We start from the raw sequence: 55,764 nt of genomic DNA, 5'->3' as shown, positions 1-55,764 counted from the left end.
AACGCCGCTTCCGGGGAACCGGCAACATCGGTGGCGCTCACGGCGGCAACCACCCCATGTTTGGCCAACTCCTGCGGTGTCACGGTGATCCGCCCGGCAACCACCACAACCGGAATCCCCTTGGCATGGGCGGCGTCGGCAACTCCAAGAGGCCCTTTACCGGACAGTGATTGGGCATCCAATGAGCCCTCTCCGGTAATGACAAGATCGGTTTGCGCCAAGGCGTTGTCCAGATTGATCAGTGAGGCAACCAGGTCAAAGCCGCGTTCTACGGAGGCGTTAGCGTAGGCCACGAACATGGACGGGAACCCACCAGCGGCACCGGAACCGGGCACGTCCATGTCAATCCCCGTGGCCTCACGGACCACAGAAGCCACATTGCGCAGCCCTGCATCCAGAAGTTCCACGGCGTCTGTGTCGGCACCCTTTTGCGGGGCGAATATGTAAGCGGCACCATCGGCACCGTAAAGGGGGTTGTCCACGTCCACGGCCATTCGCACTTTGACAGCAGCCAACCGCGGATCAAGGCCTGTGGCATCCACGGCAACCACGTCTATCAGGGATCCACCGCCCAGGGGTACCAGGTTCCCGTGGACATCCAGCAACTTCAGACCCAGGGCTCGCAAGGCTCCCGTTCCAGCGTCGGTCATGGCTGAGCCACCCAAACCAATGATAATTTCCGTGGCGCCGGCATCCAGGGCTGCGGCAATCAACTGACCAGAGCCATAAGAATGGGCGCGTAGCGCGTTTTCAACTGTGGGTTCACTGAGCAGGTACCCGCTGGCCTGAGCAGTTTCAATGACAGCCACCTTGCTGCCCTCGTCAAAGCCCCAAACGGCGCCTACGGGCTTGAGGATAGGTCCTACTACGGCGTTCAATCGCTCTGAAAACCCGGCGGCGACGGCCACCTCCACAGTGCCCTCCCCGCCGTCGGCTATGGGAAGGGCAGTCACTACAGCGTCTGGGTAGACCCGCAGAGCACCCTCGGCCATGGCTGCTGCCGCTTCAGGTCCCGTGAGGGTCCCCTTGAACTTGTCCGGGGCAATGAGAATTCGCATGTGTCCATCCTGCCATCCGCCACCCACATGGCCCGCAGCATTACTCCCAGTAGCCGCGCTGGCGCATGACGTGTGCCAACAAGTCGGCCCTGTCAGTCATAATCCCGTCCACGCCGAGGTCAAAAAGCCTGTTCATCTCGGCAGGATCGTCAATGGTCCAGATATGGACATCCAGCCCCAGAGAGTGCGCCCGGCGGACCGAAGCCGCCGTAACAATCTCCTGGCCCTTGTAGTGTGTGGGGATTTGTAGAACATCAACGTCTCGCATCAAGCGACGAAGCAGGGACGCCGGGGTCCAAGGCGACAGGAGGAAATATGCCACCAACAGCATTTTTCCCGGGGAACTGGCCACGCCTCGGCTCAGTCCGGCCAACACCGCACGACGCCGCTTGTCAGAGAATGAGGCCACGCAGATCCGATCGTGCAGCCCATGCTTCTCAATGGCAGCAATCAAGGGAGCTATGGAACCGGCATCCTTAACATCAACATTGAAGCGAACCTCGGGCAGTGCCACCACGAATTCCTCCAGCGTTGCAATGGGCTCCCGGCCGGCAATCCGGGCCTTGCGCACCTCGGAATATGGCAGTTCGGAAATGACTCCTTGCATGTCGGTGGTGCGGTCCAGAGTTGCATCGTGGAACACCATGGCCACGCCATCAGCCGTGGTATTGATATCCGTTTCCACGTACTGGTAGCCCAACTCCGTGGCCGCCCGGAAGGCTGTCACGGAGTTTTCCAGGCCCTGCGTGGAGTAGCCTCTGTGGGCAATGGCTAACGGCAGGGTGGGTGCCAGGAACGCTTTCGGAGTCTTAATGTTTCTCATGCTCTCTAAGATCTTTGGTGGTCATTTGTTTCAGGCGTTACTTAAATCAGGCGCAGCGCAGCCAGCCGGGACTCAATGACCTGGGCTACGCCGTCGTACTCGAAGCGCGGCGCCTGCAGTGCCGCGGCTGCGAGCGCATCCGGGTGACCGCTGGCCATGGCGTAGCCGGCACCAGCCCAGCCCAGCATTTCAATGTCATTGGGCATATCGCCAAAGGCCACCACATCCGCCGCATCGATCCCCTGAGAGGCGGCGTACTTGGCCAATGTCACGGCCTTGTTGACACCGAGCGGACCCATCTCCAGCATCGCCAGATCCGGCGCGGAGTGGGTGACGGCGATCAGGGAGCTCAGTGACGGCGAGACCAGGTTCAGGAATTCATCCGCCGTGCCGCTATGGACCACGGAGAGCATCTTTACGATCCCACCGTTGGCCATCTCCGGCGTCAAAGGGCTCGGATAGTACGTCCCACTGGCAGCGGTGCGGGCGCTGAGAAATCCCTCCTCCACGTGGAAGCCCAGAAGGGATTCCAGCGCAAAGTAGGGCTCGGGAGTCAGCGCTGTGATGATGCCGCGCACTGCCGTCACTGTTTCCCAGTCCAAGACGTGCGATTCGGTGACCTTCTCGGCGGCGAGATCATAGCTGACGGCCCCATTGGAGCAGATCACCATGCCAGTGTGGCCAATCTGCTCCCGGATGGGTTCAAGCCACCGGGGTGGGCGTCCGGTGACGAACACAATCTCCACGCCCGCCTCGGCCGCCGCAGCGAACGCTTCTACCGTGCGGTCGCTGATCTTTCCGTCGTGGCCCAGAATGGTTCCGTCAATGTCGCTGGCAATTAAACGCATACCCAAGGTTAAGCCACCTTGGACCAAAGCTGGGCTTCCGTGCTGCCTCCGGCGCTACTCATGTCCGCACAGGCTTCAACAGTTGTCCATGTTGCCCAGCTATTTCTGCAGTTCTGCACGGTTCGGCGGGTTGGCCCCGGCGCGGGAGACGGTGATTGCGGCAGCTCGGGCAGCATACTCGATGACTTCCGCCAAGGCTTGGGCGTTGATGTCCCGCAACTCCGTGCGGCGGTGGGCACCATCCAATTCCCGGTCCACGAGACTGGACAGCAGCGCCGCCATAAAGGAATCCCCGGCCCCCACAGTGTCCACGACGTCCACGCCGGGCACCTGACATTCCGCTTCACCGGCTGCACACACAGCCCACGGACCTCCGGCACCCTGCGTCACAACCACGACGGCGGGGCCTTCCGCACCACCCAAGGCCAGCCACTTGCGGGCCGATTCCTTGGGATCAGTGCCCGGATAGAGCCACTCCAGATCCTCATCGGAAGCCTTGATCACGTCAGCCAACCGGACGAACTTCTCCGCCTGCTCACGGGCATGGGCTACATCGCCAATGATGCTGGGCCGACAGTTGGGGTCATAGGAGATGGTGGCGTGCGGATGTGCCGTCACCACGGCATCGAACACATGAGCCTCGCCGGGGGCCAGCATCGTGGCAATTGATCCAGTGTGGAGCAAGGTTGTCCCGTTGAGCATGAACTTACTGGCACTTTCGGCGGCGTCGCCGCTGGTTATCCCGGCAGCACTCCTGCCGTGCCCAGCGGCCAGCGCGGGCAGGGTCCAGTCCAAAGCGAATTCGTAGCTGGCGGCGCCGTCGGAATCCAGTACTGCACGGGCCACGGAGGTGGGCAGTGCATCCGGGGCCAAGGGCACCAGGACATCGTTGGCTTTGAGATGCCCGGTCACCATGTCGCCATAGGCGTCCTGGCCCATGCGTCCCAGGAACTGTACGGGGTGACCCAGCCGAGCCAGGCCCACGGCAACGTTCATGGGGCTTCCGCCCACATGAGGCAACACCGCACCGTCAGCTTGGACAACTTCATCTATCAAGGCTTCGCCAATAACAGTCAACATGGCACAACCCTACGATGCTCCGGCGCTTCGCCGCTCTCCATTAAGGCCTGTGTGAGTGTCGCGCGGCGCAACAAAAGCGTTGCTGCGGTTCGGGATATGCTCTGAAACGGTATTCAACTTTTTGTTTCGACGCACTCGGATGGGCAGATTTCACTGGGCATCGTCGAGTCGCGACCTCCCGGAATCCGCGGCACTGGATCATTCAGTGATTACCTCCTCCATCTCGGCCATGGACGATGCCACCATTGATGCTGCAGTGCAGGGATTGGTGGACCGTGGTGCAGACGGCATCATCTTGGCGGTTCCCATGATCAACTCCAGTCCTGTGGTGGCTAAGATCGGCACCACCACACCCATCGTCATCTTGGACGGTTCACGGGCAGAATCCAGCGAGCTGCTGGTCATTAATCAGGCTCTGGTTGCCGAACTCGCCACAGCGCACCTGTTGGACCTCGGTCATGAGACTGTGTGGCATTTATCCGGCCCGCAGGACTGGATTGAGGCTTTGGATCGCAGCGAAGGATGGCGCCACACGCTTGAACGGGCCGGGCGGTCAGTGCCGCTCGAGTTACACGGCGACTGGACCCCGCAGTCCGGGTACAAGAACGGCCTCTTGGCAGCGCGCATCCCCGAGTTGACGGCCCTGTTCGTCTCCAGCGACGAGATGGCATTCGGTGTCATCAGGGCGCTTCATGAGAGTGGAAAACGCATCCCGGAGGACATTTCCATTGTCAGCGTGGACAACATTGCCCTAGCGGAGTTCAGCTCACCGTCGCTCACCACTGTGGCACAGCCCTTCAAGATGACTGGCAAGCTGGCCGTGCACCGACTGCTGCATACACTTCAGGACTCAAAAGAGCCGGCACCGCCGTTCTCGCTGGTCCCCGAATTGCTGATCCGGTCCAGCACGGGAAAACCGCCCGCTCGGCAGGACAACGGCGTAAAGCCAACTGAAGCGATTCCAAAACTCTGGCCTATGGGATGAATCTTGTGAATTTACGTCACACGCGGCATTGCGTTTCGCCTGCGCCCCACTCTGACGCTTAAGCTCATCTCATGAGCAGTAATTGGGAACGACTTGATGAATCCCTGCGCCCGGCCGTCAGCGCCTCTGTGGCTGACTTCGAACGGACCCGGCCTGAACTGATAAAGATGACAGCTGAGATGGAATCACTCATCCGCGAAGTCCTCTCGGAAGCGGATGACAAGCCGCTGTTTGTCACGAGCCGCACCAAGAGCGTGGAGTCCTTCCGCGAGAAAGCCTCGCGGATGGTGCCGGAACCTGACGCCACCCCGGCTTTGCAGTTCCCCGAGCCGTTGAAGAACCTCACCGACATGGTTGGCGTGCGTGTCATTACCACCCTGCCGGGCGAGAACGCTCAGGCGGCAAACCTGATCAAGCGCCAGCGCAGCATCTTTGACTGCCGTGGCGATACCGAAAAGGACATTGGCTCCATTGAGTCAGGTACCTACGGGTATTCCAGCCGGCACTTAATCCTGCGCACCATCCAGAACGACGCCGTCCGCAGTTACCAGGAGTTGCTGGATCCGGAGACCAAGCCGAACGGCAGCTACTTCTTTGAATGCCAGATCCGCACTATTTTCGCCCACGCCTGGAGCGAGATTGAGCATGATATCCGCTTCAAGTCTCAGGACCCGCGGGCCTGGAGCCCGTACTTTGACCGACAGTTCACCGCCACAGCTGCCATGCTCGAGACGGTGGAGTCAGCATTTTCTGAACTTCATGACAGATATGAGACCGTCACCAGCTATTGGGACACCGACGGCGAGGGAAACGTTTCCCTAACCCCCAACCGGATCAAAGCCGTGTGGCAGACACTGCTGCCGCACGTTGACCGGAAGGCTGACGACGACTGGGGCTGGGCCGCAGAGTTGGTGGCGGCGCATGGGCTCGTGCAGACAGTGGATCTGGCCGCCCTGTTGCAGCCGGAGATCATCTCAAACGTCCGCAAGGCCTTGGAACACAGGTATTCGCCGGGCCCGGACAGGCTGCTGGATGATCTGTTGCTGTGGCAATTTGGCGAAAGCCACATTGATCTCACGGCAGAAGAGCCCGGGACAGAACAAACCCCGCGCCGCGATAGTCTGATCCGCCGTCACCAGCAGATGCAACGCTATCGCAAAGCGCAGGGTTTCTAGTTCAATTCATTTACCAAGGACAATCGTCTGGGCTCTCGACTCATAGCTTCGGGAACTTCTAGCAGTAGTTCTTAGTGGAACTAGCTGCTTAGCAGAGGCGCAGGCCAAGGAAGTTGCAAGGCAGGAAGAACATCCCGTAGGTGCTGGCCACATTACCCGAAATAGCTCCGCCCATTGGCGCGGAAGAGGCCACCGGGGCTGCCGAAATGCTGGTCTCGGGGGCTTCAGAGGTGCTGGCCTGAGCCGGCGAAAGCCCCGGAGCCAAGATGAGTCCGGCGGCAATAACTGCTGCAATGCCCGCGGAAGCAAATGGTTTTTTCATGGAGATGCCTTTTCGGTAGCGGAATTTTGTGCCGCGTTCGGCGACGGTGATCCCAGCTTAGGTCCAAGCGCCCGCCGCCGATACTCCGAAAGGACCATTTGCCCCTATCCTTTTGGATAGTCTTTCGGTACATGTTCCCGATAACACCGCACTTAGGCCTAAGGCAGGAAAGTAAATGGGACGCGGAGCTGACTAAGCGACCAGTCCTGAGCGCAGCGCCGTGACCACCAGCTGCAGGCGGTCACGAGTGGAGAACTTCCTCCCCAACCGCACCAGATGGTACTTCACAGTGGATTCGGAAAGGTAGAGTTCGGCTGCGATCTCGCTGTTGCTGCGCCCATCGCACAACAATTTCAGGACTTCTTCTTCTCGACCTGTCAGCTCAATTGACGTCTCCGCCCGCGTAGCCGGCCGGCTACCGCGAAGATCCTCGATCAGCAGATGCGCTACGGCCGGATCGATGGGGCAATCGCCCGCGTATACGTCTCTGACGGCGGCTACGATTCGTTCAGGCTCGGCATCCTTGACCACATACCCCCCGGCGCCGGCCAAGAGTGCGGCCCTCAGGTGAACGTCAGAGATGTGGCCGGTGACCACCAATATGCCAATCTCCGGATTTTGCGCCACGATGTGTCGGATTGCGGTAACGCCATCCATGACAGGCATCTGGAGGTCAATAAGCAATACGTCTGGCTTGCAGTCCTGGGCGAGGCGGATGGCATCTTCGCCGTTCTCACCCTCGCCGACAACTGCGAGATCCTTGGCTTGAGACAGATAAGTCCGTAGCGCTCCGCGCACGAATTTCTCATCGTCAACAATAACTATGTCAATTGTCTCGTCAGCTTCAGTCATCACACTCATGATGACAGTCTACGTAGCTGTGGCAATGAGGAGAACTGATCCATTCTCCAGGTCAGCGGGAGACGTCCGGGAAGGAGCCTGAGGGCCAGATGCCTGAGGGCTTCGTCTTGCCGTTGACTGTCGCGTTGCGGCTTGTAGTTACATAGTGCGTATTCATAATGATCTCCAAGATCGATTAGGACTAGACGAATCCAACTCCGGCCCTACAACTGCTGCGAAGGCCCGATGCCCCCCAATACAATTGACGCTACGCAGGCAGCCCACGGCATTCAATGCGAAACGGTCGGGACTGTCCTCTTGGAGCATGCTTTTGGTACTCAAAAGGCAAGAATTGGCCACATGGCCAAATCTTGCCTTGAAGTGTTTGAGGGTTTATCCCCGAGGGCTGTCCCACAGAGGTTCGGCAGCCCCTCTGTGCTAGTACTGGTGCAACACTGGTACTAGTGCAACGTTTGGCGATCCTTGAACGGCAAGATGGCGTGGACGCGCCACCAGCCGCCGTCGGGTCCGGAGTCAAGGGTTCCACCCAGGCGCGAGGCCCTTTCCCGCAGTCCAGCCAGTCCAGTGCCGGAGACTGGCAGCCGTGGGTTACCTGGTGTCATTCGATTCCGGATGACTAACTCAAGGTGATCATGAGCCACATTCATGGAAATTTCACACCGCGCACCTTTTCCTGAATGCTTCACAATATTTGTGGCGCTCTCCTGCAGAATCCGCAAGACCGTGGGCCGGATGCCGTTGGGTGTCTGGTCCAGATCTCCTGTGGTTTCTATGCGGGTGGGGCAACCCAAGCCGGTGAGCTGCTTTTGGATATCTGCAAAGCTCATTTCCAAGTCAATGCAAGCTACGCTTGGCCTTAGCCCGGCGTCTTGCGCGGGCGCATCTTCAGATGACCGCTCGTCCGTGCGCATGGCCAGGATCAGCCGGCGTAGATCATCCAAAGAATTTCTGGCCATTGAACCAATCTCGGTGAGGGCATGTTCCTTGGCTAGATCCTCCTTGGAGATCTTGCCAAGGTTTGCCTGCACGGCAATCATGGTCAAACCATGCGTCACAACATCGTGAAGTTCGCGCGCCAACTCTGCACGCTGATCCACGGCAGCGCTAGCGGCAGTCTCGTCGGCTGCTTTTTGATCCAGTGCTACTTGGAGAGCCCGCTCACGGAGTAATTTGATGGCCAAACCCGGCGCGGTGAAGAGTAGTGTGAGGGGAATGTAGCCCCACAACTGCGTCATTCCTATGTGCGCAACGAAGAGCACCCAGATAATCTGCCACACCAAGAAGCCGCCCACCATGATGGTAAGTGAGCGCAGTGAAGCCCGGTATGCTGCCACGGCAATAGCTCCGAAAGCCAGTAACAGTGGTCCACCTATCACAGCTTGCGGCAGCATGGTTGCTAGCTGGAGCACGAAAAGTACGGCGACCCATTGTGGACGGAAGGCTAGCGCCATCCACACGGTCCAATAGGCAAGCGTGCACGAAATCCACAACCACGGGAGTTGTCCCCCAGGGCTGGTCTGGACAGAAAGACGCACGTCGTCAAAGGCTGAGACAGTGACAAAAACAGCAAAGGCGAAGGCCAACCACGGCGATAGTGGCGAACTACCCACCCGCAACAATTCCGCAAGCTTGAAGGTCCGCCACGGTTTGAGGACTCGCGGCAGCTTGGCGATACGGGTGCGGGTAGATTCAGTCACTTGGCAATCGTCCCAGACCCCGGGTGCTACCGCTACCGCAACACAAATCCCACCCCGAGCTCGTCGTCGGCGTCCAGCGTAAATTTCCCCTGGCCTACAGGGAAGGAGCGTCCGCTCACTTCCACCACCAGCCCACCCTCAGGGCCCCCCGCTTGGTCCACCACCCGGGCGGCAAATCGAGAATCAATGATGGAATAGTTCTCCAAAATCTCTCCCTCGGCCAACTCCCCCGCTTCACTGAGCAGCGCCACTCTCGCCGCAGTACCTGAGCCACTGGGCGATCTGGCCACCTGGCCGTCGGCGAAAACACTCACATTGCGCTGCCTCAGCCCTGGCCCGGCGGTTGTCATCGGCTCGTGGAAAATGGTCCCAAATACTCCCTCGAATCCAGTGCTGAAGGGGTGTTGCGTGGCAGGGTTGCCGGCGAGCCCCGCGGCTACCTGATGCCCGGCCGCAATCACCTTGGCCAGGTTTGACGGTGTGACCTCCAGTCCTGCCGCTGCTGCCGGCAATGACGCGTACAGCGCCCCGCTCCAGGCCAGGTCCACGCGCAAGCGCCCAAAGTCGGCAGTTTTGACCTCAATGTCCCTGGCCACCACATAGGAGGGAACATTGTGGAAGGCCACCTCACGGACCTTCCCCTCCGCCATGGTGATCCGTGCCGTAACGCGACCCGAAGGAATATCAATCACAACGTCAGTCTCGCCGTCGTCCGGGGCACGAACCAAGCCGCTGCGCACAGCCCACGTCCCCAAAGCCATGGTTCCGTGGCCACAAACAGTGGAAAAGCCCTCACGGTGCCAGAACAAGGCACCGAAGTGCGCTCCGGGGTCATTGGGTGGCACCACGAACCCGCCATACATATCGGCATGCCCGCGTGGTTCGTTCACCAACAGTTTGCGGATCTTGTTCGCGTCGCCCTTGATAGCGAATTCGCGGCGTTCACGTGCTGTGCCACCCTCGATCACGATGGGCAGCGCCGGCACAATCCGGAAGGGCTCACCTGCCGTGTGATAGTCAAAGGTCTCAATTTCCCACAATGCGGCTTTCACAGCGGTGACTCCCTTGGGGTGACTAACCGTGGCCGGGGCGGGTCCTAGACCACTGCCGCCAATATGGCACGGGGCATCTGGCCTGTCAATGATTCCCCGGGTGATTCATGCGCCATGGCGGCCCGTCCACGCAGCGTCCGGAGTTCCCTGCCAACACAGAAACGCCGGTTATTGCTTTACGGCAGGAACCGGCGTTCTCTCAGGAGTGCTGCCCTGCGGACATGGAGCGGTCGGGGACGGCCAGCCATTCATCCGCACTCATGGATGGGAGCCGATGATTACTTGCTGGAGTCCGGGTGCTGGTCACCAATATGGCCCGGTGCGGTGGCATCGAGGACGCGGGCCACAAACGCACCGTATTCGTCCATGTAGTGCCTCAACAATGCCTCCGTGTCGGCGTTCTTGACCTCACCGTCGTCTCCGTAGTCCGCCGCGTCGAAGCGGATGTAGGCCTCAGGAGAGTTGAGCTGAGGCGCATCGAGGAAGCTCAACACGCTGCGCATCGAGGACTGCATGACTGCGGTGCCAATGCCGCCAGGGGAAGCTCCAATGATGCCTGTGGGCTTGCGGGCAAAGGAGTTTGTCCCCCACGGGCGCGAACCCCAATCGATGGCGTTCTTCAAGGCGCCAGGGATGGACCGGTTGTACTCGGGTGAAATGAAGAGGATCCCGTCGGAGGCTGCGATCGCCTGCTTCAGGGCCTGCCCCGCCGGCGGAAAATCACTATCGAAATCCGAGTTGTACAGTGGCAGGTCCCCAATGGGGATCTCGGTGAATTCAAGCTCAAGGGGTGCCAAACGGATCAGGGCCTTGGAGAGGGTTCTGTTGATGGATCCGCTGGACAGGCTTCCCACGAGATACCCAATTTTGTATGTGGCCATTGCTTTTTCCCTATCTGCCGATGGCACCGGAACGGATTGCTTGGCCGGTCCACGCACCGTATCTAAATGCTGAAGGTTCACGCGATTTCGAGCCTAGTCCAGTGCCGTTGTGGTGACTAGAGTCCTGGAGTGAAACCGTTCGTCGCTGCCAGCAAAGACAACTGGGGCTTGGCACATGGGTAGCGCTACATGGGTAGGGCACCCCATCGACGGAGCTGGCCAATGCGGGATAGATTCTTAGTAATCGCTCAGCCGGACATTCCCGGCCAGAGTGTTACCCCGCGGCAGGACCGCAGAATTTTCTAGCAAAGGATGTACATCGTGGCAATGATTGGTAACGATCCCCAGGACATGGCAGAACTGGTTTCCAAGTTGGCTAACGCCATCGACCAGATCACCTCCGCAATGAGCAACTTGGACGGCAAGGCACAGTCCGTTCGCTGGGAAGGCCCTGACGCCACCCGCTTCAAGGGCACCACCTGGCCCACCTCCAAGAAGCAGCTCAACAACGTCATCCAGGATCTGACTCACGTCAAGTCCGTGGTGAACAAGCAGAAGCAGCAGCAGATCGACGCTTCAAGCTAGTCCCCACCCACCGGCCCGTAAAATCGCTGGCGCGATTTCCCGGGAACCTGGTGGGCGTGGGCCCAAACAACCCGGCATCATAGGGATTGTGGGGCCATCCACTCGCCGGCTCCCACTTGTTGGGGGCCGGTTAGGTGTTTAAGTGCGGCGGTGGCAAGTCTTATGCTCTTCCTTGGTGCGCCGTGGGGTGCTCATGAGGTCCCCTCAAGCCGCCGCAGTGACCGCGTCCAAATGTACTTGTTCCACCATCACCGCGTGCTGCTTGTACTCGGGATGCTTCCGTAGATAGACCTTGATATAGGGGCACACGGGCACTACTTTCAGCCCGGCAGCAATAGTGTCCTCAAGCGCAAAGTGAGCTAGTTTTCCAGCCAAGCCCTGACCTGCATATTCTTCGTCGACAGTGGTGTGGAAAAAAATCCGCTCCTGGCTGGTGTCACGCTCAAATGACAACCAATGCGCCTTGCCAATGATCTTCTCGCCGTCGACAAGCTCGTAGCGATGACGGTCAGCATTTTGACGCACGGTAATGGTTGATTCCTGATCCACGAGTGCTCCTCAATAAGTTTTTTGGCGCGTGTGCCTTAGCCGCGTGGGCGCAGCTGGACGTTGGGCAGGCCCGGCGCCGGCAAGGGATCCGGCATATTGTCGGGGAAGGGTCCAAAGCGCGGGTAAGGGGCCCCGTCAGGGTATCCGCCTTCGACTTCTCCCTGCGGAGCCGGTTCCACGCCAATCTCGCCCTGCCATGCCGCACGATACGCCAGAATTTCCTCATGGGTTCTTCCGATGAAGTTCCACCACATGACGATCTTTTCCCCTAGAGGTTCCCCGCCAATGAGAAGCAGCCGCGCAGGATTCAGGCCAGCTTCCAAGAGCAAGGCTGAACGCCCTGTGGGCAAATATACGAGGTGGTCTACGGGTACTGGCTCACCGTCTAGACGCACATCGCCAGTGTCCAACAGGATGCCGTATTCGAAGCTCGGATTCAGCTCGAGTTCCAGCCGGGATCCGGGACGCAGCACAGCTTCGGCACCGAGTAACGGCGGCGTGTAGGTGGCCACCGGAGACGTTGAACCCGCCAGCGAGCCCAAAAAAACTCGCAACTCTGTGCCCTCACCGCGGACAGGTTCCGGTACGTAGTGTGCAAAGGTTGGTGGCATGTGGCGAGTTGCATCTGGCAGCGCAAACCATAGTTGCGCACCATGCAGGATCGAGGTGTCAGCGGTGGAGAATTCCTGGTGTGAAATGCCTCGGCCGGCAACCATCAGGTTCACCTCGCCAGGCCTTACGACGGCGGCGAATCCCGCCGAGTCAAGATGGTCTATTTTTCCGGAGAACAGCCAGCTGACAGTTGCTAGGCCGGTGTGCGGATGCCGGGGCACATGCATCCCCCCGGAAGTGGGGACCGGATCGGGTCCATAATGATCTACAAAACACCAGGCCCCAATCAAGCTGCGACGCTTCTGTGGCAGGGTCCTGCGAACCTCCATCGCCCGGATCCCACCCAAGGGGACTGCCCGCGGCGGCAGGACCTCCGCGTCACCGATGTTCTGTTCGAACTCGCAAATCACTTCATCAGGTTTGGCCTCGAGGTTGCTCATGGGCCAAGTCTAGAGCCAACACCTCTAGGACTCCCGGTATCCAGCCGAGGAGGCGGGTGGGCCGCCGAGCAGTGCGAGCAGCGGCTGGACCGGGTGGGCCCACGCGCCCGAGGGACCCAAGGTGCAGACGCGCCAGCGGCTGGACTTTGGGAGGGCGTGGGGCCTAGCGGCGGCCGCGCTTGGCAGCCCGAGCCTTGCCGCCCGGGCGACCACCGCCGCGCAGATTAGCCGTGACAGACTTTCCCTTAGCTGCAGGGGTGCGTCCCGACGTCGTACTTTTTCCAGTCTTGGCGCCCTTCTTCGGGGCAGCGTCCTGCTTGGCCTGCACGGAAGGCTGGCGGGAGCTGTTGGCACTGCGCCCGCGGACCACGCCAATGAATTCCTGAATGACTGCCTCATCTTCAGCGGGCAGCGGCTGGAAGGAATCAATCCACGCCAACGCGATGCTGGTCTCGGCAACGCCATGGAGCAACCGTGAACGCAGCGTCTTGCGGCTGAGAAGACGGCCAACAGACATAGGCAGAATCAAGATGCCGAGCCCGGCTTCGACCAGATCCAGGGCTTCTTCGATGGAGGCCATGGGCGGCAAAGGCTTGCGGGTTCCCGCGGCGATTTCGGTGGAAATATCGCGCCATTCCGGGAAATCATCCGGGTTGGCGAGGAGGTATTCGTCGGCCAGATCTTCAACGTTGAGCTCGTCAAAGGCGGCGATGGGGTGGTCCTTGGGCGCGACCACCACGGAGAGTTCATTGTAGAGCGGAATGACGTGCAGACCGGTCTTGTCTACGGGCAGTCGCACGAACGCCATATCGACCTCGCCAGCGCGCACGGCATCCAGCTGCCGGGATTCTGGCACAGGGGTGGACACGAGCGGCACGCCAGGCATGCGCTCCTCCCAGCGGTGGATCCACTTTCCGGGGGTCACACCCGGGACAAAGGTCACTGTAAGTTCGCGGGATTCAGACACCTATTTACCCTAACGCACCGTTTTCCCCTAAACTACCGCCCGCGCACCGGTACCCTTGATGTATGAGCATTAATCCTTCCCCCCAAGCCATGAAATCCGCTACAGCGGCGAAGAAGCTGGGCATCCACCTGCCCGCGGCTCCCGCAGAATTCCAAGAGAACGCGATCAGCCGGGAGGACTTCAAGGTTTTGCAGGACACTCCCCCGGAGTGGCTCGCCGAATTGCGTCGCAGCGGACCGCACCCGCGCCCCGTCATTGCGCAGAAGTTGAACATCTCTATTGGTGGACTTAACCGCTCCAACATCACCGAGGCACTCACGACGGCGGAAATCACCGCGTTGCTGCAGGCTCCCCCGGCATGGTTGGTTGAGGAACGTGCCGTGCACGCCAAGGCTCGCGCCGAAGCAAAGCTGGCCAAGGACCGCGAAGCGGCCCGCCGCCCGAAGAGCTAACCTGCCCTTTCCGGCAGTCAGGCCTCCCGCACAAGGACCTTAAATGCCGCCGTTACTGCTTATTGCCCCCCAGAACAATGTGGGCAATAAGCAGTAACGGCGGCATTTGTGCTTTGAGTTTGTACTTTGAGACCGTCGCTGGAAACGCACCCGCCCCTAGGGGTTGTACGCTTGGCTTCCGCGGCGCAGGACCTTGCCCTTGAAGAACTCCGGGTGACGCCAATTCATGATCAGCATCAAGACTGCGCCCAGCAGAATCACTCCGGCCCCGAGGATGAATACCAGCCCCACTCCGGCAATGTTGGAGCCGGAGCCGTACGCCGGGTCCATGGAGTCGTAGGCGGTCTTGAAGAACATGACCAGCAAGATCACCCCGCCCACCAGTGGGGCCAAGAACTTGAAGAAGAAGCTCCGGATGCCATGGAAGGCCTCTGCCCGGAAATACCATACGCAGGCCAGCGCCGTGATGCCGTAGTAGAAGCAGATCATCATGCCCAAGGCCGTGATGGTGTCCCACAAGGCATTTTCCGAGAGGGTGCGCGTCACAACGTAGAAAGCAGCAGCAGCGATGGCCGCCGCAATGGTGGCGTAGCTGGGCGACTTGTACGTGGGGCTGATCTTGCTGAAGCTTTGGGGCAACGCCTTGTAGTGCCCCATGGACAGCAACGTCCTGGCCGGGGACACAAACGTTGACTGCAACGATGCCGCCGATGAGCTCAAGATGGCCAACGACATCAGAATCGCGAACGGCCCCATAACGGGTCCGGCCAGGACAGCGAAGATGCTGCCCTGATTCTCCGGGTTGCCTGCGCCGAGGCCCTCCGTGCCAATTCCTGCGAACGCCAGCGTGGCCAAGGAGACTGTCATGTAGATGACCATGATGACTACCACCGTGACGGTGGCCGCCCGCCCCGGAGTCTTTTCCGGGTCCTTGGTTTCCTCGTTCATGGTGAGGGTGACATCCCAGCCCCAAAAAATGAAGATGGACAAGGAAACCCCAGCAGCAAACTGGGAGAACGACTCCACAGCGAAAGGGTTGAACCAATCAGCTTGGATGGCCGTGGCGTCAAAGGCCGTGCCGTTGGCAACATGGGCGAATGCAGCTATGGCAAACCAGCCCAGTACCAACAGCTGGAAAGCCACCAAGACGTACTGGAAGGTCTTGGTGGTTTCCATGCCACGGTAGGAAATCCAGCATGCACCGGCAATGAAGACCAACGTGGTGGCGATGTTCAATGGGAGCACGGTTGTCAGATCCGCCAGCGACGGATTTGAGAAGATTTGCGCCAGCATCAGATAGAAAAAGTCCACCGCCACGGCCGCCAAGTTGGAAAGCACAATGATGGTTGCCGCGATCAAGCCCCAACCGCCCATCCAACCGAGCCACGGCCCAAAGGCGCGCGATGCCCACGTGAAGGAGGTCCCGGCGTCGGGCATGGCATTGTTGAGTTCCCTGTAGCCCAGGGCCACGAGCAGCATGGGGATGAACCCCACCAGGAAGATGGCTGGCAGGTGCACGCCCACCTCGGACACTGTGGGGCCTAGGGCGGCCGTCAAAGTATATGCCGGTGCGATGCAGGAAATGCCAATCACGACGGCGCCAATCAAGCCCACCGATCCGGCTTTCAGGCCCTTCTCGCTCAGCCCGGTAGTGGTTTTTGCGGCAGTATCGCGGGTGCTCATAAGATGGCCTCTTCGTCTGGAATTTCGAAGTCGCGCGGAACCACGATCATGGGGACCGGAAGTGCGCGCAGGATGCGGTTGGCGGTGGCGCCTAAGAAGATCGATTTGCTGTGGGCCAGACGGCTGGAGCCAATCATCAACAGCTCACCGTCCTGCCAGTCCAGCCGGTCAACGGCGTCCTCAATGGTTCGCCCGGTGCCAACCACGACGTCGGGCTTAAGCGTTTCCAGTGCGTCGGCGGCCAGTGTGTGGCTGGCTTGGGCAACGCCATTCAGGTGGGCTTGCGCGTCCTGGACGGTGGCATCCGACTCTCCAGGACCTAGCGCCACGAGGGAGACCAGCCGCAAAGGCAGGCAGCGGCGCTTAGCCATCGCCAGAGCAACGGCGAGGACTTCCTGCGCCCCCACGCGAGTGCCGAGCGCGCAGGTCAGTCGCGTAATGGGTTCGGTGCGGCTGTAACCCGACGGGGCAAGAGCCACCGGGACCGTTGAGGCGTGCAGCAAAGAGCTGGCAACCGAACCGATGGAGAACCGCTTGAACAGTCCTGTGCTGCTGGCCCCAATCACCAGCAGCCCAGCCCCCAACTCCTGCGCCGCAGCAATGAGCGCTTCGGCCTCGGATTCTCCGCGCTGGATGTGGGCCTGCGCGGGGACGTCCTCCGGGATCAAGGCCAACCCCTCCTCCACCCATTGCGAAACCTGCTCAGCCAGGATGTCGCCAATGCCCGACACAGGCGGGTAAGCGCCGTTGTAGGGCGAATCTTGGGGCATCACCATGACCAGATCCAAGATGGCCCCCTGACGGCGGGCCAGGGCCACAGCCAGGTTGACGGCATCGCCGCCACGGGCGTTGGCCGTATATCCAACTACATACCGCATAGGGGTCCTCCTCAGGACGTTGTGATCAGGGGGTTATTGTCATGGGGTTGTTGCCATGCGTACTACGCCAGATCTTTGACCAAGTCTTTGATCAGGGCAGTGGCGGTGAACTGCCCCATGCGGACGGCGCCGTCCACGTGCTGATAGCCCTCAGCGGCCAGATCTGAACAGGACCAGTGGATGGGTCCCACGGGTGTCAGCTGGTCGGGACCGTAGCGGTGCAAGCCGCCTAGATCGTAACTGGAGGCGTAGGCACCACGGGTCCACTCTTCCGAGCCCCAATCGGATTCGTAGTAGACCACTGGTTCAGCAGCAGCATCGCCAAGGAATTCCGCGAGCGATGCGGTAATTTCCTTCTTGCGCTGCTCCGGGGAAAGCGTGAAAGCGTAGTCGGCCTTTTCGTCGGAAACGAAGCCAACCAAGGTGCCGCGGGGGTCTTGGTGGTTCGTGTTGTCATAGACCTCCTGAACCAACGAGGAGGCACTAAAGCCGGTGCCGGACAGCCCGTCTTTCCGCCAGAACGGGGTCTCATAGACCGCATGAACCTTGATGACCAAACCCAGGGATTGGTGCTGATGCATCTGGTGCTGGCGCCGCGGCAGCGGCGGATCGAAGGAGACCCGGCTGTAAAGGTTGGGCGGAACGGCCATGATCACCCGCTTGGCGGTGACGGTAGCGCCGTCGGAAGTCACGGTGGCGAGGTAGCCGCCGTCGTTCTCCTCCCAACGGACAGTCCGGGCAGCAGAGTTCAAGATCACGTCCGCGCCGAGCTCCTTGGCGATCGCGAGGGAAACGCCCTGCATGCCGCCCACCACGCGCTTATCGAGGATGAAGTTGTCGTCAACGAGGTTGCTGAAGGAGCCGGCGGAGGCTGCCATGAAGACCGCTTGCAAGGCCGAGAAGGCGTGGGCGGGCTTGGTCAGCATGCCGCCAGCAATGAACAGGCCGATGTTATTGCAGGCTTCCTCGTTGCCGGACTGGGTGCGCAGCCAATGATGGAAGGAGATGATGTCTAATTCGCGAGCCTGCGGGTGCGCCCAGGGTGCGGCGGGGTCCATGAGGGCTGCGAGCGCGTCGAGGGTGTCGATGAGCTTGTTCATCTCGGACTCGGTGTCCGCGGCGACCGGGAACATTTCGCCGGTGTAGCGGGTGCGGGTGCCGTCGGGGGCGATGTAGACGCTATCCCCGTCACGGTAGCGCGAGTAGGTGTCCAAACCCAGTTCATCGAGCAGGCCGATCAGGGCCGTCTGGTCCGGGGAGACCCACTGGCCGCCAATCTCCAGCCAGGCGCCGTCGATCGTGTTAGTCCAGGTGCGCCCGCCAACTCGGTCGCGGGCCTCCAAGACTGCAACACTCAGGCCCGCTTTTTTCAGTTCGTGCGCGGCTGTCAGTCCTGATGGTCCGGCGCCGATGATGACAACGTCGCGATTGAACGTGACGGGGTTTTCTGCCGATGTCATTGTGTCCCTCTCCTGCAAAATTTTCCGTGATGCGCTTCACTAAATGAATGCCGTTCATTTAGAATAGACTGTAATGGACGTCACCTCCTGCCGTAAAGGGGTAGGCCAAAGAAATTTGCGCCTAGGTGCCTGACGAAGCTGCGCGAGGACATTGCGTAAGGATCAAGGATGAGGAATGGGATTGGCTTTGGCTGAGACTGCGGAACTGCATCAATCGCGACGCCGGGCCGGCCGGCCCCCGCAGGCACTGCTGAGTTCGGCGCGGATCACCAAGGCGGCACTTAAGTTAATAAGCCATGACGGCTACAAGGGCTTGACCATGGCGGCCTTGGCCAGATCATTGAATGTGGCGCCATCAGCTCTTTACAACCATGTCCGTTCAAAGCAGGATGTGCTGCTGCTTGTTGAGGATCACCTCATGGGCCGCGTGAATGTTTCTGCGTTCGCCACCGAACCATGGGACGCTGCGGTGGCCAGCTGGGCACGCTCTTACAGGGACGTTTTCGCCGCACATCTGCCGCTGATCCCTGTCATTGCACTGCTGCCGGTCACCAACGCACCGGCAACCATCACCATGTACGAGGCCGTTACGAACGGATTTCTGCGGGCTGGCTGGGCTCCGGAATCCGTCATTGACGCCGTCGTGGCGCTGGAGTCGTTTATTTACGGTTCGGCCTATGACGTCAACGCACCCGCCGATATTTTCGACGCCGGGACGCTCGCCCCTCAGGCTCCGCACTTCAGCGAGGCCGTGGAGCAACGGGGGGTGGGCGCTTGTGCCGCAGCGGCCCGGAGCAATGACGCTGATGCCGCGTTCACGCTGGGACTGAAAGCAATGATTGCCGGGCTCGCAGCAACGTTGGGGCCGGGCACAGTGTGAGCGCGACTTAGACACAACAAGGGCCCGATCTGCCGCATCAGCAGTAGACCGGGCCCTTGAACAGCCTTGCTTGTTCAGCACAAGCTGCGACCTAGCGGACCAGTCCGCTGCCCCAGTACGGCATGTCATCCACGGAGATCTCCGGACGTGCGGCCCTTCTGCTGCCATCCTCGAAGAACCCGGACTTGGTGGTTGCCAGGGTCATGACGGCATGCGCCGTGGCGTCACCGAGCTCGTTCAACGCCGCCGTGCTCAGATTGTTCACGGTGTCGCAGGCCTGGTGATAGCAAGCGTCGTAGGGAGCGCCAGCTGTGCCACCATAGATGGCCGCCTCCTCGTCGCTCTTCAGGCCCTCTGCTCCACTAAACAGTCCGCCGGCCGGGATGCCAACTTCGATGAACGGGCCATAGTCCGAGCGGCCGTCAAACGCCGTCGGCGCACTCGCCAAGCCCTGCGCTGCGAAGTAGTCGTTGAATACCGACTCAATCTGGGCCGATCCCGGAGGGCCTCCCAGACCATTGGCCTCGTCGGAACCGTCACCGTCATAAACGAATCGCACGTAGTTGGTCGAGCCGAGCATGTCGAAGTTCAGATTCGCGTAGATTTTTGACAGCTGCGCATCTTCGAGGCTCGCCACGTAGTGCGTGGAACCTAGCAAGCCGGACTCCTCGGCACCCCAGAAGGCGAAACGCACCTGCTGGCGAGGCTTAATATTCAGATTCTGCATCTGGATCGCCGTCTCGAGAATCACAGCCGTGCCGCTGCCGTTGTCATTGATTCCCGCACCTTCGAGCACTGAATCCAGATGAGCGCCCACCACCACTGTTTTGTTTTTGTCGCCCTTGGGGGAATCGGCGACGATGTTGGTGGTGGTGCGGGTTTCATTAATGATGTCTGTGCTGACAGCAACGCTGGTGGCCCCAGCCACGGTGGCATTGTAAAGCGCCACTCCGTCCGCGTAGCTGATGCCAACCACGGGAATGGCTGCCGGAGCCCCAAGTGTGACTCCACTCAGAAGGTCTGTCCGGCCTGGGTTGCCCTCATTGAAGATCACTGCCGCTTCATACCCGGCCGCAACCGCGTTGTCTACCTTGACGGAGAAGTTGCAGGTGCCTCGCTGAATCAACGCGACCTGGGGCACGGTTGCGGAAGCGGGAACAAAGTCCCCCACCGCGCACCCGGAGGCTGAACTGGGCAGCGGGGTTGCCGGAATGACAACGTTTGTGGTGGCAATCAGCCCCCCGGTCACGGCTCCACTGCCCGAGTACTGCATGGATTCCGTCTCGTAGGGGATCGACGACGGCGAGACCTGGCTCAGGGTGGCCGGGGTGACTTCCTGGTAAAACGGGAACTCAAACTTCTGCTCGGTGACCTTGTAGCCGGCCTTCTTCAACTGCTTCTTGACGTAGTCGGCGGAGGCCGCATAGCCGGGCGTCCCCGATGCTCGTGTTCCGCCATTGTTTTTGGCAATTCTCTGGAGCACGCGTTCGTGCGCCATGATTCCGCTCACCGTTACCGACTTGCGTAATTTGTTGGTGTTGACGTCATCCACGGCTGACGCGGCCGTTACTGGAACCAGCATGGCCGCAACGACCACCCCGGCTACCAGCAAAGCTCTTGTTCTCATGGTGTCTCCTTAGATTTGCTCCCAAGTGGGAGCCATTCCACCCTGCCGAGGTTTCCCTATGCTGCATCTCGCCGGAAGTACCGTTTCCAAATCGTTACCTTAAGGGTCAAGATTCGGTCCTTTTGGCTAATTTTTGCCATCTTGTCTTGACGGCCGCTCCTTGGGCAGTGGACGCCAGCACTAGCCATGGCAGGAATGGAACCTTAGGCTGAACCACAGGCCACCACTTTTGTACATGGGAGAAAATTATGGGATTCAGTATCAGCAACGCAGCTCTCCGCCTTGTTTCCGGGGCGTTCATTCTCAACTCCGGAATCAACAAGCTCAGTCTCCCGGCGGAGCAAGCCGCGGGCCTGCAGCAAATGGCGCAGCGGGCGATTCCCCAGGTGGGCAAACTGGCACCAGAAAAATTCGGCAAGTACTTGAGCTATTCCGAGATCGGCATTGGCACGCTGCTCCTGACGCCGTTCATTTCCAGCCGACTGGCCGGGCTGGCACTGGGCGCGTTTTCTGGCGGCCTCGTAGCTACCTATCTCAAGGGGCCGGGCATGACCGAGCAGGACGGCGTCCGCCCCACGTCGATCGGCACGCCCTTGGCAAAGGATTTCTGGCTGGCAGGCATTGCCGTGGCCTTGATTTTCAACCGCAAACGCCCCGCCCGGAGCAGCTAGCCGGGAAAGCCTGCGCCGAGAAGAAAAGGGTGGCCAGACAACCCTCACGATGGCACTCTTTAACGTCGGCCGTCTGGGGCCTTCAGCATTGCGCTGCGGCCTCTTCCCGGAGGGAACCATGAAACCCAGTGACACGCCAGCCACACCCGCTCGCTGGACGCATGCTCCGTGGGCGACTCGGCACGTGGTCGCGGCCCCGCCTCCACGGGAGCCGGCGTTACGTGGAAAACAGTGTCGTCCGGCTGCGAGAGCCTAGGCCTGGCGGGCCTGAGCGGTTCAGCGGCGGGAGTCAGCGTGGCCGGCTTTGCCAGCGGTGGCCGACTACACCCCCATGGCCAGAACATTTGGCGCCGCGTCTAACAGGGTCCTGTCCATGGGCGTGGTGACGGGCGACGGCGTGCTGCGCCATGTCAGCGCCGGACCTCTTCTGGGGCCTGCGGGGCGGCAAAGGTTCCCTAGGCATCGTCACAAAAATGGAATTCAGCCTGCTCCGGCTGCGCCACATCTACACCGGCGCGCTCTTCTTCGGGTCTGCCGACGTTGAAACGGCCCTGCAGACATGGACCCAGTGGTGCCCCACACTGCCGTTGGCGGCCATCACCTCCATTGCCCTGATGCAACTGCCACCCATGCCAGGGGTGCCCGAGCCTTTGGCGGGAAAATTCAGCATTGCAGCGGCAGACACCTTGTTGGAGGCGGCCGGCCCGGACAGCGCCTCGCCCCAGCTCATGGTGGAGATCAGGCAACTGGGTGGCACCCTCGCCCGGGACGGGCAAGTGCCCAACGCCCTGTGCCACCGCAGCGCCTCCTTTGGCCTGCACACGGTGGGCGTCGCACCACCGCCGGAGCTTCCTGCCATCAGGGCGCACTCGGCCGGGCTGCTGGGCACCAAGTCGCCCTAGGCATTTGGCGGCACCCTACCCAACTTCTCAACAGCTGACGGAGCTAACGGATTTGCCGCCGGCTACACACTCGCTGTGCTGGAGAAATTGACAGTCTTGGCCCAGCACTTTGACCCGGCGCATGTGTTCCGCGTGGGCCAGGTTCCGGCGCGGTAAGCTCACTGCAGGGCTGGCGTGGCTTGCCCGCCTTGCCTTCGAAGGAGCCTGCCGTGCCCAGCACCCCAAGCGCCAATGCCTCGGCGCCGCCATCGCCCGGCCTGAGCGCCATGCTCGCGCGCACTGACGTGATGCGCCACCGGGGACGGCTGGCGTTGATCAACCGCGCCGACAGCAGTGCGGCGCTCACACCGCATGGTGCTATGGTGGCTGATCTCTTGGCCGTGCGGGAGGTTTTGGATGCATGCGGCATCGAGTATCTACTGGTCCGGGGCAACGATCAGCGGCCGGTGCTTGCCATCGACACCTCGCTGCGGCCCACATTGGAGCGCGCCTTGGCAACAGCCTTCGCGAGGGAACCTTTCTATGCCCGCAGCGTTGACACCAAAAAATCCACCATCCTCCTCGCCGATGGCGCCCTGGGACGCTCCGGCGAAACACGAATTTTCAGGCTTTTCCGGCCCCGGCTCGAGCCCAGCGGCGGCTTGTACTACGGCGCAGCGTGGGGCGTGCAGATTGAACTGTGGTCATTCGCCGGCACGCAGATTGAACTGCCCCAGGAGAACTCAATCACCCGGCGCGTCCTAGACCCCCGCGAGGCCCGGCGCAGCACCGTGGAACTTTACGGTCGCAGCTGGCCAACCATTGAAAACATGTTTATTGACCACGTTTTTGATGTCCGCTTCGAGATAGACATGGTGTTTTCTTGGGTGGACGGCAGCGCCCCCGCATACCTTGAATCCCGCCGCGCCCTGGAGGCAACGGCGGTCCTGGGTGAGGGCGATGACCATGAATCAAGGTTCCGCCACGTGGATGAGCTCAAATACGCATTGCGTTCGGTGCATATGTTTGCCCCATGGATCAGGCACATCTTTATTGCCACGGACTCCCCCGCCCCGGTGTGGCTGGCCGCCCACCCTAGCGTAACCCTGGTTCGCAGCCATGAACACTTTGTCGATCCAACCGTCCTGCCAACGCACAATTCCATGGCGGTGGAGTCCCAACTGCACCATATTGAGGGATTGAGTGAACATTTCCTATATTCCAATGACGACATGTTCTTTGGCCGCCCCCTGTCGCCGGACATGTTCTTCACGGCAGGCGGAATTACCCGCTTCATGCTGTCCCCCAACCGCATAGGCCTCGGCGAAAGCGATGCAGAGCGGAGCGGCTTTGAGAACTCCGCCCGGGTTAATCGCCGCCTTCTGTGGGACCGCTTTGGCACCTTCACCACCCACCATCTGGAACACAGCGCAGCACCACTGCGCAACTCGGTTCTGGCAGAGTTGGAGCAGGAGTTTGCCGCGGAGTTTGCCGCCACCGCGGCCAGCACCTTCCGTGCAGCGGAAAACATTTCAGTCACAAATTCCCTGTACCACTACTACGCCCTGCTGACGGGGCGGGCGGTCATGCATGCGGACGGCCTGGGCATCTACGTGGATACCGCCAGTACAGCCGGACTGGCGTCACTGGGGAAGATCTTGGCGGAGCGGTGCGCCGATTTCCTCTGCCTCAATGACGGCAGTTCCGGTGACGCAGCGCCGGACCAACGCCGCGAACTGGTCACGGACTTTTTGGAAAAATACTTTCCCATCAAGGCTCCATGGGAAAAGTAAGACACCCCGTGGCCCGGGCACCGGCGTCCGCCTACGGACCGGTCAGGCCCAGTGCTGCCAGGATCAGTTGCTCGGAGTTTTCAGCGGCAGGGCCTGTTGAGCCTTCCACGGCTTCCACGTTGCTTTCAGAGACAGCCTCGAGAACCTCGCTTCTGTGAATGCTGACGTCTCGCGGTGCTTCAATCCCAATGCGGACTCCTTCGCCGCGCCCGCCGTCGAGGATAGTCACAGTTATGTTTCCGCCAATGACGATCTTTTCGCCGATCTTGCGTGTCAATACCAGCATGCGGTTCCTTCCATGGATGTGCAGATGGGGTTGTTTCTAAAGTTCACTTGTTGTTGACTGGCGCCCGTCGACCCAGCCAACAGGCAGTTTGAGCTCGTTGACGCTCTCAGGGGTCGCGGTGTCCGTGGCGCCAAGAACAGCCAGGGCGTCGGGGACTGAATACCTGCAGGCCCGCCGAACCCAGGATTGAGTGTCTTCGGGTTTATGAGCCGCATCCACCACCAACCACAGCTGCTGGGGCCGCAGCGAGGCCAGCATGGAAAGGTTTGAGGATCCACGCTGTCCAAAGCTAAATGCTATCAACAGCGGTTTCCCATCACCGGCCGCCTGGGCCTGCGCCTTCGTCACCTCAACACTGTCAAGGAACACGTGGCTGACATCGTTGGAACGGTGGTCCCCGGCGGTGAGCAGTTTGGCCCCGTTCTGGAGGTCGCCGGCCATGCTCCACGCGGTGATCAGCGGTTGGTCGCGAATCCCCGCCAGGACTATCAGGTCCCCGGGCACGGTTGACGGCCGCGGAGTTGCCCTCACGTCCTGGGCGGAGCCCTCATCCTGGGAGGCTGTGCCGGGACCGGCCGCCGCTGCCCCGCCAGCATCGCGCGCACCGAAGTCTGGAACACCGGAGCCTGCCCCGGCCATCTGTTCCAGGATGGCATCAAAGTCGGGCTTCGCGTCGATGGCCCGGGCGGATCGGGACGGCCGGGCTTCGATGGCCCGTACGGATCCAGACGGCCGGGCGTCGTCGGCCCTGTCGGCTTGGGCCAACAGATCGCCCAGGCCGCGCTTCGGGGCAGCAGATCGGCGGGCGGAGGCAGCGCGAACCTGGACGCCCGTTTCACCGAAGGCACGGCCCAACGCCGGCATTGTGTCAACCTCAACCATGACTTCAAAGGAGGTGGTGGCGCCGATGCCGAACAGCCCACCCGTCTGGATCCTTTCGGCACGAACGATGCGGGCCGCCGCCCCATATTTTTCAAAGAGTTGCCAGCGCAAACTCTCCAGGCTGTGGCCCCTAAGCTGAAATTGAGTGGGCACTGCGCACTACTCCTACTGTTTCGATGATGGGGTTCCCGGCTGTCGCCTCCGTATAGGAAAGCACCGGCAGTCCCTTGACGCGTCCGGACACGAGCCGCCAGATGGCGGGTCGCAACGCAGGGGCACAAACCAGGACGGGGCTGCGCCCGCCCGCTTCGGCGTCCGCAAACAACTCCGTGATGGAAGTCAGGAACCCCTCCACGCGGCTTGGGTCAACCACAATTTGGGTGCCCAGTTCGGAAGGGCGAAGCCCCTCCAGCAGCGATTGCTCCAGGGCAGGATCAATCATCAGTACTGTCAGGGAGCCATTTTCCAGGTACTTGTCTGCAACCACGGGGCCAAGGGCGGCCCTACCCGCTTCGATGAGGCCCTCGGCGTCGGCGCTCTTCTTTGCCTGCAGAGACAAGGACTCGTAAATTCTGGGCAGGTCGTTGATCGGCACCTGCTCCGCGAGCAGCCCCTGCAGCACACGTTGCACCTCACCCAGGGACATGAGCCCGGGGATCAGCTCCTCAACAGTGGATGGCGAGGTCTCCTTGACACCCTCCGTCAGCACCCGGACATCCTCGCGGCTGAGCAGCCTGGCGGCATTCGCTGTGACCACCGAGGAGAGGTGCGTGACCAGCACCGAAACCCTGTCCACCACTGTGGCTCCAGCGATTTCGGCGCTGTGCCGCATCTCCGCCGGCACCCATTTTCCGGCCAACCCAAAGACGGGCTCCACAGTGGGTGTGCCCGGCAGTGACGACAGGTTGTCCCCCAATGCCAGGACACGTCCGGCAGGCGCCGTGCCACGCCCCGCCTCCACTCCGGCGATGCGGATGACATAACTGGACAGCGGCAGCTCAACGTGATCACGGGTGCGCACCGGCGGAACCACTATGCCAAGCTCCATGGCCACCTTGTGCCGCAGTGCACGAATGCGTGCCAGCAGGTCATCGGCGGAGCCGTTGACCAGGTCCACCAAGTCGGTGGCAAGCTGAATTTCCAGGGGCTGGACACGCATTTGTTCAATGATATCCTCGGTGGTTTCGGCCCGTGGGGCTGATGGCATTGCCTCCAGGGCTGCCGTCTTGACCGCAGCGGTTTCGGCAGCCTTGACCCGTTGCCCCATAAACAACAGCAGGGCACCAACACTCAGGAACAACAGCACAGGCATGCCTGGAATGACCGCCATAATGATCGCCGCGATCCCGGCCACCATCAGAGCCGGGCGTGACTGGGTCAACTGCAGGGCCGCCGTCGTACCCATGTCGCTGGAGGCGTTGGAACGGGTGACAATCATACCTGTGGCCACGGCCATCAACAGTGCCGGGATCTGCGTCACCAGGCCGTCTCCAATGGAGAGCAGGGAGTAGGTGTGCACGGCGTCGGCCAGGTCCATGCCGCGCTGAAGCATGCCGATGGCGATGCCACCAATGAGGTTGATGATGATAATGATGATGCCCACAATGGCGTCGCCCTTGACGAACTTGGAGGCACCGTCCATGGCGCCGTAGAAGTCGGCCTCGGCGGACACCTCCACGCGGCGTTCCTTGGCTTCGGCATCGGTGATCAGGCCCGAGTTCAGGTCGGCGTCAATGGCCATCTGCTTGCCTGGCATGGCGTCAAGGGTGAAGCGGGCCCCAACCTCGGCAACCCGCTCGGCTCCCTTGGTGACCACAACGAATTGAATGACAACAAGGATCAGGAAGATCACGGCACCAATGATCAGGTTTCCCCCGACAGTCACCTCACCGAAGGCTTGGATGACTTGTCCGGCATGCGCCTGGCCCAAGACAAGACGGGTGGAGGCCACATTCAATCCCAGCCGGAACAACGTGGCAACCAGCAGCAGTGACGGGAACACGGAGAAGTCCAGCGGCTTCTTCACAAACATGGTGTTCATGAGCACCAGCAGCGCAAACACGATGTTGATGATGATCAAGATGTCCAGCAACAGGGTTGGGATGGGCACTACAAGGAGCAGCACAATGCCGACCACACCCATGGGGATGGCCAGTGCGGACACATTGCGGTTCACGGCGAATTCCTTAACTTGACGGGGTAAAGCAGTTGATGGTGCGTGATGGTTCAGGCGGGGGCCAGGCCGGCCGGGATGCTCGACCCGGTAGGCAGGATTTGGTGTGTCCCGGAAGCACTGCCGCGTTTCTTCAGCGCCATAACAAAGGCAAGGACTGCGGCAACCTGGTTGTACAGCTCCACGGGAATCTCGGCTCCCAATTCACAGGAACCATGCAGGGCCCTGGCCAGTGGGATGTCCCTGACCATGGGCACCTTTTTCGCCTCGGCCTCGGCACGGATGCGCTGGGCCACCCTGTCCGCCCCCTTCGCCACCACGCGGGGCGCCGATTTTCCGGGTTTGTAGCGCAGCGCCACTGCCACGTGGGTTGGGTTGACGAGTACGACGTCGGCTGTTGCCACGGCGCTCATCATCCGGCTGCGTGCCATCGACAGTTGACGTTGGCGTCTGGCCGATTTCACGAGCGGGTCGCCGTCGGTGCTTTTGTGCTCATCCTTGACCTCTTTTTTGGTCATCCGGGTCTTTTTCCGGTTGCGTTTGGAGACCACAAAGACGTCAGCCACGGCCAATATCATCCCGGCAGCCACGGCGTACTGAATCAGTTGCACCAGCCCCTGCCCGGCCGTGGCCAGCATTTCGGAGATCGGCAGTGCACCGGCCCCCAACAAGGTGGTGCTCAAACCTTGGACAACAATGTACAAAACCAGACCCACCACGGCTGTCTTCAACAGTGACTTGGCACCATTCCAGAGAGCCTGGGTGCCCACAACTGTTTTGAGGCCCTTGAGCAGGTTGAATTGTTCGTATTTGGGTTTGAACTGCTTAAAGCGCACGCCGCCCTGCAGCACGGCTGCCGCCAGTACGGCCACCACGACCGCAACGAACAAGAGCCCCAGAATGCCTGCGAGGGAGGAAAGCCCGTTTTCCATGGCCTGGAGCGCAGCGGGCACCTCGGGATTGGCTGCGACTGCTGTCACAGTGAACATCTGGTCTGCCAGGGCGTCTGTGGCTCGCGTAATGACGTTGGGGATCATGATGACGGCTGCCCCGACCCCCACCCAGGCCGTGAGGTCCTGGGAACGGGAGAGTTGCCCTTTCTGGCGCACCTCGCGCATGCGTTTGTCGGTGGCTTGTTCGGTTCTTTCCCCGCTGGGCTCATCCGCCACGGCTGATCACCCCCGTCAACGCGGTCATGGCTGAGGTCACCAGGGACGCCACAACAGGTCCCAACGCAAGTAGGAGCATCCCGCCCAGCGACAGTGTCAGCATGATCTTCAGGGGGAAGCCCAGTGCGAATGCGTTCAGGGCCGGGGCCACGCGCGTCAGGAGTCCCAGTCCGGCGTCGGCAAGGAACAAGATGACCAGCAAGGGTCCGGCTATTTGCACGGCCGCCACAAACATTTGGGTCACGGCGCCCGCCATTGCCTCCACCGGATTGGTCAGGTCAAGGCCGCCGCCCAGAGGGATGGCATCAAAGGATCTGGCCAGCCCGCCAATGATGAGCTGATATCCGTCGGAGGCAAAGAGCAGGGCAAGGGTTGTCATCTGGAAGAGCCGGGTGAACTGGGCGCCGTTGACCATGGACTGCGGGTCGAACGCCTGGGCCATGGAAAAGCCGCCAAACAAATCAATGAGCGCGCCCGCTGACTGGACGGCAGCAAACACCAGGTAGACCAGGAAACCCAGGGCAGCACCAGTCACGACTTCCAGCATGACGGAGCCAATGAACGGCCCCGTCTCACTCACCTCGCGGTCAATAGTGACGCGACTGGTCATGGCAAGGCCCAAACCCAGGGCCAGCATGCCCTTTATGCGCAGCGGGATGGCGTTATAGGAAAAGGGTGGCGCAATGACAATGAAGGCGGTGACCCGCACCACCGCCAACAGGGCTGCCTCCAGCCATCCAAGGTCCAAGGGGATGTTCATGGCTTTTGCGCCCTACCCGGCCAACAATGCGGGGATCTTGTCAAAGAGCTGGTGCGTGAACGTCACAATTTCGGTGATCATCCAATGCCCGCAAATAACAAGGGCTATCACCACGGCCACGGCTTTGGGCACAAACGACAGGGTTGCTTCCTGAATCTGGGTGATGGATTGCATCAGGGACACGGCAAAGCCCACCACGAGTGCCGTAATCAGGATCGGGGCACACAATTTTGCAGCCACCCACAGGGCCTGGACGGCAATATTCAAGACTTCTGCGGAATTCACGGGCCACCTGAATAACTTTGAATGAGGGCGGTGATGATGAGTCCCCACCCGTCCACCAGGATGAACAATAAGATTTTGAACGGCAGCGAGATCATGACGGGCGGGAGCATCATCATGCCCATCGACATCAGTGCCGAGGAAACCACCAGGTCAATGATCAGGAAGGGGATGAAGATGACAAATCCGATGATGAACGCTGCGCGCAGCTCCGAAATCATGAAGGCGGGGATCAGCGTCAGCATGGGCACGGCGTCGGGCGATTCCGGGTTTTCCCTGTTCGCGGCACGGGTCATCAGGGCAATGTCCGCCTCACGCGTGTGCGGCAGCATGAACTGGCGCAACGGCGTCCCGGCCAGCTCGAAGGCCTTGTTGACGTCCACCGTGCCGTTCAAAAATGGCTGAACGGCGGTGGTGTTAATGTCGATGAGGGTGGGAGACATGATGAAAAGGGACAGGAAGAGGGCCAAGCCTGCAAGCACCTGGTTCGGCGGTATGGTGGGCAGGCCTATCGCGTTGCGTGTCATGGCCAGCACCACGAAGATTTTCGTGAAGGACGTCATCATCAGCAGTAGCGCCGGAGCCACTGACAGCAAGGTGACGGCCAGAAGGGTGACAATCGAGGAGCTCGGCGTCCCGCCCAAACCGTTGACGGTTAGATTGACGCCCCCACCCGTATCCGGTGTGCTCGGATCTGTAGGCGGTGTTGGTTCCAGCGGGTCGGCGGGGGCCATGACCCCGATGGCGTGCGCAGGCGCAGCGTTGAGCATGGCGAGCAGGTACAGTACGGTCAGCAGCAGGACCCCGACGACGACGGCCTGCACCCAGCTGCGCGGGTGCACGAAGGCTCGGCTCACCGATTCAAGCCTTTTCTTACTGCGGCGCCCGCCTGTGTCCAGGTGCTGCGGGCAAAGATTGTCCCGTGCAGGGCGCCAGCACCTGGAGCCGGTTGGCGGAGCCGGCGTGCGGCATGGTCGCGGCGCAGGGCGGGTTCACCGGCGGCCTTGAGTACCTCCTCAAAGACGGGGTCGCTCACAATCCCCAATTCAGCAATGTCCAGTTCGGGCACCGCAATGGGCGCATCGGAGGTGTGCAGGACGTTGATGGAGTGTTCGGTGACACCGAGCAGAAAGCGCTGGCCGGCACATTCAATCACAACCACCGACGCTTTCTGGCCCACATTGCGCCGGCCAACCACCTCAACCGGCGCCTGCCCGCCTGTACTCCCGCCACGGGAGAAACGCTTTTGCGCCATCCACAGGAGCACCATGACTACTGTGAGGGCAAGTCCCACCCGCAGTACCAGGAGGAACGCGTCCACCTAGCCAACCGTCTCTGCTGTGTCAAGGATCTTGGTGATGCGCACGGCATAGTCCTGGTCCACAACAACTACTTCTCCATGCGCAATAAGGCGGCCATTGAGCAGCACGTCGGCGGGGGAACCAGCCGAGCGGTCCAGGTCCACAACATTGCCCGGCTCGAGTCCCAGGACATTGGCCACGCTCATGCGTGTGCGGCCAATGACCACCGACAACGCCATTTCAACGTCGTGGATGCGTCCCAAGTTTGCCGCGCTCAGCTCACCGCCGCCGTTTGTGGCTGAGTTGCGGATCTTGATGGCCAACCAGGCATACGGGTCCTGGTCGGCGCCGCCGTCGAGTAACTGAAAAACGGTTGCACCGGGATCTGCAAAGAGGACGACTGCACCACTCTCCGTCACCTCACCCAAAACTCCTGAACCAAGGTCAGCAGTTGCCGCCTCGAACGCGGGGCGCAAGACGTCGGGCAGCGAGAACGGCCCCGATCCTCCGGCCAGACGCAAGGAATCCTCGGCCCTGGAGGACAGCACCAGCGCCAGCTCCGCCGAGTGCCGGCCCACATAGTCCACTGCCACACCCATTGCTCCGGCGGGCACCGCCCCAGTGGGCGTCACCGTTGCTGACAGCGGTGACGGGGAAGGCAGCAGCTTGGCCAGCGCGGAGGCTGCAGCCTGGGTTGCCAAGGTGGTGCTCATGAGTTTGTCCCCTCAGTTGTAACAATTTGCCCGGCCTTGCGTGACCCGTGGGTCACGCTTATGGCCCGGGCAATCGGTTTGCCCCCCACTGTCAGGTCAAACGGCCTGGCGGTGGGGTGGGGAAGCGTCAAGACATCTCCCACCGACAAATTCAAGATGGTGTTGGGGGTGACAGGCACCGGGGCCAAGGCCAGGGCCACCTCCACCGGGACTTCCCCCACTTGGGCGCGCAGCTGGGCCGGAGCCGCCGCTGCGTCGCTGAGCGGGTTGTTGCTGCCCAATTGCTGCACCAGAATCTCGGCCGGGAGCGCAATGGTGGCATGCCAACTGTGCTCCCCCACCCGGACGGTGAACCCGGCAACAATCATCAAGGTGTCTGTGGCGGCCGCCTGGGCGAACTGCGAATTGAAAAGGATGCCATGAACCGTTGGCACCTGCGCAAGCAGCGATCCGAAGGAGTACCGCAGGTCCTCGAGCGCGTCCTCCATGAGGCGTTTCACCAAGGCATGCTCAATTTGGGTGAACTTGCGGTCGGGGATCGTTGCCGTGGAGGCTCCACCGAGCATGCGCGTAACCCAGAAGAGCGCCGCCTCGGACGGGAATTGAATGACACCGCGGGACTCTTGGCCATCCAGTGAAAACAACACCATGGCCGTCGATGCGGGCAGGGAAGCCGCATACTCGTCATAACTCGCCATGGTCACCTGCTCGGTGACGACGGCGGAACCGGTCCTGATTTTGGTGGTTAGCTGCGTCCCCCACTGCCTGGCGAATGTTTCAAAGGCCAATTCCAGGACGCGGCTGTGCTCACGGGCCAGTGTTGTGGGGCGCCGAAAATCGTATGCCTCAACCACCTTGTTGGCCCGGGAAGCGGGCAGCTGTGAAACAGGCGAGAGAACGGGCATATCTGTCACTATCGGCAGGCGCGGTGTGTTCGTTAGGAAGAAGCTGCCCTAGCTTTAAGGACGTCGGGAATCAGGGCCCGCACTTGTTCGGGCTGGTTGGAGAGCACCACTATGTCCACACGGCGGTTCAGCTCGCGCAGGGGTTCGGTGGAATTGTCATTGACGGAGCGGGAGGAACCGTAGCCGATGGCGCCGATCTTGCGTCCCCCAATTCCTTGATTCTCAACCAAGTGCCTGACCACGCCGACAGCCCGTTCGGCTGACAGCTCCCAGACGGAGGGATAGTTGGTGATGGCATTGGCCGCATGTCCTTCCACGGAAATGTCCAGCTCTGATGACTTCAGCACGGGAGCTATGGTGTCAAGCACCTCCGCTGCCCTTGTTGACAGGTGGGGGCTGTCCGGCTGGAAGAACGACTGCGATCCGACGAGTTTCACGCTCAGGCCGCGCTGGTCAATCTGAAACTGGACATTCTCGGCCAGCCCCTTGTTCTCCAGGCGCAGGCTCATGGATTCCTTCAGGGCACTGAGTTTGTCCACCTCCGCCTTGGCCAGGTCCAGGGGAGTTTTGGTCAAGGTGCCCTCCTTGCCGACGTCCTTGGGCGGGACAACGATCCCCGAGGCGGTGTCGACCTTTCCAACAGCCACCTGGCCAAAGCCGGTGGCCAGGGAGTCCCGAAGTTTTACGTATTTGTCCTCGTCAACGGTGGACATGGCATACAAGACGATGAACATGCACATCAGCACCGTGACCATGTCCATATAGGAAGCCATCCAGCGCTCGTCGGGGTGGCTTTCCTCGGGTTTTCCACGACGCTTGCGCCCGGACTTTCCTCGCTTGCTCATGCCGCTTTCTTGCCCTGCGCGTCGGCGCCGCCCGCGTTCTTCACCCGCTGCTGGCGGTAGGCGGGCACCATCGCCGTCAACCGCTCACGCAACAGCGTGGGCTGCGATCCGGCTTGCACGGCCAGGACACCTTCCATGACAAGCGTCATGCGGTCCACCTCAAGTTCGGAGAGGCGGCTCAGGCGTGTGCCAATGGGCAGCCAAATGAAGTTCGCGGACAGCAGGCCCCAGAGGGTGGCCACAAACGCGGCCGCAATCATGTGGCCGAGCTCCTCGGGCGCGGAGAGATTTTCCAGCACATGGGTCAGGGACACCACTGTGCCGATGATCCCCACGGTGGGGGCGTAGCCGCCCAGGGTCATGAAGAATTTTGACGCCGTGTGGTCGCTCTTGATTTTGGCCTCGACGGCGTCGTCCAGCAGTTCGCGCAGATCCTCCCCGTCAGTGCCGTCAGCAATGTTTTGCAGGGCATTGCGCAGGAAGGGATCTTTAGTTTCAGCGGCGGCCGCTTCCAGGGAGAGGAGCCCCTCGCGGCGCGCCTTGTCGGCCAGGGCCACAACCTCGTCAATGCTGTCTCCGGGCTTGGGGGGCTTTCCGGTGAAGGCCTTCGGCAACGACTTCACCGCATGGAGCACGTCTTTCATGGTTGAACTGGCCACGCCGACGGCGATGGTGCCCACCAGGACCAGCAGCATGGGGGCCGGCAGCAGCAGGCTCGAAACACTTGCGCCTTCGAGCGCGACCATGCCATACAGCGCACCGAAGGCTATGAGCAGGCCTGCAATTGTTGCGGGATCCATCGCTTTACTATCCTTTGGTGGAGGGGTTTCCTGGAGTGTGGATGATGCTCAGCTTGGGCGGAGAGTGCTGCTCTTCAGCGTCGTCGGAGTAGTTGTGGGCCATCGAGATGATGCGGGCCCGGAACCGGGCAATCTTTTCAATAATGTCTGCCATGGATTCAGTGACAATGTAATTTGCCCCATCAGCCATGACCACGGTCGTGTCAGGGGATTCAAAGATGCGCTCAATTAGATCCGGATTCAACGCAAATTGCCTGCCATCCAGACGCGTGACAACTATCAAATGCTCATCCTTAGAGTTGCGAAGACGCCAGCCGCCCCACAATGGTACTGTCGGCTGTCCCGCCGCATTGGTTAGCTGCGGGACAGCTTTTGTATTGACCTCGTGCCGCCGTTAGCGTTTGAGCTGGGTCAATTCCTGCAGCACTTCATCGGAGGTGGTGATGATTCGGGCGTTGGACTGGAACCCGCGCTGGGCCACAATCAAATTGGTGAACTCCTGGGACAGATCCACATTTGACATCTCCACGTACCCGCTGGTCAGCGCGCCCAGACCGTTGGCGCCTGCCGCACCAACGGTCGCCGCGCCGGAGGAGGCCGTTGCCCGGTAGCTGGATGATCCAGCCTTCTCCAGGCCGCCGGCATTGGTAAAGTTGGCCAGCGCGATGCGGCCGATCACAACGTTTTCGCCGTTGCTGAAGGTTCCTGTCAGAGTTCCATCCGTGCCCATGCTGAAGGAATCCAGGGTGCCGGCAGCATTGCCGTTTGTCTCCGTGACGGCCACGGTGGACATTTCCGCGTAGCCTGTGACGCTGGACAAGTCCACCGAAATGCCGCCAACGGTCAAGGCAGTGCCGGGGGCGCCGGCACCGTTGGTGAACGTCAAAGCTGTGGCCCCCGTGGCGCCGTTGGCGTCGGCGCCGGCCACATCCCAGCCGGCTCCCGTGCGGGTGAAGGTCAGCGACACGTTGCGGGCCTGGCCGTTGGCGTCGAAGACCTTCATGTCGCGGGTCAATGCGGTGCCGAGTGCTGCGTCCTCGGGAAGGTTGCCGCCCATGGTTGCGCCCGTGGTGGCCTCGGCAGGGGCAATCATCGCCTTGGAGATGACAATGTTGGACAACCCGGCACCGGCGTTGACTTGGCCGTTGACGGCCGCCCAACCCTGCAGGAGTGCACCGTCGGGTGACACCAGGCGGCCCTGGGAATCAAAGTCAAATGCCCCGGCACGGGCGTACATCTGCTCGCCACCCTTGTTGGTGATGAAGAAGCCATCCCCGGAGATCATCATGTCAGAAGACCTGCCGGTGGCCTGGGCCGAGCCCTGGGAGAAATTGGTGGAAACGCCCGCCACCTGAACACCCAACCCCACTTGGGCGGGGTTGGTTCCGCCTGCACCGGCCTGGGCCGCCGCACCCGCGCGGGTCACCTGTGAAAGCGTGTCCTGGAACTGGACTGTGGAGGACTTGAACCCGGCCGTGTTGACGTTGGCAATGTTGTTGCCGGTGACGTCGAGCATGGTCTGGTGGGCGCGAAGCCCGGAAATGCCTGAATACAGGGAACGAAGCATGCGGTGATGCCTTTCTGTGCTGGGTGGGTGGAGTGCTGGGTGGTGGAGGCTAGTTGACGTTGGTGTCCGGCCCGGGCTCGGGCAGCGGTTCGCTTTCCGGGGGCGCATCATCGGTGACCGGAACGGAGGTGACCCCGGAGATCACGTCCAGCGGAACAGTCTTGTCCCCCACGGTGACTTGTGGGATGCCACCGGCGAAGGAAACGGAGGTGGCAACGCCGCTGTGCTTGGTGCCGTCGGCGTCCTCCCAGGAAACCTGCTGGCCAATGAGCGCTGCCGCTGAGGTGCGCATTTGCAGCGCGAAGTTCTCCGTGGCTGTCGTGTCCATGTTGGTCAGCTTCTCCATGGTGGCCAGCTGGGTGGTTTGGCTGATCATTTGGTTGGTGTCCATGGGAGAAGAGGGGTCCTGGTGGCGCAGTTGGGCCACCAGCAAATTCATGAACACTTCGGAGTCCATGACTTGCTTGGGCGTACGCGTGCCTGCAATGCTGTTGATCCCGTTGACCGATGCCGGCTGCGGGGAACCACCTGTTGTGTTCACCGCGGCGATGGAGTCGTTGCTCATGGTGGGGTGCCTTTCTAAACCGTAATGTCCAGTGAATTGTTTGCAGCAGTTGGAACGTCCGACGGCGCCAGCCTGCGATGCGCTGCCGGGCCCGGATCGTCGGGCCGTGCCACGGGGTTCCAGGGGTTTCCGGACCCTGGGGGGCTGCGGTGGCCGGCCCCGTGGTCCTGGCTGCCATTCCCTGTTCCCATGCTCAGGGAGGCTGCCATGCCGCCGGCAGCCAGGTCACGCCTCAGATCCGCCAGAATGTTGCGCAGCCCTTCGCGCCCGGCGTCACTTGGGCTCATCATTTCGATGCGGATGCCGTCTGCGGCCAGATGTGCCCGCACTGTGACAGGACCCAGCGCATCGGGGACCACGTTGATGGTCATGACATGTTCGCCCAGGGGTGCTGCGGCCAGGGCAAACAGCGGTCGGGCCAGTTGTTCGCTCAACATGGGAGTGCCGGCCGGCACAGCCTGCTGTGCGCTGCCAGGCGCCGGGACTGGCGGTTGGGTTGGCAGCGGGAGCGCCGGTGGAATCACGGCGGACGTTGGAGCGGATGAGGCGGAAGGCGCCGGCGCAACAGCTGCGTCAACCGCCTGCCGGCCTGGCTCCGTCGCAGGCGCCGGGGTCTCACCCTCAACATGTGGGGCCGTTATGGCGCTGTTAAGCCTTGCCGGCACGATGTCCGCTGAAAATTTTGGCGCAACTCCCGGCATGGGCTGGAGCGTTGCAGCGACTGGCCCGGCGTCATCCGGAACAGCTGCGGACTCTGCAGACTCTGCGGACACTGCAAAAGCATTTCCGAGGTGTCCGACAATGGCCGTGGCAAGGGTGCCACCACCTTGGGGCACGGCCGCACTTGGCGTAGTTTGCGCTGGACTCGCAGCCGTCACCGCAGTCGCTGCCGCCACAGCCGGAGGTGCCACACCTTCGCCAGCCAGGGGCGCGCCAGCAGGGGCCGCCGCTCCGCCACCGCTGTGGACAGGCACGCCGCCGTTCAGTGCTGCGGTTGCCGTAACTGGTCCGCTGGCGGGGCGTGGCCCGGCAGGGGTCCCGACGCCCGGGTCAGCTGCCGGCATCGCTGCAAAACCGTCGGCCGCAGCGTCCGGGGATCCGCCGTCGGGTGCCTGGCCGTTGGATGCCCCGCCGGAAGCGGCAGCCACGGGCGTTTGGGGAGCAGGCATGAGCGCAGCATCGAGTTGATGTTGATTCGGGGGGGGTTGGGCTGCCGCCCAGAACTGGGTCATCGCGGCGTCATTGGCGGGTGCACGCTCCGACCCGGCCTGTGCAAGCTGGCCTCCGTGGGCCGGCAGGGTGGCACCGGAGGTTTCCGCCGGTTCGTTGGCGGTACTAGCGCCGGCGGATTCTTCCGTGGACAGCCCGTCGGCGGTGTTGGCGCCCGCATCCCCCAACGCCTCACCCAACGCGTCGCCGAAAGCAGTGCCCAGGCGCGCGCCAAACCCCGACGCTGTTGCCCCCGGCGCAGCTTCGGAGCGCGTCGTTGTGCTGGCTGAAAGGGACGGGAACAGAGTTGCAGGCAGCTTCATGCGTTCTCCAACCTAGAGTCGACCGTGGCGCCAAGATTGGGTGAGCCGTGCTCCGGTGTGCGGGAAGACGCCAGCTCGTCGAGGAAGATTTGTTCCTCGCGAAGCAGGAGGTGATGTTGCTCGACCCGGTGCCGATCAGCCAAATTCTCCAAGGAAGCCGCGGATTTTTTGGCGGCGAGCAGCTCAGCCTGTGCCTGGGCGGCCTCCTGCGTGGTGGAGTCAGTCAAGGCGTGCAGTTCCAACAGCATGCTGCGCGCGGACGACCGGGCCGCGGCACTGGCCCGCAGAGCCATCGCTGATCCGGGGTCCGAGGGGGTGTCAGCCAGCACGCCACGCACCCGTCCCACCCGTCCCTCGTGTTCCTTGCGCCGGGCGTTTGCCCGTGCCAACGCCGCTGCGGCTTGTTCTTCCTGTGCCTGGCGGAATCGCAAGAGCCCGGCCAGGCGGAATGACTTGCCCATCTATGCTCCCAAAATGTTGTTGGTGAGGGCGTTGAGTTCCGCCCACGACTGCCGTGCCGGAACTTGCTGGTCCATGCCTTGTTGTAGAAAATTGTTGATCGCAGCCCCGTGGCGCACTGCTGCGTCCACGAGCGGGTTGCTGCCGGACTGGTAGGCACCCACGTCGATCAAGTCTTGGGCTGCGGCCCTGGCCGCCAACACCTTGCGCAGGGTCCCGGCGTCGTCCTTTTGCTCCCTGGTGCACACCTTGGAGGCCACACGGGAGATGGAGCCAAGCACGTCGATGGACGGGAAATGTCCTGCCACGGCTAGTTTTCGCTCCAACACCACATGGCCGTCAAGGATGGAGCGGACGGCGTCGGCGATCGGTTCGTTGTGGTCGTCCCCGTCAACCAGAACTGTATAGAGGCCGGTGACCGAGCCAATCTTGTCGGTGCCTGCCCGCTCCAGCAGCCGGGCCAGAATTGAAAAGGTCGACGGCGGGTACCCGCGGGTGGCTGGCGGCTCGCCCACCGACAAGCCAATTTCACGCTGCGCCATGGCCACGCGGGTCAGTGAATCCATCATGAGCATGGCGTCCACGCCGCGTTCCCGGAATGACTCGGCGATCCTGGTGGCTGTGAAGGCGGCACGAAGTCGCATCAAAGCTGGCTCGTCGCTCGTGGCCACGACAACTATTGAACGGGCAAGGCCATCCGGCCCCAGATCGTCCTCCAGGAATTCGCGGACCTCACGCCCGCGCTCCCCCACCAAGGCAATGACGGATACGGCGGCCTCGGTGCCGCGCGCGATCATGGACAACAGGGAAGATTTGCCAACGCCGGAACCGGCAAACAGGCCCAGCCGCTGCCCGCGCCCGGTGGTGGTCAGGGTGTCCAGAACCCGCACGCCCGTCTGCAGCGGTGTCGCGATCCGGGCTCGATCCATGGAATTGGGCGCCTTGTTCTCCAGCGGAACCCCGCTCACACCTTTGAGCGGCCCCAAACCGTCAATGGGGCGCCCCAGCCCGTCGATGACCCGGCCCAGTAGACCGTCGCCGGTGGGAACCAGCATGGGCTCCAACTTGGCACGGACGGGGTCGCCCTCCCCCAGCCCGGTCATGGGCCCGAGCGGCATGATTTTGAGGCTGCCGGCACTGACCGCCACCACCTCGGCATCGATGGGCGTGCGCCCGCCGATGGTGACCATGTCACCCACGGCGCAACGCAGGCCCTGCACCTGGACGACCAGGCCAACCACGCCCGTCACGACTCCCACGCGCTCCGGGGCTGCTGCACGTATGGCCAGCGAAAGTTTCCGGGCCCCGGGGATGACGGAGCTTTTCATGACGCATCCTGTGCAGCGGGTGCCGGCATGGATCCGCCAGCCAGGGCCGCCTTGACCCGGGCAACGGCGGTGTCGAGTCGGGCGTCAACGAAACCGTACGGATATTCCGCCACGGCGTCGCCGCGGTTCAGGGCCGGATCCCCCACCAGTGTCAGGGTTTCTGGGAGTATCCCGGTGACACGGCCCAGGACGGCCAGATCTGCCGGATTCATGCGAATGGCCACGGGAACTTCTGCTTCACCCGTCCCATAAGCCCGCGCCAGGGCTGCCCGGGCGGAGGTTTCCCCGTCACGAATTTCGTGTCCCAGCAAGGCCTCGGCCAGCTCCAGTGCGCAGCTGAACAAGGCCTGTTCGGAGTCGGCCAAGACAGGAACGGTGCGCTCCACAAGGGCAGCACCGGCCAGTCGCAGGGACTCCACCTCGGCAGCATGCCGGGCTTCGAGTTCACTCACCCGCCGGGCGTGGTCGGCGTCGTGGCGGGCGCGGGCGGCCGCCGTTTCACGGCTCGCCAACTGCAGTCCCGCGGCATACCCTGCCGCATGGCCCTGCGTGAACCCGCGGGTCTTGGCGTCCGTGTGGGCTTGGGACTGTGTGGGAGTGGGGACCACCGGGAATACTGCCGGGCGGGTGGTGGAAGGCTTAGTAGACAATGTCATCCTCGTCCCCGCGGCGGATGGTTATGTCACCCGCGGCTTCAAGTTCGCGGATGATCCGCACAATGTCGGCCCGGGCCTGTTCCACTTCTGAGGTGCGTACAGGGCCCAGCGCCTCCAACTCATATTCAAGCAATTCACGGTTGCGCTCGGAGATGTTGGCCCGGATGGATTCCAGGACAGCCGCGTGCGCACCCTTCATGGCCAGGGCCAGGGTGTTGGCGTCGATGCCGCGCAGCACCAGCTGCACGTCCTGGTTTTCCAGCTTCACCAAATCCGCGAACGTCAGCATGCGTGAACGCACTTCTTCGGCCAGTTCCGGGTCCCGCAGCGCCAGCTCCTCCAACAGTGCCCGCTCCGTGGCGGCGTCTGAGCGGTTGATGATGTCCACCAGCGGCTGGACCCCGCCAATGACCGCCATCTGTTCACGGGGGGCCACCACGGCCAGGGCGCGCTGCTTCAACGTTTCGGCCACGATGCCAACAGCTTCAGGTGTTGCCGCACCCATGGTGGCGATGGCCTGGGCGACGTCGGCACGAAGTTCCCCCGGCAATCCCGCAAGTGCCGCCGACGCCCGGTCCGGACGCAGGTGGGCCAGGACCAGCGCAATTGTGGCCGGCAGTTCGTCTTCCAGCACCGACAACAGTTGTCCGGGCTCGGCGTCGTCCAGAAACTCGAAGGGTCGCCCAGCCATGGTGGACGCCAGCCTGTCCATGACACCTGCGGCCTTTTCGCTGCCGAAGGAGGCAGCCAGCAGGCCCGCGGCGAAATCCCGGCCACCCTGGGCCGCATGCCTGCCCCGCACTGCCAGTCCATGGAACTCATCAACAACCGCGTCGGCAACCTCGGGCTGGACCCTGCGCATTTTTACAATTTCCGCGGCAATCGATTCTGCCTCGGCATCCGAAAGGTGGGACATGACGGCGGCAGCCGCAGACTGGGAGAACTGCATGAGCAGGGCCGCGGCCTTTTGCGCCCCTGTCAGTGTTGCTTCAGCCATCAGACGCCCGCCCGATCATCCATGAGCGAGCGAAGTAGGCCTGCGGTTTTTTCCGGGTCGGCGCCGGCCATGGCTTCAAGGGAGGCCCGTTTGGCGTCCGTGTCGCTTCGTTCGGCCACGGGCAGGGCGACAGGGGCCGGGATGGCAGCCATGGCAGTGGTGTCCGGCGCGGGCTCCAGCGGCAACGGACTCCGGGTGATCATGGGCGGGCCCTGCTCCCCGAGATCCACCAGTTCACGCACCTGGCGGCGGTTCTTGCGGGCGTACAGTACGGCAGCGATCAGCGCCAACAGGAGCAACACCGCACCAAACATGATGTTGCGCCAGTTTTGGGCCGTGGCGGCCGCCCCGGCCTCAGCCTTGGCCGCGTCAATAGCGGCCTTCGCGGCGTCAGCCTGGGCTGTCGAAAACGGCACCACCCGCATGCTGACAGTGTCACCGCGCCCGGCGTCAATGCCCGCTGCCACGGAAACCATCTCCGTCAGGGTTGCCGCATCGATTCGGCCTACTGCTGCCGAGTCAACGGCAACTGCCAGTGATTGGCGCTGCAGCGCTCCTGCCGGAATGAGCGTGTTTTCGGTGACCTTGTCGACGGCGTTGTTCTTGGTGGTCTTCTCGGATTCGGAAGAGCTTCCTGTGGTGCCGGCACCATCGGGGACGGCGATGTTGTCTGGCCCCAGCACGCCGGTGCCGGTTGACGTTCCGCCGGTGGTCGTCTCGGTGGTGGATGATTCATTCAGTGCCGGTGCCCCGTCAGGGGAGGTGAAGGCCTCCCTCACCCTGTCAGTTGAGGCCTTGTCCATGGTGGCAGTCAGGGAAACGGTGGCATTGCCTGCACCCACAACCTTGTCCAGCATGGACTGCACTGCTGCTGTGACGCGTTGTTCATAGGCCTGGGTTTGTTTGTCGCCGGTGCCGGTGGTGCCCGTGCCAGCCGCCGAAAGCACCGCACCGCTTGAGTCAACCACTGAAACGTTGACGGGTTTCAGTCCCTCCACAGCGGAGGACGTCAGGTGCACAATGGCGTTGACCTGTTCATCGGAGAGGCTGACCCCGGGTGTTGTCTCAACGAAAACCGACGCTGTGGGGTCTTCCTTCGTTGAGGTGAAGACTGTTTTTTCCGGCACGGCCAGCTTGACGGAGGCGGTTGTGACCCCGTTCATGGCCATGATGGTTTGGGCCAGTTCACCCTCCATGGCACGCTTGTACGTGACATTTTGCTGGAATTCGGAGGAGGTGACGCCCATGCTGTCCAGCAGGGAGTACCCGGCCGTGGTTGCCGCGGGCAGCCCGGCCGAGGCCGCCTTGAGCCGTTCATCGTAAACGTTGGCATCCGGCACCAAAATGGTGGAGCCGCCGTTGACCAACTGGTAGGGGATGTTGTCCGTTTTCAGCTGCGTGACGATGGCATTCGCGTCGGCCGGGTCCAATGCGGAGAAGAGCGGGGTGTAGCTTGGCTTGGACAGCCAGGCGGCAAGTGCCACGCCGCCCAGAACCAGCACCGCAATGCCGATGATGACCAGCGTCTTTTGGGCCATGCTGAAACCCTTGGCGACGCCTGCAAATCGACCTGCCAAGGAAGATACGAATGGCGGCATCAGGCCTGCATCCTCATGATCTCGTTGAACGCGTCAACGCCCTTGATGCGCAACGTTGAGACCAGCTCCAAGGTGACAGCTGACCGGCTGGAGGCAATGGTTGCCTGGTGAATGTCGTCCAGACTGCCTGTTGCTGCCGTGACAGCCAGGGCGCCCGAAGTGGACTGCAGCCCCTGCAGATTAATGAGGGCATCACCCAAGGAGGCGCCGAATGCGCCTCCGCCGCTGCCTTCAGCGACGGCTGGCAGATAGCTTGTGCCGGCGCTTGCCTGTACACCTTCGATTCCCGAAACACTCATGGGCTATTTTCCAATCTGCAATCCGGATTCGTACATGGCCTTGGCCCGGTCCACCACTGCTGCGTTGGACTCATAACCGCGTTGGGCCATGATGAGCTGGCCCATTTGGGAGGCAAGGTCAATGTCGGGGTATCTGACATAGCCGGCCTCGTCGGCCAGGGGATGGTCGGGCTCGTGCACCATGCGCCCTTCGGCGTCACCATAGGCTGCTCCGGCAACGTACACGCCGGAGTCCCCTTCACCGGCTTGGGCGATGACGTAGCGGGCACGGAACGCGTCGTCGCCGGTGGCAGTGACGGTGTTGACGTTTGCCAAATTGTCCGAGACCGCATCAAGCCATTTGCGGTGCAGGGTCAGGCCGGTGGAGGCGATGCCGATTGCGTCACTCACTATTGTGACTTCAGCGCTGTGCGCATGCCATTGAATTCGCTGTTGACCGCCTGCGCGGCAAACTGGTATCGCAGCACTGTTTCAATGTTTGAGAGCGTTTCGGTGTCAAGGTTGACGTTGTTGCCGTTGAGCTGGGTGGGTTCCAGGGAGCGTTCGGTGGTGGCACGCACGTCACCGTCCCGGCGGCTCACGGATTCGGCCAGCGCTTCTTCAAATTTCACCCTCTGGGCTGTGTAGCCGGGGGTGTTGACGTTGGCAATATTGTCGGCGATGGCGCGTTGGCGCAGGGACAAGCCGTTCAGGGCGCTTGTGAGCGCCACTGTGACCACAGAATCAAGCACTGCGCTCTTCCTTGACGAGATCCGGCGGCCGTTCCTTGGCCAAATGGTCGAGCGATCCATGCTCAACAGTGACTATCGGACGCCATGATCGTGCGGTAAGAAAGTTTCACAACAATTCTCATCCCCTGCGCCGGGTGGCTGCTGCTAGCCCATGACATCCAAATAGACGGCCGACGTCGTTTGCCGGATGGGAGCCAGCGTGGCCAGTTCGGCCGAAGCCGCCTGAAGCGAGTCGCGCAGTTTGGTGATGGTCAGGATCTGGGCGCTGGCCAACGTGCCGGCCCGTGTCCGCAAGGATTCGGGCATGGGGGCCAGATCATAGGGCGGGGTCCAGGGCGGTGCTGCGGGATCCTCCAGCAAGAGCTGCGTTTCGAGCTCATCCAATACACGGATCCACTGCTCCGTGAGCTCCGACAGATCCGCAAGTTCCTTCAGCTCAGCCAGATCTGCAAGCTCTGCGACGCCTGGCTCGTCGGGGCCGGCGGCAAATTTCTGCTCGCTCTCGAGCATGGGCCAGATCATGAGCTGTAGCTGCCACCCTGGGCCGCCGGCATGGCGCTCATGGGGAGAGCAGCCGCCTCATGCCAGGCAAGCCGGAGCGGCTCCAGCAGGGCAATGCATTCCTGGGTGAGCAGGCGGTCTCGCTGAATGTTGGCCTGCACCAACGTGGACCCGGCATGGTTGTAGATGCCCAGCAGCTGATCGGCGCCGTCCCACAGTTCCGGCATCAGCGAACCCGACAGCTCGGCGATGATGTCCTGGGCGTGAAGCAGGTTTTCACTGGCCGTTAACCAGTCTTCGGATGTTTGCGCGGTTTCGGCACGGGCAAGATCCAGCAGGAGCCTGTCATAGAGCATCGTCAGGAGCCGGGCCGGAGGCGCCGAGAGAATGGCATCACGCTGGTACGCGTTGAGCGCCTTGGTGCGGTTCGGTGTAGTGATCATTTCTGGCTGCTTGCTGCGTCCATGGAACTGATTTGGGCTGTCAGCCAGGACTGTTGCGACTGCATCTTGCTCATTTGCACCTCAAGGGAAGTGTAGACGGCTTGCAGGGATGAGCGGCGGTTGGCCAGCCTCAGGTCCCAGTCAACAATTTGGGCATTGAGGTCATTGATGATGCTTTCCTGCCCCTTGACCCGTTGCGTGAGGGCGCCGTCGATCGGGTCGGAGATTGACTTGGCCGTCTCAGCAACACGGGAGGCGATGGTTTGGAGCATCTTCTCCGCGGCAACGGGGTCCTTGGCGTAGGCGGCGGCAAAGACATCCGCGTCAAAGGCCAAGTCACCGTTCTTGGTGGTGTTGATGCCAATGGTTGCCGGGGACAGGCCATCCACCGGCGCGGTGGCGGCCGTAAACAGCTTCGTCTTGGCATCGGAAACTGTCCTTTCGCCGGTAAACAGCCCGCCCTTGGCGCTGGCAGTGCCACCCGTCCCAGATCCGGAGGTTACCGTCGACTGGGTGAAGATGGAGCCGAGAATGACGTTGACGGCGCTGGCCAGCTCCTTCGCGGCCGCCGTGACCTTGCCGGCATCACGGGAGACGGTGACGGCGACGGGGTCTGGCGAGAGCTTGTTGACGGTGATGTCGATGCCGGGGGCAATGGCCGCAAAGGTGTTGCTGGCCGAGGTGATGGACTGTTCGGCAGCTGTGCCGGCCCAGAGGGTCACTTGGGCGTCCTGGCCTGTACGCAGGGTGGCCGAGCCGGCAACCCCGGCCAGGCTCACTGCGGTTCCAGCCTCAACCTCGGCAACGGTTCCCTGGTGGGCGGTAAAGGCGTTGGCCGTGCCGGTGTCCTTGGCCGTCAGCTGCAGCCTGAATTGAGGGTCACCGTTGACGTCCACGCCGGAGGCGACCTTCACGGCGGAGATTCCGGCGGCTGAGTGGTTGATGGCGTAGGCCATGTCGTCGAGGGAGCCGGTTTCGGCGCTGACCTCGGTTTTGGTGCCGTCGGCCTTGGCGAAGGTCATGACGGCCGGCGTTGTAGGCCATTCCTTCATGGGAGCGCTCACCATTGAGTGCGCCTGGGCCAACTTGTTGACGGTCAAGTCGAGGCTTGTAGCCTGGGCACCGGCTCCAATTTTCGCCGTGATGGCGTCGGAGGAAGATGTGGCCTGGTACATGTCCAGGCCGCCAGCCTTGGCCAGGGCGGCTGCCTGCGTGGTCAGGGCAGCAAATTTCGTGTTCAGCGCCTGCATGGCCGTCACCAGGGCGGTGTCGGTGACAACCTTGCCCTTCATGAGCGTCTGCGGGCGGGCCTCGGCGGCAATGAGCGCATTGATGATGGCCGTGGTGTCCAGCCCGGACGTCAGGCCGTCGATTCCCATGCCCATGAGGCGGTTCCTTTTCGCTGTGCTGTGGTGAGTGCTTGATGCTGGGGTTTCCGGCAATGGCCACGGGAGCGACTTACGCTCCCGCGGCCACCGAAGGGGTGCCGGCTATGACGCCAGCGGGCTACTCGATTTAGCCGAGGAGCTTCAGGACGCCCTGGTTGGCCTGGTTGGCCTGGGCCAGCATGGCCGTTCCTGCCTGGGACAGGATGTTGGAGCGCGTGAAGCTGACCATTTCAGAGGCCATGTCCACATCGGTGATGCGCGACGCGGCAGCGGTGAGGTTTTCCTTGCCAACGTTGAGGTTGTTGACTGCCGACTCCAGGCGGTTCTGCACAGCACCGAGGTCGGCGCGGGCCTCGGAAACGAGCTTGATCTGCTCGTCGATCTTGCCCAGGGAAGCCTGCGCCTGCGCAGCCGTGCCGAACTGCAGCCCGGTAGCAGTCGTAGGTGCACCTGCGATACCGGCAGCCAGACCGGCTCCGGAGGTGAGGTTATCGGCATCCACCAGCGTGCCGCCGTCCTTTGCGGTTACCACGATGGCGTTGCCGCCACCGTTGGCGTCCTTCTCCACGCTCACCGTGAAGTTGGCTGCGAAGTTGGCGTCCTTGCGAAGGGCCGTGGCGTAGTCCTCAACACTGGTAATCGTGCCAGCAGTTCCGAGGTCGCCCGTCGTAACCGTGGTCGCTACGCCGCCCTTGGTCGTGGTGAAGGTTGCGACGCCGCCAATAGTAGCGACATCGGCAATGGCGAACGTCGATCCAGTCGCCGAGCCGCTGGCGCCGAGATTGCCCGCGATGGTCGCCACATTCGCCTTGGACAGGTCAACGGAGATCTGGTTGCTCGCGTTGCCGTCCGCCCCGACCTGGAACGTCATTTCCGCCGTCGACCCGTTCAGCAGCGCCTTGCCATTGAACTTTGTGGCCTCGGACATGCGGGTCAGCTCGTTGGTCAGCTGATCCGTTTCCTTTTTGATGGCGTCGCGCGAGTCCGAGTTGTTGGAGTCGTTGCCGCCCTGGACGGCCAAGTCGCGCATGCGCTGCAGCATGGAGTGCACCTGGGTCAGGGCGCCTTCTGCTGTCTGGACAACGGAAATGCCGTCCTGGGCGTTGCGGGCGGCAACGGTGTAACCGTTGACCTGTGACTTCAGGCCCTCGGAGATGGCCATGCCAGCTGCGTCATCGGACGCGCGGTTGATGCGCAGGCCGCTGGAGAGCTTCTCCATCGACTTTCCCAGTGCATTCTGGGTGGTGCTGAGGTTGCGGTAAGCGTTGTTTGCCGCGAGGTTGGTGTTGACTTGCATGCCCATGAGTAAATCCTCCGTGAGTTTTGGGTATTGTCCAAGCCGCCCATCCATGGGCAGCTAACCCACACTGTCGGCACCCAGGGGCACGCCGTAAGGTACATCACCGCCGCAATCTCACTCCCCGGTCTCACCGCCCAGTCTCACTACCCGGCGGCCGGGACCCCCGGCCTGTGGGGCACGTCGGCCATGGCCAGGCGGGCACGCGTGGCACCGCCATAGCTGCGGGTGCCCAACTCCGCCAGGTAGTCCTCGCGGCGGGAGGCCGCGATCCGGGAGTGGGCAGGGGACTGCGCAGTGGACGTTGCCAGATAGTGCCGTTCCAACCCGTCCCGCAACAGCCGCATCCCTTCGGTGCGCTGCTGGGACACGGCGGAATGGCTTGAACCCAGCTCGGCGGCCAGTTCCTTGACGCTGCGATCGTGGTAGTAAACCTGTTCAACCACGTAGCGCATCTTGGCAGGCAGCGCGGAGACAGCGTGAGCCAGGAATTGCTCATGCTCGGCCTGCATCAGCGCGTTCTCGGGGCTTTGGGAGGTGTCGGCCACCATCTCGGAAATGACGTCCGTCAACGGCATGATGGTGCGGGTGGCATCCATTCGAGAGGCCTCAACCACGGCCCGTTCAACGCCCATGGCAGCGGCCATTTCATCCACAGTAGGAACACGGTTGAGCGCGTTGGTCAGCGTCTCCTTGACGGCCACCAACTCGCCCATTCTGGTGCGGGCACCCCGGGTGGCCCAATCGTCGCGGCGGAGTTCGTCCGCAAAGGCACCCTTGATGCGGCGTCGTGCGTAGGCGCCAAAAGGCACACCGAGCCCTTCATCGAAGGATTCGGCGCAGTGGATGAGGGCAATGGCCCCCACTTGAGTCAGGTCTTCCCGGCTCAGGTGGTCTGCGCGCATGCAGATCTCCGCCACTAGGTACCCAACCAGTGGCAAATTTTGCACGACTAAGTCGTCGCGCTCAACGCGATTCAATTGTTTGCCCCCTAGGCAATTCATAAGAGTGCAGCGACGGCACACCCCCAGAAATCAGCGGCCGTCAACAGCGCACATATGCAAGTAACTGTACGACACGATCAGGCTCTGGAATTGGCCCACACAGGTCAGGGTGGTTCTTTGCACGAAAAACTCTCTAACCGGACAGGCCTTATTGCCGATAGTCTCGTAATGAAACCAAGATTGGGCCGATGAAAGGACTTATTCCATGGGTCCCGAGGAACTAACAACTTTATTGTGGCGTGAACGGGAACTGCTCGAACTTCTAGTTTTCAAGCTGGAGGAAGAGCACTTGATCCTCACGTCGGGCAAGACCCGGTGGCTGGACAACGCCACCCGCGAAGTCAGCCATGTTGTGGAACGGCTTCGCGCCGCCACGTTGGAGCGTACGGCAGTCGCCGGGGAGGTGGCCCTGAAGTGGGGTTTGACGGACGAGGCCGGCTTGCTGGAATTGGCAGACGGAGCCCCTGACGGGCCGTGGCAGGAAATCCTGAGCGACCACCACAGCGCCATGATGAACACTGTGGAGCAAATCCGTGGCCTGCGGGACACGAATCTGCAATTCTTGCGTGCCGGCTTGCGGTCAGCTCAGGACACAGCAGCCAACATGGCCACCGAGGCTGGCACCTACGACCACCGTGGACACACCAGCCAGGACGCCGTCGCCCGGCTCCTGGACGAAAGCGTCTGAAGCCTAATTGAGGAATATGTGAGTACTTTTAGTGGCTTGAACACGGCCTTGTCGGGGCTAAATGCGGCGCGCACCGGCTTGAACACCACCGGCCAGAACCTGACCAACGTCAATACAGCCGGTTACACACGCCAGCGCGCGGAATTCTCTGCGCTTGGTACACCCGCCCGCGGCTCCCTGAACGATTCGGGCATCAAGGTGGGCCAAGGCGTCGGCGTCAGCGGCATCTCACGCTTGGGCGATGTCTTCCTGGAAGCGCGCGTCCGCACCAGTTTCTCGGCTTCCGGCTACACCGGGGTCCGGGCCAATGCACTAAACAGCATCGAGGAGACACTCAACGAGCCGGGCCCCAACGGCATTTCCAGCCAGTTGCAGGGCTTTTGGACCTCATGGCAGGGCGTCTCAAACACTCCCGGCGACGCCGCCTCCTCGGCCGTGCTGCTGGAAAAGTCGGCAACACTCACCCAGAGCATCGCCTCCGGGTACAAGGCAATGGATGCCCAGTGGTCCCAGACCCGCGGCAGTGCAGACACTGTGGTCAAGGACATCAACGGCACAGCCGCCCAGGTTGCGGCACTGAACAAGCAGATCCGTGCAGCCACGGCCGCTGGAACGCCCAACAACGAACTCATTGACCAGCGAAACACGCTGACCGCCAAGATTGCCCAATTGACTGGCGGCACCACCCGGGAGCTGCCTGACGGGACCAATGAGATCCTGCTGGGCGGAAACGTCCTGCTGTCCGGCAGCACGTCCAATGAAGTGAAACTTTTCGGCGCCACCAAGATGGCCCAGGGCGGCCCGGTGCAACTGGAATGGGCGCACCGTCCGGGTTCCGCTGTTGACCTTGATGGCGGCAAACTCGCCGGCATGTTGTCCGTTCTGAAACCGGCCGAGCTCGATGGCAGCGGCGGCATGATCGCCCAGACAGCAGCCTCCTACAACACCATGGCCCGGAAGTTGGCGGACACGGTCAATCCCGTTTACAAGGGCGGCGTTGCCCCCGACAAAACCACGGGCAACGACTTTTTCGAGTTCACGGCCGGCGTTCCCGCGGCGCTGGGGCTCACGGTGGTGCCCAAGGATGCCGGCAGCATTCAGGTCGGCGCTCCCAACGCCGGCGGCAAGGACGGCTCAATTGCCGCGACCATCTCCCAGCTGGGCATCGGCGCGGATTCACCGGACACCGTGTGGAGCGACACCGTGGTGCGCCTTGGCGTGGAGATTCAGAGCGGCCTTCAGCAGGCGGTTCTGGCTGACATGTCCCTGAACAACGCGGTTGCCAGCCAGCAGTCAAATGCCTCGGTGGACATTGACGAGGAGAACGTGAACTTGTTGACCTACCAGCACGCCTATCAGGCTGCTGCCCGTGTGATGACAGCCATTGATGAGGCACTTGACGTCCTCATCAACCAAACCGGAAGGGTGGGCCGCTAATATGCTGAGCAGAGTCACCATGACCACCAATTCCACTGCGGCGCAGCGTGGGATGCAGGCCAACGCAGTGAAGCTCGCGGAAGCGCAGTTGCGGGCCAACACGTTGCAAAAGAACACCCGGCTCTCCGATGATCCCGCCGCGGCTGCCGATTCCCTGGCCGTGCGGGCGGCGCAGGCCCAGGCCGCCCAGCACGCGCGTAACATTGACAATGGCGACGGCTGGCTCACCATGGCAAACGGGGCCCTGGATACGTCCGTGACATTGTTGCAGCGCGTGCAGTACCTCACCCTCCAGGGAGCCAACGGGACCATGACACCCGAAGCCAAGGAAGCCATCGCGGCTGAGCTTGATTCCATCAGCAGCGAATTGCTGGTCCAGGCCAATACGAAATTCCTGGGCCGGACCATTTTCGCCGGAAATTCGGATGCCGGCTTCGCCTTCGAGGGCACTCCTCCGACGTTTACGGGCGAAGGGAACAGCCCTGTCGTGCGGCGCATCAGCGGCGAGGCAACCATTCGGGTGGACGCCGATGGCGCAGCCATCTTTGTCAATGGCGCGGAGTCGGTGTTCGAACAGGTCTCAAAAATAGCCGCAGACCTTCGCTCGGGAGCCGATATTTCCGGCTCGATCGACACAGTCAACGCCGCACTGAACAATGTGATCGGCCAGCGCTCGGTGGTGGGCGCCCGCCACGCGGCGCTGCTGCGGGCCAAGGATTCCAACGTCAATGCCCTGGTTGACTTAGAATCCCAGCGTGCCAGCGTTGAAGACCTTGACCTGGGCAAGGCAATCCTTGACCTGAAGACGCAGGAGCTGGCCTACCAGGCATCCCTGAGCGTCACGGCGAAGGTGCTGTCAACCACATTGATGGACTTCCTGCGATGATACCGGCCGCCATAAACCTTGAGCGCCTGCTTTTCCTGAGCCCGCCGCCGGGACTGGAACCCAGCACGGATTTCACGCTGGCCCAAATTGCCGACACCCCGGGTCTTTTTTCCCTGACTTCCCAGCACGGCGCTGCAAGACTTTTTGTGCTGGATCCGGCCGTGTATGTGCCGTCGTACACACCGCGGCTGCCGGTGGCGGAACTTGCCGCCATCGGCGCAGATCCGGAGTCGGCCTTGGTGCTGGTGGTGGTGAACCCGGGAGGCACGACCACGGTGAACCTGTCGGCACCCATAGTGGTCAACCCCTCCACGGGCGCATGTGCCCAAATCATTTTGGACGGCACCGACTGGCCGTTGCGCCACGTGCTCTCCCCCATCTAAAAAATCTGTGTGGCAGTTGTTAGATCAAATCCACCCAAATTCGGGCAAATCGATTCGACAACTGCCACACAGGTGGAGAGATGAAACCGCAGCTCTGGCTAGTTCAAGTAGCCGTTCGGGTTCAGCACGTACTTCGTGGCAGCACCGGCGTCGAACTCGGCATAGCCCCGCGGCGCATCGGCGAGAGAGATCGCCTTCGCGTTGACGTTCTTGGCAATGGAAACCTTGTCATGCAGGATCGCCATCATCAGGCCACGGTTGTACTTCATAACGGGGCACTGCCCCGTGGTGAAGGACAGCGACTTGGCCCAGCCGGTGCCCAAACTCAGCGACAGGGCGCCCTTTTGAGCCGCCGCATCGATGCCGCCCGGGTCCCCCGTGACATAAAGGCCAGGAATGCCCAAGGACCCGCCGGCAGCTGTAATGTCCATGAGCGAGTTCAGGACTGTGGCTGGAGCCTCGCCCGCGCCGTGCCCGTGGCCCTTTGCCTCGAAACCAACGGCATCCACCGCGCAATCCACCTCGGGCACACCGAGCAGCTGTTCGATCTGGGCACCCGGTTCACCCTCGGAAAGGTCGATGGTCTCGCAGCCGAAGGTACGTGCCTGTGCCAGCCTGTCCGCGTTCATGTCACCGACAATAACGACGGCGGCACCCAACAAGTGCGCCGACGTTGCCGCAGCCAGGCCAACCGGTCCGGCCCCGGCGATGTAGACGGTGGATCCCACACCCACCCCGGCTGTGACGGCACCGTGGAAGCCTGTGGGGAAAATATCCGAAAGCATTGTCAAATCGAGCATCTTCTCGAGCGCCTGGTCCCGATCCGGGAACTTCAGCAAGTTCCAATCGGCGTAGGGAACCAAAACATACTCGGCTTGGCCACCCACCCAGCCGCCCATGTCAACGTAGCCGTAGGCGCTGCCGGGACGGTCTGGATTGACGTTGAGGCAGATGCCCGTTTTACGTTCCTTGCAGTTGCGGCAGCGGCCGCAAGCAATATTGAAGGGTACAGAACAGATATCACCCACCTTGATGAACTCCACGTCCGAGCCGACTTCAACTACTTCGCCGGTGATTTCGTGGCCCAAGACTAGGTCAGAGGGGGCTGTGGTGCGTCCTCGCACCATGTGCTGATCCGAGCCACAAATATTGGTGGCAACGGTGCGCAGGATGACGCCATGGGGAACTTTTCTCCCCACATTGGCTGGGTTGACGCCCGGCCCGTCCTTGAGTTCAAATGTTGGGTAGTCGATGTCAATGACCTCGACAACTCCCGGTCCCTTGTAGGCAACGGCTTTGTTTCCTGACATGGTTTTTCCTTCCCAGTTAGTTCAGAAGACGCCATTGTGGCGCTTCAAGTGCAATGAGAAATCAACCCCCTGACGCCTTATGTGGCACCCTGAAAACACGTAGATGGTGCACGGGATTGAGGGTGGTCAGCAGGGTTGTTGTCAGTCTAGGTGGGGCCGCCAAAATATGTAAGGGGCCTCCTCATGAGGGGAGTACGCCGGGGCCTGGGTCGCAGAATTTGCAGCTACGCACCGTTGTTCCAACAACGGTGCGTAGCTCTTGGACTGGCGTACCATTACGTCCTAACGAGGCGCAGGCGCAGAGTTGCCCCGAGCCGGCAAGCCTTTAATATAGGCCGCCTGCCCGCCATGTTGCACACAATCATCGAGAATGCTGATGAGCCGAACACCGAGGGTCACCGGTGGATCCCAGCGTTCATCCACGATTCTCTCGAGCTCGGCATCCGCCAAACCACCCACATACTCCAGGCTCCGCGCCAGAACCGCTTCGAAGTACTCACGCAGCAAGTCCATGGAATCAACATGAACCGCCGAGACCTGCTCCGTGGAGTGTCCGTAACCGGTATCGTCCGGGTTTAGCTCGAACGCAAAGCGTGCCGCATACCCTCCGCTGCGCCAAATAGACGGCGACCCCGCCACATCGGCAATTTGTTCGTCCTGTCCGCGCGACAGGTGCCAGACAAGCCAGGCGATGGAATTGCCGCTCCCGCCGGGGCGCCAATTGGCCTTCTGCGGCTCCAACCCGTCCAAGACACCGCCAACTATGGTGCCAATCCTGCCAAAAGCGTCAGTCAATAACTCCGAAGTTCTCATGACCGCCATGCTTCCACCGCGAACAGCAACTGTCGAGGGGCCGGTCCATTAGCGACCGCCACCCGGGGGGGTGCCCCTATGTATTTTGTCAAGCAGCTTTTAGTTCCGGAAGATCGTAAAGGGTTTTGTCTCGAAGCAGGGCGAAGAGGACTGTGAGTCGGCGGTGGGCTAGTGCGATCAAGGCTTGGTTGTGGCGTTTTCCTTGGGCGCGTTTCCGGTCGTAGTAGGCGCGGCTGGCGGGGTCGAATCTGATCGAGGCGAAGGCAGAGAGGAACAGCGCTCGTTTCAGGCGTTTGTTCCCTGAATGGCTGACACGTTCGGATTTGATCGAGGTACCTGACTGGCGTGTGGTCGGCGCTAAGCCTGCGTAGGAGGCCATGGCTGCGGCGTTAGCGAAGGTTTTGCCGGAGATCTCGGCAATGATGATCGCTGCGGTCCTGACGGCGATCCCTGGCATGGATGTCAGGACCGGGTAAAGAGGGTGGGCCTCCACCATTTTCTCGAGGTGAGTGGCTACGTCAACGCGTTGGGCATGCAGGGAGATCAACTGATTGGCTAGGTGTGGGATCACTAGTGCGGCAGCGTCGGTGCCGACCACGATAACGCTCTGTTTCTCCAGTGCGGCAAGGATTGTCGTTGCCCAGGCGGTGTGGCGCCGTGCGCCGTGCTTCTTGAGTTTCGCAGCGATCCGCGCTTTGCCGGCCTGCTTGAGTTGGGCCGGCGTGGGCCAGGAGGCGAGGACTTCAAGGACGGCGTCGTGATCCAGCCAAGGGCCAATGACGCGTTCCAGGGGTGGGTGGATTTGGGTAAAGAGCCCGCGGATTCGATTGCTCGTTTGCGTGATCTGGCGTGCCAAGTCCAGATCAAAACCCGTGAGCATGCCCAGCGTCGCTTCATCCTCATCAGCAACCTCGATGCTACGGAGGGTGTGAGGCATAGTACGGGCCGCGTCCGCGATGATGAACGCGTCTTTTTCATCGGTTTTCGCCGTTCCCGGGTACATATCCGCGATCCGTCGCATCGATAACCCGGGCAGGTAGGCGACCGGGATACCCAGGTGTTGAGCGAGCGCGACGGCTAATGCCCCGATGGTCGCGGGCTGATCCACGACAACAAGAACACTGCCCCTGGCGCTGAGGTCTTGATAGACGGCGGTGAGCTTGGCTTCGTCGTTAGGAAGGGTCCGATTCCAAATTTTCGTGCCATCTTTAGTGACGGCGCAGGCCCAGTGGTCGGTTTTGCCGACGTCGAGGCCTAGAAAGATCTGGACGTCATTAGTGATCATGGCTAGTGCTCCTTTGAACTAGTTCTTGTTCAAGGTCGACCAACCATCGGTAGCAAAGTCTTACATCCACGTTATGACAGGCGTCCATATTTTTGGCGCCGCGCCCCTAATCAGCAATCACCTCGCTGCCATCCCAATCTCGGTGGCAACACCCCCCTGTAAGTATTTGAAGTGGCTAGTCTGTGACTGGCTGGCAGGGTAGGTAATGGTTGTTCTTTCAT

The 55,764-nt window shown here is 61.7% G+C and carries 60 protein-coding genes (1 of these 60 only partly in view); 12 read left to right on the top strand and 48 right to left on the bottom strand.

Annotated elements, in window-relative coordinates:
- The 4 genes from CXQ93_RS07435 to CXQ93_RS07420 form a co-directional block, all read right to left on the bottom strand.
- Positions 1 to 1,058: the 5' portion of a glycerate kinase gene (locus CXQ93_RS07435; protein ID WP_104109837.1), read on the bottom strand. 58 nt of this gene lie to the left of the window's left edge; 1,058 of the gene's 1,116 nt are visible here — the first part of the coding sequence; its start codon is at positions 1,056 to 1,058; its stop codon lies beyond the left edge, outside the window.
- A gap of 40 nt (positions 1,059 to 1,098) precedes the next feature.
- Positions 1,099 to 1,881 carry a glycerophosphodiester phosphodiesterase gene (locus tag CXQ93_RS07430; protein WP_104109836.1) on the bottom strand — a complete coding sequence of 261 codons (783 nt, stop codon included), beginning with the start codon at positions 1,879 to 1,881 and terminating at the stop codon, positions 1,099 to 1,101.
- Positions 1,882 to 1,922: 41 nt separating this feature from the next.
- Positions 1,923 to 2,729 carry an HAD family hydrolase gene (locus tag CXQ93_RS07425; RefSeq protein WP_104109835.1) on the bottom strand — a complete coding sequence of 269 codons (807 nt, stop codon included), beginning with the start codon at positions 2,727 to 2,729 and terminating at the stop codon, positions 1,923 to 1,925.
- A gap of 99 nt (positions 2,730 to 2,828) precedes the next feature.
- Positions 2,829 to 3,809 carry a carbohydrate kinase gene (locus CXQ93_RS07420; protein ID WP_104109834.1) on the bottom strand — a complete coding sequence of 327 codons (981 nt, stop codon included), beginning with the start codon at positions 3,807 to 3,809 and terminating at the stop codon, positions 2,829 to 2,831.
- A gap of 139 nt (positions 3,810 to 3,948) precedes the next feature.
- Between CXQ93_RS07420 and CXQ93_RS07415 the strand changes: the two genes are divergently transcribed.
- Positions 3,949 to 4,794 (top strand): substrate-binding domain-containing protein, encoded by an 846-nt coding sequence (locus CXQ93_RS07415; protein ID WP_104109833.1) that lies wholly within the window; start codon positions 3,949 to 3,951, stop codon positions 4,792 to 4,794.
- A gap of 71 nt (positions 4,795 to 4,865) precedes the next feature.
- Entirely contained in the window at positions 4,866 to 5,969 is a 1,104-nt protein-coding gene (locus CXQ93_RS07410) for a GTP pyrophosphokinase family protein (protein WP_104109832.1), read from the top strand.
- 88 nt (positions 5,970 to 6,057) lie between these two features.
- Here the strand turns inward: CXQ93_RS07410 and CXQ93_RS07405 are convergent, their stop codons facing one another.
- From CXQ93_RS07405 to CXQ93_RS07385, 5 genes are all read right to left on the bottom strand, one after another.
- Positions 6,058 to 6,291: a hypothetical protein gene (locus CXQ93_RS07405; RefSeq protein ID WP_104109831.1), complete on the bottom strand. Its 234-nt coding sequence runs from the start codon at positions 6,289 to 6,291 to the stop codon at positions 6,058 to 6,060.
- Between the two features lie 192 nt (positions 6,292 to 6,483).
- Complete coding sequence (locus CXQ93_RS07400; RefSeq protein WP_104109830.1) at positions 6,484 to 7,152, bottom strand: response regulator transcription factor; 669 nt, start codon at positions 7,150 to 7,152, stop codon at positions 6,484 to 6,486.
- Between the two features lie 440 nt (positions 7,153 to 7,592).
- Positions 7,593 to 8,849 carry a sensor histidine kinase gene (locus tag CXQ93_RS07395; protein ID WP_104109829.1) on the bottom strand — a complete coding sequence of 419 codons (1,257 nt, stop codon included), beginning with the start codon at positions 8,847 to 8,849 and terminating at the stop codon, positions 7,593 to 7,595.
- A gap of 32 nt (positions 8,850 to 8,881) precedes the next feature.
- Entirely contained in the window at positions 8,882 to 9,901 is a 1,020-nt protein-coding gene (locus CXQ93_RS07390; RefSeq protein WP_258068711.1) for a proline racemase family protein, read from the bottom strand.
- 278 nt (positions 9,902 to 10,179) lie between these two features.
- A complete protein-coding gene (locus tag CXQ93_RS07385; protein WP_104109828.1) occupies positions 10,180 to 10,782 on the bottom strand; it encodes an NADPH-dependent FMN reductase in 603 nt (200 codons plus the stop codon).
- Positions 10,783 to 11,103: 321 nt separating this feature from the next.
- Between CXQ93_RS07385 and CXQ93_RS07380 the strand changes: the two genes are divergently transcribed.
- Positions 11,104 to 11,367: a hypothetical protein gene (locus CXQ93_RS07380; protein WP_146073185.1), complete on the top strand. Its 264-nt coding sequence runs from the start codon at positions 11,104 to 11,106 to the stop codon at positions 11,365 to 11,367.
- A 204-nt stretch (positions 11,368 to 11,571) separates the two neighbouring features.
- Here the strand turns inward: CXQ93_RS07380 and CXQ93_RS07375 are convergent, their stop codons facing one another.
- From CXQ93_RS07375 to CXQ93_RS07365, 3 genes are all read right to left on the bottom strand, one after another.
- Positions 11,572 to 11,916: a GNAT family N-acetyltransferase gene (locus tag CXQ93_RS07375; protein WP_104109826.1), complete on the bottom strand. Its 345-nt coding sequence runs from the start codon at positions 11,914 to 11,916 to the stop codon at positions 11,572 to 11,574.
- 35 nt (positions 11,917 to 11,951) lie between these two features.
- Positions 11,952 to 12,968 (bottom strand): pirin family protein, encoded by a 1,017-nt coding sequence (locus CXQ93_RS07370; RefSeq protein ID WP_104109825.1) that lies wholly within the window; start codon positions 12,966 to 12,968, stop codon positions 11,952 to 11,954.
- Between the two features lie 163 nt (positions 12,969 to 13,131).
- Complete coding sequence (locus CXQ93_RS07365) at positions 13,132 to 13,935, bottom strand: substrate-binding domain-containing protein (protein ID WP_104109824.1); 804 nt, start codon at positions 13,933 to 13,935, stop codon at positions 13,132 to 13,134.
- Positions 13,936 to 14,024: 89 nt separating this feature from the next.
- Between CXQ93_RS07365 and CXQ93_RS07360 the strand changes: the two genes are divergently transcribed.
- Positions 14,025 to 14,387: a DUF5997 family protein gene (locus tag CXQ93_RS07360; protein ID WP_181036111.1), complete on the top strand. Its 363-nt coding sequence runs from the start codon at positions 14,025 to 14,027 to the stop codon at positions 14,385 to 14,387.
- A gap of 156 nt (positions 14,388 to 14,543) precedes the next feature.
- Here the strand turns inward: CXQ93_RS07360 and CXQ93_RS07355 are convergent, their stop codons facing one another.
- From CXQ93_RS07355 to CXQ93_RS07345, 3 genes are all read right to left on the bottom strand, one after another.
- On the bottom strand, positions 14,544 to 16,070 hold the full coding sequence (locus tag CXQ93_RS07355; protein WP_104109823.1) for an APC family permease: 1,527 nt from the start codon (positions 16,068 to 16,070) through the stop codon (positions 14,544 to 14,546).
- Entirely contained in the window at positions 16,067 to 16,948 is an 882-nt protein-coding gene (locus CXQ93_RS07350; protein WP_104109822.1) for a universal stress protein, read from the bottom strand. Before CXQ93_RS07350 ends, CXQ93_RS07355 begins: the two co-directional genes overlap by 4 nt.
- Positions 16,949 to 17,010: 62 nt before the next feature.
- Entirely contained in the window at positions 17,011 to 18,408 is a 1,398-nt protein-coding gene (locus CXQ93_RS07345) for an NAD(P)/FAD-dependent oxidoreductase (RefSeq protein ID WP_104109821.1), read from the bottom strand.
- A 175-nt stretch (positions 18,409 to 18,583) separates the two neighbouring features.
- Between CXQ93_RS07345 and CXQ93_RS07340 the strand changes: the two genes are divergently transcribed.
- Positions 18,584 to 19,288 (top strand): TetR/AcrR family transcriptional regulator, encoded by a 705-nt coding sequence (locus CXQ93_RS07340; RefSeq protein ID WP_104109820.1) that lies wholly within the window; start codon positions 18,584 to 18,586, stop codon positions 19,286 to 19,288.
- Positions 19,289 to 19,379: 91 nt separating this feature from the next.
- Here CXQ93_RS07340 and CXQ93_RS07335 read toward each other — a convergent pair whose 3' ends face one another.
- Entirely contained in the window at positions 19,380 to 20,915 is a 1,536-nt protein-coding gene (locus tag CXQ93_RS07335) for a M20/M25/M40 family metallo-hydrolase (RefSeq protein ID WP_104109819.1), read from the bottom strand.
- A gap of 248 nt (positions 20,916 to 21,163) precedes the next feature.
- On the opposite strand from CXQ93_RS07335, the gene CXQ93_RS07330 reads away from it, so the two are divergent.
- The 3 genes from CXQ93_RS07330 (at position 21,164) to CXQ93_RS07320 (ending at position 24,260) form a co-directional block, all read left to right on the top strand.
- Positions 21,164 to 21,586, top strand: coding sequence for a hypothetical protein (locus CXQ93_RS07330; RefSeq protein ID WP_104109818.1), 423 nt, complete (start codon positions 21,164 to 21,166; stop codon positions 21,584 to 21,586).
- Positions 21,587 to 21,993: 407 nt separating this feature from the next.
- Positions 21,994 to 22,488, top strand: coding sequence for a hypothetical protein (locus CXQ93_RS07325; RefSeq protein WP_104109817.1), 495 nt, complete (start codon positions 21,994 to 21,996; stop codon positions 22,486 to 22,488).
- Between the two features lie 266 nt (positions 22,489 to 22,754).
- Complete coding sequence (locus tag CXQ93_RS07320; protein ID WP_219817340.1) at positions 22,755 to 24,260, top strand: stealth family protein; 1,506 nt, start codon at positions 22,755 to 22,757, stop codon at positions 24,258 to 24,260.
- Between the two features lie 31 nt (positions 24,261 to 24,291).
- Here the strand turns inward: CXQ93_RS07320 and csrA are convergent, their stop codons facing one another.
- The 29 genes from csrA to CXQ93_RS07175 form a co-directional block, all read right to left on the bottom strand.
- Positions 24,292 to 24,546 carry a carbon storage regulator CsrA gene (gene csrA, locus CXQ93_RS07315; RefSeq protein WP_104109816.1) on the bottom strand — a complete coding sequence of 85 codons (255 nt, stop codon included), beginning with the start codon at positions 24,544 to 24,546 and terminating at the stop codon, positions 24,292 to 24,294.
- A gap of 36 nt (positions 24,547 to 24,582) precedes the next feature.
- Positions 24,583 to 25,581: a hypothetical protein gene (locus CXQ93_RS07310; protein ID WP_146073184.1), complete on the bottom strand. Its 999-nt coding sequence runs from the start codon at positions 25,579 to 25,581 to the stop codon at positions 24,583 to 24,585.
- Positions 25,559 to 27,571 (bottom strand): flagellar biosynthesis protein FlhA, encoded by a 2,013-nt coding sequence (locus CXQ93_RS07305; protein ID WP_258068789.1) that lies wholly within the window; start codon positions 27,569 to 27,571, stop codon positions 25,559 to 25,561. The genes CXQ93_RS07310 and CXQ93_RS07305 overlap by 23 nt, the downstream gene beginning before the upstream one ends.
- A gap of 83 nt (positions 27,572 to 27,654) precedes the next feature.
- Positions 27,655 to 28,770 carry a flagellar biosynthesis protein FlhB gene (locus CXQ93_RS07300; protein WP_104109813.1) on the bottom strand — a complete coding sequence of 372 codons (1,116 nt, stop codon included), beginning with the start codon at positions 28,768 to 28,770 and terminating at the stop codon, positions 27,655 to 27,657.
- On the bottom strand, positions 28,760 to 29,530 hold the full coding sequence (locus tag CXQ93_RS07295) for a flagellar biosynthetic protein FliR (RefSeq protein WP_104109812.1): 771 nt from the start codon (positions 29,528 to 29,530) through the stop codon (positions 28,760 to 28,762). The genes CXQ93_RS07300 and CXQ93_RS07295 overlap by 11 nt, the downstream gene beginning before the upstream one ends.
- 12 nt (positions 29,531 to 29,542) lie before the next feature.
- The gene (fliQ, locus tag CXQ93_RS07290) at positions 29,543 to 29,815 is read right to left on the bottom strand and encodes a flagellar biosynthesis protein FliQ (RefSeq protein ID WP_104109811.1); all 273 of its coding nucleotides are present in this window, start codon (positions 29,813 to 29,815) and stop codon (positions 29,543 to 29,545) included.
- The gene (gene fliP / locus CXQ93_RS07285) at positions 29,812 to 30,582 is read right to left on the bottom strand and encodes a flagellar type III secretion system pore protein FliP (RefSeq protein ID WP_104110271.1); all 771 of its coding nucleotides are present in this window, start codon (positions 30,580 to 30,582) and stop codon (positions 29,812 to 29,814) included. The genes fliQ and fliP overlap by 4 nt, the downstream gene beginning before the upstream one ends.
- Before the next feature lie 83 nt (positions 30,583 to 30,665).
- Positions 30,666 to 31,133 (bottom strand): flagellar biosynthetic protein FliO, encoded by a 468-nt coding sequence (fliO, locus tag CXQ93_RS07280; protein ID WP_104109810.1) that lies wholly within the window; start codon positions 31,131 to 31,133, stop codon positions 30,666 to 30,668.
- Positions 31,134 to 31,826, bottom strand: a complete 693-nt coding sequence (gene fliN, locus CXQ93_RS07275) for a flagellar motor switch protein FliN (protein ID WP_104109809.1) — start codon at positions 31,824 to 31,826, stop codon at positions 31,134 to 31,136.
- A complete protein-coding gene (locus CXQ93_RS07270; RefSeq protein WP_104109808.1) occupies positions 31,823 to 32,731 on the bottom strand; it encodes a flagellar motor switch protein FliM in 909 nt (302 codons plus the stop codon). Before CXQ93_RS07270 ends, fliN begins: the two co-directional genes overlap by 4 nt.
- 32 nt (positions 32,732 to 32,763) lie before the next feature.
- Positions 32,764 to 33,576, bottom strand: coding sequence for a flagellar motor protein MotB (locus CXQ93_RS07265; RefSeq protein ID WP_104109807.1), 813 nt, complete (start codon positions 33,574 to 33,576; stop codon positions 32,764 to 32,766).
- Positions 33,573 to 34,376, bottom strand: coding sequence for a motility protein A (locus tag CXQ93_RS07260; RefSeq protein ID WP_104109806.1), 804 nt, complete (start codon positions 34,374 to 34,376; stop codon positions 33,573 to 33,575). The genes CXQ93_RS07265 and CXQ93_RS07260 overlap by 4 nt, the downstream gene beginning before the upstream one ends.
- 7 nt (positions 34,377 to 34,383) lie before the next feature.
- Positions 34,384 to 34,659: a flagellar FlbD family protein gene (locus tag CXQ93_RS07255; protein WP_104109805.1), complete on the bottom strand. Its 276-nt coding sequence runs from the start codon at positions 34,657 to 34,659 to the stop codon at positions 34,384 to 34,386.
- 111 nt (positions 34,660 to 34,770) lie between these two features.
- Positions 34,771 to 35,943 carry a flagellar hook protein FlgE gene (locus CXQ93_RS07250; protein ID WP_104109804.1) on the bottom strand — a complete coding sequence of 391 codons (1,173 nt, stop codon included), beginning with the start codon at positions 35,941 to 35,943 and terminating at the stop codon, positions 34,771 to 34,773.
- A gap of 49 nt (positions 35,944 to 35,992) precedes the next feature.
- Positions 35,993 to 36,508, bottom strand: coding sequence for a flagellar hook assembly protein FlgD (locus CXQ93_RS07245; protein WP_104109803.1), 516 nt, complete (start codon positions 36,506 to 36,508; stop codon positions 35,993 to 35,995).
- 14 nt (positions 36,509 to 36,522) lie between these two features.
- Entirely contained in the window at positions 36,523 to 38,040 is a 1,518-nt protein-coding gene (locus CXQ93_RS07240) for a flagellar hook-length control protein FliK (protein ID WP_104109802.1), read from the bottom strand.
- The gene (locus tag CXQ93_RS07235) at positions 38,037 to 38,501 is read right to left on the bottom strand and encodes a flagellar FliJ family protein (RefSeq protein ID WP_104109801.1); all 465 of its coding nucleotides are present in this window, start codon (positions 38,499 to 38,501) and stop codon (positions 38,037 to 38,039) included. Before CXQ93_RS07235 ends, CXQ93_RS07240 begins: the two co-directional genes overlap by 4 nt.
- Complete coding sequence (locus tag CXQ93_RS07230) at positions 38,502 to 39,827, bottom strand: FliI/YscN family ATPase (protein ID WP_104109800.1); 1,326 nt, start codon at positions 39,825 to 39,827, stop codon at positions 38,502 to 38,504.
- Positions 39,824 to 40,477, bottom strand: a complete 654-nt coding sequence (locus CXQ93_RS07225) for a FliH/SctL family protein (RefSeq protein ID WP_146073183.1) — start codon at positions 40,475 to 40,477, stop codon at positions 39,824 to 39,826. The genes CXQ93_RS07230 and CXQ93_RS07225 overlap by 4 nt, the downstream gene beginning before the upstream one ends.
- A complete protein-coding gene (gene fliG, locus CXQ93_RS07220; protein ID WP_104109798.1) occupies positions 40,467 to 41,480 on the bottom strand; it encodes a flagellar motor switch protein FliG in 1,014 nt (337 codons plus the stop codon). The genes CXQ93_RS07225 and fliG overlap by 11 nt, the downstream gene beginning before the upstream one ends.
- The gene (gene fliF / locus CXQ93_RS07215; protein WP_258068695.1) at positions 41,480 to 43,018 is read right to left on the bottom strand and encodes a flagellar basal-body MS-ring/collar protein FliF; all 1,539 of its coding nucleotides are present in this window, start codon (positions 43,016 to 43,018) and stop codon (positions 41,480 to 41,482) included. The genes fliG and fliF overlap by 1 nt, the downstream gene beginning before the upstream one ends.
- 59 nt (positions 43,019 to 43,077) lie before the next feature.
- Positions 43,078 to 43,377 (bottom strand): flagellar hook-basal body complex protein FliE, encoded by a 300-nt coding sequence (locus CXQ93_RS07210; RefSeq protein ID WP_104109796.1) that lies wholly within the window; start codon positions 43,375 to 43,377, stop codon positions 43,078 to 43,080.
- A 3-nt stretch (positions 43,378 to 43,380) separates the two neighbouring features.
- The gene (locus CXQ93_RS07205; protein ID WP_104109795.1) at positions 43,381 to 43,770 is read right to left on the bottom strand and encodes a flagellar basal body rod protein FlgC; all 390 of its coding nucleotides are present in this window, start codon (positions 43,768 to 43,770) and stop codon (positions 43,381 to 43,383) included.
- Entirely contained in the window at positions 43,767 to 44,108 is a 342-nt protein-coding gene (flgB, locus tag CXQ93_RS07200) for a flagellar basal body rod protein FlgB (RefSeq protein ID WP_103465196.1), read from the bottom strand. Before flgB ends, CXQ93_RS07205 begins: the two co-directional genes overlap by 4 nt.
- 144 nt (positions 44,109 to 44,252) lie before the next feature.
- Positions 44,253 to 44,618, bottom strand: coding sequence for a hypothetical protein (locus tag CXQ93_RS07195; RefSeq protein WP_104109794.1), 366 nt, complete (start codon positions 44,616 to 44,618; stop codon positions 44,253 to 44,255).
- Positions 44,619 to 44,626: 8 nt separating this feature from the next.
- On the bottom strand, positions 44,627 to 45,052 hold the full coding sequence (fliS, locus tag CXQ93_RS07190) for a flagellar export chaperone FliS (protein ID WP_104109793.1): 426 nt from the start codon (positions 45,050 to 45,052) through the stop codon (positions 44,627 to 44,629).
- A complete protein-coding gene (gene fliD, locus CXQ93_RS07185) occupies positions 45,049 to 46,437 on the bottom strand; it encodes a flagellar filament capping protein FliD (protein ID WP_104109792.1) in 1,389 nt (462 codons plus the stop codon). The genes fliS and fliD overlap by 4 nt, the downstream gene beginning before the upstream one ends.
- A gap of 130 nt (positions 46,438 to 46,567) precedes the next feature.
- Positions 46,568 to 47,743, bottom strand: a complete 1,176-nt coding sequence (locus CXQ93_RS07180) for a flagellin (protein ID WP_104109791.1) — start codon at positions 47,741 to 47,743, stop codon at positions 46,568 to 46,570.
- Between the two features lie 140 nt (positions 47,744 to 47,883).
- Positions 47,884 to 48,741, bottom strand: a complete 858-nt coding sequence (locus tag CXQ93_RS07175; RefSeq protein WP_258068689.1) for a sigma-70 family RNA polymerase sigma factor — start codon at positions 48,739 to 48,741, stop codon at positions 47,884 to 47,886.
- 205 nt (positions 48,742 to 48,946) lie between these two features.
- Between CXQ93_RS07175 and CXQ93_RS07170 the strand changes: the two genes are divergently transcribed.
- From CXQ93_RS07170 to CXQ93_RS07155, 4 genes are read left to right on the top strand one after another with little or no spacing between them, the layout of a single operon-like run.
- Complete coding sequence (locus tag CXQ93_RS07170) at positions 48,947 to 49,429, top strand: flagellar protein FlgN (protein WP_104109789.1); 483 nt, start codon at positions 48,947 to 48,949, stop codon at positions 49,427 to 49,429.
- A gap of 18 nt (positions 49,430 to 49,447) precedes the next feature.
- A complete protein-coding gene (gene flgK, locus CXQ93_RS07165; RefSeq protein WP_104109788.1) occupies positions 49,448 to 50,866 on the top strand; it encodes a flagellar hook-associated protein FlgK in 1,419 nt (472 codons plus the stop codon).
- Positions 50,867 to 50,885: 19 nt separating this feature from the next.
- Entirely contained in the window at positions 50,886 to 51,752 is an 867-nt protein-coding gene (locus tag CXQ93_RS07160; RefSeq protein ID WP_258068688.1) for a flagellar hook-associated protein 3, read from the top strand.
- Entirely contained in the window at positions 51,749 to 52,135 is a 387-nt protein-coding gene (locus tag CXQ93_RS07155) for a flagellar assembly protein FliW (RefSeq protein ID WP_104109786.1), read from the top strand. Before CXQ93_RS07160 ends, CXQ93_RS07155 begins: the two co-directional genes overlap by 4 nt.
- 98 nt (positions 52,136 to 52,233) lie before the next feature.
- Here CXQ93_RS07155 and fdhA read toward each other — a convergent pair whose 3' ends face one another.
- From fdhA to CXQ93_RS07140, 3 genes are all read right to left on the bottom strand, one after another.
- On the bottom strand, positions 52,234 to 53,445 hold the full coding sequence (fdhA, locus tag CXQ93_RS07150) for a formaldehyde dehydrogenase, glutathione-independent (protein WP_104109785.1): 1,212 nt from the start codon (positions 53,443 to 53,445) through the stop codon (positions 52,234 to 52,236).
- A gap of 282 nt (positions 53,446 to 53,727) precedes the next feature.
- Entirely contained in the window at positions 53,728 to 54,258 is a 531-nt protein-coding gene (locus tag CXQ93_RS07145; RefSeq protein ID WP_104110270.1) for a DinB family protein, read from the bottom strand.
- An 88-nt stretch (positions 54,259 to 54,346) separates the two neighbouring features.
- Positions 54,347 to 55,543, bottom strand: coding sequence for an IS110 family transposase (locus tag CXQ93_RS07140; protein ID WP_104109784.1), 1,197 nt, complete (start codon positions 55,541 to 55,543; stop codon positions 54,347 to 54,349).
- Positions 55,544 to 55,764: the final 221 nt, after the last annotated feature.

Origin of the sequence: Arthrobacter sp. N199823, assembly GCF_002929705.1 — a bacterium.
Classification (GTDB): Bacteria; Actinomycetota; Actinomycetes; order Actinomycetales; family Micrococcaceae; genus Specibacter.
Note: the sequence above shows the minus strand (reverse complement) of the source record. Positions and strands in the feature narration are given on the sequence as shown.

Bases quoted from the DNA above. Each gene is read 5' to 3' on its own strand.
- CXQ93_RS07430 (WP_104109836.1), bottom strand. From the start codon at position 1,881: ATGAGAAACATTAAGACTCCGAAAGCGTTCCTGGCACCCACCCTGCCG.
- CXQ93_RS07425 (WP_104109835.1), bottom strand. From the start codon at position 2,729: ATGCGTTTAATTGCCAGCGACATTGACGGAACCATTCTGGGCCACGAC.
- CXQ93_RS07420 (WP_104109834.1), bottom strand. From the start codon at position 3,809: ATGTTGACTGTTATTGGCGAAGCCTTGATAGATGAAGTTGTCCAAGCT.
- CXQ93_RS07415 (WP_104109833.1), top strand. From the start codon at position 3,949: ATGGGCAGATTTCACTGGGCATCGTCGAGTCGCGACCTCCCGGAATCC.
- CXQ93_RS07410 (WP_104109832.1), top strand. From the start codon at position 4,866: ATGAGCAGTAATTGGGAACGACTTGATGAATCCCTGCGCCCGGCCGTC.
- CXQ93_RS07405 (WP_104109831.1), bottom strand. From the start codon at position 6,291: ATGAAAAAACCATTTGCTTCCGCGGGCATTGCAGCAGTTATTGCCGCC.
- CXQ93_RS07400 (WP_104109830.1), bottom strand. From the start codon at position 7,152: ATGAGTGTGATGACTGAAGCTGACGAGACAATTGACATAGTTATTGTT.
- CXQ93_RS07385 (WP_104109828.1), bottom strand. From the start codon at position 10,782: ATGGCCACATACAAAATTGGGTATCTCGTGGGAAGCCTGTCCAGCGGA.
- CXQ93_RS07370 (WP_104109825.1), bottom strand. From the start codon at position 12,968: ATGAGCAACCTCGAGGCCAAACCTGATGAAGTGATTTGCGAGTTCGAA.
- CXQ93_RS07360 (WP_181036111.1), top strand. From the start codon at position 14,025: ATGAAATCCGCTACAGCGGCGAAGAAGCTGGGCATCCACCTGCCCGCG.
- CXQ93_RS07355 (WP_104109823.1), bottom strand. From the start codon at position 16,070: ATGAGCACCCGCGATACTGCCGCAAAAACCACTACCGGGCTGAGCGAG.
- CXQ93_RS07350 (WP_104109822.1), bottom strand. From the start codon at position 16,948: ATGCGGTATGTAGTTGGATATACGGCCAACGCCCGTGGCGGCGATGCC.
- CXQ93_RS07345 (WP_104109821.1), bottom strand. From the start codon at position 18,408: ATGACATCGGCAGAAAACCCCGTCACGTTCAATCGCGACGTTGTCATC.
- CXQ93_RS07340 (WP_104109820.1), top strand. From the start codon at position 18,584: ATGGGATTGGCTTTGGCTGAGACTGCGGAACTGCATCAATCGCGACGC.
- CXQ93_RS07335 (WP_104109819.1), bottom strand. From the start codon at position 20,915: ATGAGAACAAGAGCTTTGCTGGTAGCCGGGGTGGTCGTTGCGGCCATG.
- CXQ93_RS07330 (WP_104109818.1), top strand. From the start codon at position 21,164: ATGGGATTCAGTATCAGCAACGCAGCTCTCCGCCTTGTTTCCGGGGCG.
- CXQ93_RS07325 (WP_104109817.1), top strand. From the start codon at position 21,994: ATGTCAGCGCCGGACCTCTTCTGGGGCCTGCGGGGCGGCAAAGGTTCC.
- CXQ93_RS07320 (WP_219817340.1), top strand. From the start codon at position 22,755: ATGCTCGCGCGCACTGACGTGATGCGCCACCGGGGACGGCTGGCGTTG.
- csrA (WP_104109816.1), bottom strand. From the start codon at position 24,546: ATGCTGGTATTGACACGCAAGATCGGCGAAAAGATCGTCATTGGCGGA.
- CXQ93_RS07305 (WP_258068789.1), bottom strand. From the start codon at position 27,571: ATGGGTGTGGTCGGCATTGTGCTGCTCCTTGTAGTGCCCATCCCAACC.
- CXQ93_RS07295 (WP_104109812.1), bottom strand. From the start codon at position 29,530: ATGAACATCCCCTTGGACCTTGGATGGCTGGAGGCAGCCCTGTTGGCG.
- fliP (WP_104110271.1), bottom strand. From the start codon at position 30,582: ATGCTCAACGCTGCGCCTGCGCACGCCATCGGGGTCATGGCCCCCGCC.
- fliN (WP_104109809.1), bottom strand. From the start codon at position 31,826: ATGAGCACCACCTTGGCAACCCAGGCTGCAGCCTCCGCGCTGGCCAAG.
- CXQ93_RS07270 (WP_104109808.1), bottom strand. From the start codon at position 32,731: ATGCCCGTTCTCTCGCCTGTTTCACAGCTGCCCGCTTCCCGGGCCAAC.
- CXQ93_RS07265 (WP_104109807.1), bottom strand. From the start codon at position 33,576: ATGAGCAAGCGAGGAAAGTCCGGGCGCAAGCGTCGTGGAAAACCCGAG.
- CXQ93_RS07260 (WP_104109806.1), bottom strand. From the start codon at position 34,376: ATGGATCCCGCAACAATTGCAGGCCTGCTCATAGCCTTCGGTGCGCTG.
- CXQ93_RS07250 (WP_104109804.1), bottom strand. From the start codon at position 35,943: ATGCTTCGTTCCCTGTATTCAGGCATTTCCGGGCTTCGCGCCCACCAG.
- CXQ93_RS07245 (WP_104109803.1), bottom strand. From the start codon at position 36,508: ATGAGCAACGACTCCATCGCCGCGGTGAACACAACAGGTGGTTCCCCG.
- CXQ93_RS07240 (WP_104109802.1), bottom strand. From the start codon at position 38,040: ATGAAGCTGCCTGCAACTCTGTTCCCGTCCCTTTCAGCCAGCACAACG.
- CXQ93_RS07235 (WP_104109801.1), bottom strand. From the start codon at position 38,501: ATGGGCAAGTCATTCCGCCTGGCCGGGCTCTTGCGATTCCGCCAGGCA.
- CXQ93_RS07230 (WP_104109800.1), bottom strand. From the start codon at position 39,827: ATGAAAAGCTCCGTCATCCCCGGGGCCCGGAAACTTTCGCTGGCCATA.
- fliG (WP_104109798.1), bottom strand. From the start codon at position 41,480: ATGGCTGAAGCAACACTGACAGGGGCGCAAAAGGCCGCGGCCCTGCTC.
- fliF (WP_258068695.1), bottom strand. From the start codon at position 43,018: ATGGCCCAAAAGACGCTGGTCATCATCGGCATTGCGGTGCTGGTTCTG.
- CXQ93_RS07210 (WP_104109796.1), bottom strand. From the start codon at position 43,377: ATGAGTGTTTCGGGAATCGAAGGTGTACAGGCAAGCGCCGGCACAAGC.
- CXQ93_RS07195 (WP_104109794.1), bottom strand. From the start codon at position 44,618: ATGCTCGAGAGCGAGCAGAAATTTGCCGCCGGCCCCGACGAGCCAGGC.
- fliS (WP_104109793.1), bottom strand. From the start codon at position 45,052: ATGATCACTACACCGAACCGCACCAAGGCGCTCAACGCGTACCAGCGT.
- fliD (WP_104109792.1), bottom strand. From the start codon at position 46,437: ATGGGCATGGGAATCGACGGCCTGACGTCCGGGCTGGACACCACGGCC.
- CXQ93_RS07180 (WP_104109791.1), bottom strand. From the start codon at position 47,743: ATGGGCATGCAAGTCAACACCAACCTCGCGGCAAACAACGCTTACCGC.
- CXQ93_RS07175 (WP_258068689.1), bottom strand. From the start codon at position 48,741: ATGAATTGCCTAGGGGGCAAACAATTGAATCGCGTTGAGCGCGACGAC.
- CXQ93_RS07170 (WP_104109789.1), top strand. From the start codon at position 48,947: ATGGGTCCCGAGGAACTAACAACTTTATTGTGGCGTGAACGGGAACTG.
- CXQ93_RS07160 (WP_258068688.1), top strand. From the start codon at position 50,886: ATGACCACCAATTCCACTGCGGCGCAGCGTGGGATGCAGGCCAACGCA.
- CXQ93_RS07155 (WP_104109786.1), top strand. From the start codon at position 51,749: ATGATACCGGCCGCCATAAACCTTGAGCGCCTGCTTTTCCTGAGCCCG.
- fdhA (WP_104109785.1), bottom strand. From the start codon at position 53,445: ATGTCAGGAAACAAAGCCGTTGCCTACAAGGGACCGGGAGTTGTCGAG.
- CXQ93_RS07145 (WP_104110270.1), bottom strand. From the start codon at position 54,258: ATGAGAACTTCGGAGTTATTGACTGACGCTTTTGGCAGGATTGGCACC.
- CXQ93_RS07140 (WP_104109784.1), bottom strand. From the start codon at position 55,543: ATGATCACTAATGACGTCCAGATCTTTCTAGGCCTCGACGTCGGCAAA.